The following is a 57,671-nucleotide window of genomic DNA, read 5'->3' as shown; positions in this document are numbered from 1 at the left end:
CTGCACGGCTGCAACGAGGTCCTGGTCACCGCCGGCCAGGAGGCCGTCTACCACCGGCTGCTCCAGGACTTCGGCTACAGCGACGCCGAGGCCCGCGCCTGGCTGCCCGCGCCGTCCCACCAGCCGTGGTGGCTGCTGCAGAACATGAGCGGATACGGCGGCCCGCTCGGCCCCGAACTGATCGCCCGGCGCGCCGAGCTGGGCCGACGCATCGCCGACCGGATGCGGGAGCTGGGCATGGCACCGGTGCTCCCCGGCTACTTCGGTACCGTCCCGGACGGCTTCACGGACCGCAATCCGGGGGCCCGCATCGTCCCGCAGGGCACCTGGAACGGGCTGCGCAGGCCCGACTGGCTCGACCCCCGCACCCCCGTCTTCGCCGAGGTCGCCGCCGCCTTCTACCGGCACCAGGAGCAACTGTTCGGCCCCGCGAACCACTTCAAGATGGATCTGCTGCACGAGGGCGGCACCGCCGGTGACGTCCCGGTGCCGGACGCCGCCCGCGCCGTCGAGTCTGCCCTGCGGACCGCGCACCCCGGCGCGACCTGGGTGATCCTCGGCTGGCAGGCCAACCCCCGGCCCGCGATGCTGGAGGCGGTCGACACGGACCGGCTGCTGATCGTCGACGGCCTCTCCGATCTGGACACCGTCACCGACCGGGAGAAGGACTGGGGCGGAGCGCCGTACGCCTTCGGCACCATCCCGAACTTCGGCGGCCGTACGACGATCGGGGCCAACACCGACCGCTGGACGGAGAAGTTCACGGCCTGGCGCGACAAGCCGGGCAGCGCCCTGACCGGCACGGCGTACATGCCGGAGGCGGCCGAGCGCGATCCGGCGGCGTTCGAGCTGTTCGGCGAGCTGGCCTGGCGCAGCGAGAAGGTGGACCGCGAGGCGTGGTTCCGGGCGTACCCGAGGTTCCGCTACGGCGGCCGCGACCGCTCGGCCGAAGCGGCGTTCGCCGCGCTGGCCGCCACGGCGTACCGGCTGACGAGCACCGACGGCCGCCCCGTCGACTCGCTCTTCTCCCGCCGGCCGAGCATCACCGCCTCGGTCGGCGTCGCCTTCGACCCAGCCGGTTTCGACGGGGCGTTCGCGGCGCTCCTCGGCGTACACCCGTCACTGCGCGACTCGGACACCTACCGCTACGACCTCACCGACCTGGCCCGGCAGGCGCTCGCCGACCGCTCCCGGACCCTGCTGCCGCAGCTGCGGGCCGCCCAGGCCGACAAAGACGTGGCCCGGTTCCGGGCGCTCGCCGCGCTCTGGCTGAAGCTGATGCGGCTGACGGACACGGTGTCGGGCTGCCACCGGGCCTTCCTGCTGGGGCCGTGGCTGGAGGACGCCAAACGGCTGGCGACCAGCCCGGCGGAGGCGGTGCGGCTGGAGTGGACGGCCCGCACCCTGATCACCACCTGGGCGGACCGGACGGCCGCCGACAATCTCAGCAACTACGCCAACCGCGACTGGCACGGGCTGATGGGCGAGGTCCATCTCCCGCAGTGGCAGGCGTACTTGGACGAGCTGACCGACGCGCTCACGGAGGGCCGGGCGGCGAAGCCGTTCGACTGGTACCCGGGCGAGGAGGAGTGGACCCGGCGGACCGACGTCCATCCGGTACGGGCGACGGGCGATGCCCACCGCACCGCGCGGCGGGTCTTCGAGACCCTGTCCACCGCCCCGTACCAGGGCACCGTCACGGTCTCGGCCGACCCGGTGACGTTCACCCCGGGCGGCACCGGCACGGTGACGGCCGCCTTCCGCAATCTGAACGGCCTGCGGTCCACCGGCCGGATCGACTTCGCGCTCACCGGCCTGGACGCCACCGCGGCGGGCGGCACCTTCCTCGACGAGGTCGCGGCGGGCGGCTCCGGTTCGGTGGACTGGCGGGTCACCGCCCCGTCCGAGCCGCTGACCGCGCCGCTGGTGCCGATGCTGTACGAACTGGGCACCGCGTACGGGCCGCGCGGCGAGGACCGGGTGACCGAGATGCGGCGCGGCGCGGTGTACCTGGCGGCGCCGCTGGGGCCGGGCTGGCGCACGTACACGTCGAACGCGGCGGTCTTCGGGGAGCTGGACGGGCGGTTCGCGATCAACGGGGCGGGCCAGGACCTGTGGAAGGGCACCAGCCAGTTCGGCACCGCGTACCGGGAGGGGGCGTGGTCCGACGGGGCGGAGGTGACCGTGCGGGTCGACGCGCAGGAGAACACCGGGGGCTGGGCGCGTTCGGGGCTCGTGGTGCGCAACAGCCTCGCGGCGCCGGGCTCCGCGGGGTTCCTGAATCTGGCGGTGACGCCGTCCAACGGGGTGGTGCTCTCGTACGACACGAACGGCGACGGCACCCTGGACGCCTACCGGCGGATCACCGGGATCAAGGCCCCGGTGCTGCTCCGGCTGACCCGGGCCGGGGACGGGTGCACGGGTTCCTGCTCCACCGACGGCGGGGCGACCTGGCGGACGGTGGGCACGGTCGCCGTGCCGGGGACGGCGGCGGTCCAGGACGTGGGGATCTTCATGACCGCGACGAACGGCGGGAGCGGGCTGCGCGGCACGGTCGGGTTCAGCGGGTGGCAAATGCGTTGAGGCGGCGGCGCCGTCCGGGCCGCACCTGAGCGGTGCGACGCGTCGGCTACCAGTACGCCCACGTGAGGCTTGTTACCGTACGCAGCCGGCCAAGCACTCGGGAAACACGGCCGTCCATGGGGCGAGTCTTGGCCATGACTGAGGCGCAAGTAGACGCCTTCAGAGAGCGTGCACTGGCTGCCGTCGGCCGAGCCCGGTCACGCCGGCGTCACGCCGCGGTGATGCCCGGCACATGACGATGGCTGGTGCAGGCAAGCTCAACCCCGCTTCCACACGCAAGGAATCCACCATGATGAGAAGCATTCGCCAAGGAATTCCCCGCCTGATCGGCGTGTCGAGCTTGGTCGCGGCGCTCGCCGGCGGAGTCGGCGCGGTCGGCGCGACAAGTGCCACAGCGACGCCCCAGGCCACCCCGTCCGAAATCGTCTGCACTCAGTCCCAACCCCCGACCTGCTTCGACACCGCCACCGGCAACGTCCTCCAGCAGGGCGCACAGACCGGACGCGGCAGCGGCAACGTCCTGCAACAGGGCGCACAGACCGGCCCCGGCAGCGGCAACGTCCTCCAGCAGGGCGCACAGACCGGACGCGGCAGCGGCAACGTCCTGCAACAGGGCGCACAGACCGGCCCCGGCAGCGGCAACGTCCTCCAGCAGGGCGCACAGACCGGACGCGGCAGCGGCAACGTCCTCCAGCAAGGCGCACAGACCGGACGCGGCAGCGGCAACGTCCTCCAGCAAGGCGCACAGACCGGACGCGGCAGCGGCAACGTCCTGCAACAGGGTGCGCAGACCGGACGCGGCAGCGGCAACGTGCTCCAGCAGGGTGCGCAGACCGGACGCGGCAGCGGCAACGTCCTGCAACAGGGTGCGCAGACCGGACGCGGCAGCGGCAACGTGCTCCAGCAGGGTGCGCAGACCGGCCCCGGCAACGGCAACGTCCTCCAGCAGGGCGCACAGACCGGCCCCGGCAACGGCAACGTCCTGCAACAGGGTGCGCAGACCGGCCCCGGCAACGGCAACGTCCTCCAGCAGGGCGCACAGACCGGCCCCGGCAACGGCAACGTCCTGCAACAGGGCGCACAGACCGGCGGTAACGGCAACGTGCTCCAGCAGGGCGCACAGACCGGCCCCGGCAACGGCAACGTCCTGCAACAGGGCGCACAGACCGGCCCCGGCAACGGCAACGTCCTGCAACAGGGCGCACAGACCGGCGGTAACGGCAACGTGCTCCAGCAGGGCGCACAGACCGGCCCCGGCAACGGCAACGTCCTCCAGCAAGGCGCACAGACCGGCCCCGGCAACGGCAACGTCCTCCAGCAAGGCGCACAGACGTGACCTCTGTCGCGTGCTGACCACGCCAAACCGACCAAACTCGGTTAACGCGAACCCGCCACTGGGCAGTGGCGGGTTCGCCAACACGCTAGAACACGCCAGGACGAGGACCTGCGGCTACGACGAGGACCGGCGGCTACGGGGATCCGCCACCGGGGCGCGACCGCTGCAGTTCGGACACCAGCTGGCGCAGCCGCGGTGTGGGGCGGAGTCCCAGCTCGTCGCGGAGGTGCTGTTCGTAGCGTTCGAAGTCGTACAGCGCCTCGGACCGATTGTCCTCCGCCAGGTGGGCGCGGATCAGCGAAGCCTGGCTGCTCTCCCGCAGCGGATCCGCTGTGACGGCCGCATGGGCGGCCGTCACAGCCCAGGCGAACTCCCTCGTGTCGATGAAAGCTCCCGTCAGCGCCTCAAGGGCATGGAGTCGAAGCTGCCGCCATTGCTCCGCCTCCGGCAACATCCACTCGTCGTACCAGCCGGGCAGCAAATCGGCGGACAACTGGTCGACGGCCGCCGCGTTGAGGTCGAGTTCCTCGGCCGGGACATGGGAATCGAGTATGCGCTGGGCCAACGACCGAGCCCGGAACAGGTCGACGTCGACCTCCCGCGCGAGACGCACCTCGGCGGGGCAGATGTTCAGTGCGCGCTTCCCGAGGTCCTGGAGACGTGACAGTGCCGACCGCAGGTTCGTGTTCGCACCTTGCTCGGTTGCTTCGGGCCAAAGACTCCCGGCGACCAGAGTTCGGGGAACAGCAGCCCGATAGTGTAGCGCGATAAACGCCAGTAGTCGCTTCGAGCCGACTGGGACGGTCACTGGTTCGTCGCCGACGACGATGTCGAAACCGCCGAGAAGAGAGATGTTCACGAACGGCCTGGACCTGGTGGGCAGCGGCGAGAAAGCGAGATCATATGAGCTCATGGCTTGTGATCGCGTAGGGTCGGTCTACCCGGCGCCCGTCGACTGGCCGCGCCGTCGTTGCTGGGGCCAACGATCTGTACACCTCCCGGATAGCCATGCTGCTCTACCTGCCAAGAGATGTCGAATTGTCCTCATCGGGGCCGGGGCCGGTGCCCTCCGGCCGAGATTCCGCAGGTATGGCGCACGCGTCGGGCCGGCGGACGGTGGGCACGGTCGCCGCGCCGGGGACGGCGGCGGCCCAGGACGTGGGGATCTTCATGACCGCGACGAACGGCGGGAGCGGGCTGCGCGGCACGGTCGAATTCAGCGGGTGGCAACTGCACTGAGGCGGCGTCCCGTTGCACCGTGCACGGACGGGCCGGGGTGACCATCGCACGATTCGCTCGTTCTGCTGAACGTGCGTCCACTGCCAGAAGTACCTTCCGCAGCCGCCCCGGCCGACGGGGAGCAGGTCGGGGCGGCGCTCGTCGAGCACTATCCGCGGCTGGTCCGGCTCGGCTATCTCGTGCTGCCGCCGTCCCTGGGCAGCCACCGCCGGGTGCTGAAGGCGCACGCGCTGGCCCAGCGGTGCCTGCTGTCCGGGCGCCGGGCGGGGGCCGGGGGCGGCGTCCCGGTGCCGCGCGGGCCGGGCGCCGCCGCGGCGGTCGATCCGTCGTACGCGCACGCCCGTCGGCGGGTGCTGCGCGCGGCCCTGGCGGCGGGCCGTCCGCGTCCCTGGACCGGCCGCGTCCGGCTGCCGTCGCTCCTCCCGCTCGTGTGGGGGCTGCGGCTGTTCCCGCACTCCGGCGGAGCGGGCGGACTCGCCCTGGAGAACGCCCTGTCGGCGCTCTCCGGTCCTGGCCGCGCCGCCCATGCCCTGCGCGGCCTGGAGGGGCTGACCGACGCGGAGGTGCGGCGGGTGCTCGTGGACGCCGGGGTCGCGCACCCGTACGCGGCGCTCGCCGAGGCGGCGGGCGTTCCGGCGCCGGACGCGCTCCTCGGCTCCCCCGAGTTCGACCCCTGCTCGCTCCAGGCCCGGCCGCCGGATCTGCTGCGCCGCCGCCGGCACGCGAAGGCGGCGCTGGCGGCGGCCGCCGCGCTGCTGGTGTGCGGGGCGCTGCTGGGGCTGCCGGGAAACGGCTGGGGGCGCGGCGCTCCGTCCGGGGCGCGGGACGTCCGGGCCGAAGTCGCCGAACAGGCCCTGGATCCGGGCAGGTTGAGCCGGGTATCCGCGACGTTCTGGCAGCGCTCGCCGCGTACCGACTTCACTTCCTGGCCCACCCGTGGCGGCCGCGCCGGGGACGCCCGGCTGCTGCGCCGCGCGCTGACCGTCTGGGCGCGTCCGGACGGCGCGGTGCGTTCGTCGGCGACCCCGGACACGCCCGTCGGGCCGCCGATGGGGGCGCCGCAGCTGCTGTACGCGGGCGAGGTGGGCCGGGTGACGGTGGTGCTGTTCTACGACGGGCTGCGCGTCGTTCGGTACGCGGAGCCCCGGGACGCAGGCCGGGACGAGGGCGTCACGCTCGACTTCGCGCGGGTCGACGGCGCGGACAGGGCGTCGGCCGCCGCGCTCATCGTGGCGCGCACCGGCGGCCGGATCCGCTACCTCACCGCGCCCTGGGTGAGCGCGGTGTCGGTGCGGGACCTGCTGGCGCCGGGCACCGCACCGCGGCCGCTGCCCCGCCGCGCCGACGGGGTGACCGCCGCGCTGACCAGCCCGGCGACGGCCCGTGACTGCCGCGCCTGGGAGGCGGTCGAGGTCCGTGACGGCCCGGCGGCCCGGCTGATGGCGGACCTCGGCGAGCTGGTCCCGGCCCGGCTCACCTCGGGCCCGCCGTCCGCGCCGCACGATGTGGCCGGGTGGGCGGAGCGGGACAGCTGGGCGCGGACCGCCTGTCTGCTGCCCGCGGTGCGTTCGCGCGGGGTGCGGTCGGTGAACTCCTGGCAGTACGCCTCGCAGTCGCTGCCCGAGAGCAATGGCTCCGCGCGCTGGCTCTGCACCAGGGCGGAGACCTGGCGGGGTACCGGCAGCCGGGTCCTCGCCCAGTTCCAGGCCCCGTCGGCACCGGCCGTCGCGACGGGCGGGCCGCCCGGGGCGGTCGCGGCCAGGGCCGAGGACTCCCCGGCCTGTGGGATGCGCGCCCCCCGGGTGCTGGCCGGGGTGCTGTGGAAGTCACAGGGCGGCCGCTGGTACGTACTGGCGGCGGGCAGTGAGCAGTTCGCCTCGCTGACCGCGTCGGGCGGAGTGGAGGCGCGCTCCGACAGCCGCCTGCTCGCCGCGCCGGCCCGTGCGGGCGACCGGGCGCGGCTGAACGGGACGCTGGCGGACGGGAGTCGGGTGGGCGCGCTGCGCTGACTCCCCGCCCTCCCGGACGTCAGGAATTCGCCGCACGCCTCTGTTCCGGCGGTCTACCTCTCAGTACATTGACAATATGTCTAACACGCAGCCGGCGCCGGTCGCCTCGGAGCGGACGCCTCTCAAGGCCCGCAAGGTCTCCTTCGCCTGGGAGAAGACTCCCCTGCACTGGGTGCCGGGCGACCCGTTCACCACGCACACCATCAACGTGCTCCACCTCCTGCTGCCCGCCGGGGAACGCTGGTTCATCCACGTGTACCGGCAGGTGCTGCCGTACATCCACGATGAACAGCTGCGCCAGGACGTCATCGGCTTCATCGGCCAGGAGGCCGTGCACTCCCAGGCGCACGACGACGTCCTGCCCCGCCTCAAGGAGCTGGGGCTCGACCCGACGCCATACACCGCGCAGGTCGACTGGTTCTTCGAGAAGCTGCTCGGCGACCGGACGCTGCCGCCGGGGCGGGCGCGCAAGTGGTGGCTGATGGAGCGGGTGGCGCTGATAGCTGCGATCGAGCACTACACCGCATTCCTCGGCGACTGGGTGCTGAACGCCGACGAGCTGGACCGGCGCGGCGCCGATCCGATGATGCTGGACCTGCTGCGCTGGCACGGCGCGGAGGAGGTCGAGCACCGCTCGGTCGCGTTCGAGGTGTTCATGCACGTCGACGGCGGCTACCCGCGCCGGGCCCGCACCTGGGCGACGGCGTTCAGCGCGCTGGTCTTCCTCTGGCAGCGCGGCATCCGTTTCTTCATGGAGAACGACCCGAGCCTGCTGAACGGCAAGGGGTCGTTCAAGGAGTTCTACACCAGCGGCAGGCGCGGCACCCTGCCCGCCACCGGTGACCTGCTGCGTTCGGTCCCCCGCTATCTGAGCCGGGACTACCACCCCTCGCAGGAGGGCAGCACGGCCCAGGCCATCGACTATCTCGCCCACTCGCCCGCGGCCACCGCCGCCGAGGCCCGTATGACGGGAACCAGCTGACCATGCAGCTCCCCCTGCCCCGCCTGCGCACCGTCGTCCTGGTCGCGGGCGCCGCACTGCTGGCCAAGCGCGCCCTGCACCGCCGGATCCAGAACTCCCCGCTGTGGCCGCTGCCGGCCCTGGAGGAACCGATCTCGGGCCACTCCGAGCGGCGCACCACGGCCACCCGCCGGCTGCTGATCACCGAGCGGACCACCCCGGCCGAGGGCGTCGTCCAGCTCCGCCTCGAAGGGACCGCCCTGCCGCCGTGGCAGCCCGGCGCGCACCTCGACCTCCTGCTGCCCTCCGGCCTGGTCCGCCAGTACTCGCTGTGCGGGGACCCGGCCGACCCCGACACGTACACCATCGCGACGCGGCTGGCCGAGGACGGCCGCGGCGGCTCCCGCGAGGTCCACGCGCAGCTCCACGAGGGCGAGGAGGTGGAGATCCGCGACCCGCGCAACCGCTTCCCGCTCACCGACGCCCCCGCGTACCTGTTCGTCGCGGGCGGCATCGGCATCACCCCGATCCTGCCGATGCTGCGGTCGGTCGCCGCATCGGGCGCCGACTGGCGGCTGCTGTACGGCGGGCGGACCCGCGCCTCGATGCCGTTCCTGGACGAGATCGAGAAGCTGGGTGCCGAGGGCGGCCGGGTGACGGTCGTCGCCGAGGACGAGGCGGGCCACCCCGACGCCGCGGCGGCCCTGGCGGACACGGCGGAGGGCACCGCCGTCTACTGCTGCGGCCCCGAGCCCCTGATGGACGCGGTCGGCGCCGCTCTCCCGCCCGGCCGCACCCTGCATCTGGAACGCTTCACGGCGGCGGCCGCGTCGTCGGCCGGCTCGGGCCCCTTCGAGGTCGAGCTGCGCCGCTCCGGCCGTACGGTCCAGGTGGCGGCGGACCGGTCGGTGCTGGCGGCGGTGCGCGACGAGCTGCCGTACGTCTCGTACTCCTGCGAGCAGGGCTTCTGCGGTACGTGCCGGCAGCGCGTCCTGGAGGGCGAGATCGACCACCGCGACGAACTCCTGACGGACTCGGAGCGGGACGACTCGATGCTGATCTGCGTGTCCCGGTGCCGGGGCGAGCGGCTGGTGCTGGACCTGTAGGCGTGGTGGGGAGCGGGGCCGGGGCCGCCCGCCTCGTCTCCCCCGCCGTCCCAGTCGGTACGCTGTCCACCATGACGACCGGGGTGCGGCGCAGGATGGGCGTCGAGGAGCGCAGACAGCAATTGATCGGTGTCGCGCTGGAGTTGTTCAGTCACCGCGCTCCGGACGAGGTGTCGATCGACGAGATCGCGGCCGCCGCGGGGATCTCGCGGCCGCTGGTCTACCACTACTTCCCGGGGAAGCAGAGCCTGTACGAGGCCGCGCTGCGGCGGGCCGCCGACGAATTGGCGGCCCGGTTCGTGGAGCCCCGTGAAGGGCCGCTCGGGGCCCGGTTGTTGCGGGTGATGGGGAGGTTCTTCGACTTCGTCGAAGAACACGGTCCCGGGTTCTCGGCGCTGATGCGGGGCGGGCCCGCGGCGGGGTCCTCGACGGCGAACGCGATGATAGACGGGGTGCGACAGGCCGCCTGCGAGCAGATCCTCGCCCATCTGGGGGTCGAAGATCCCCCGGCCCGGCTGGAGCTGGTCGTGCGTTCCTGGGTGTCGCTGGCCGAGTCGACGGCGCTGATCTGGCTGGACGGGCGGCGGATTCCGCGCGAGGAGCTGGAGTTGCAGCTCGTGCACGACTTCGCCGCGCTGGCCGCGGTGAGCGCCGCGTACAACACGGAGACGGCGGGCATCGTGCTGCGGGTGCTCGGCCAGGAGCCGGCGGACGGGCCGTTCGGGGAGCTGCTGAACCGCCTCTCCGCACTGGCACCCGCCGTCCCGGCCGTTCCCGAGCAGCGGCTGCTCTCGGAGCGTCCGGGCTGACGTCCGCTCTCCCGTCGAAGACCGCCCGACGGGCTCCAGGGCCCTGCATGAGCAGTTCGCCCGGCTGCGGCGGCCGGCCCCGGCGAGCAGCCCTCCCAGGCCAGCCCTACATGAGCAGTTCGCCCTGGAGCGCGGCCGCCAGGCCGACCTCCGCATTGTCCGTCCGGCCCCGTTCGAAGGCCCGCTGGTAGGCGGCGTCGCCGACGGCCGCGCGGGCCTGGCGTTCGCACGCCTCGCGCAGCGGCCCCAGTTCGGGGGTGCCGCGTTGCGGCTGGCCGACCATGCGCCAGTACACCTGCCCGGTGCCGTAGACCCGGGCCGCGCGGGCGCCCGCGCCCTGGGCGGCGATCGCGGCGGCCAGGATGTCCAGGCCCAGCGCGATGCCGAAGCGGTCGCGGAGGCGGTGCTTGCCCGCCAGCATCGACCGGGCGTGGGCGGCGGACGCCCGCGCATCGCCCCGCAGCAGGGCGATCAGGGCGAGCTGGTAGTCGACGTAACTGCGGGTCCAGCACTCGTCCTGGGCCTCGCAGGCCGCATGCAGGACCGTGGCCGCCTCCGCCGCCTCCTCCAGCCGTCCGAGCCCGGTCAGAGCGAAGACCGTGATGAGCCGGCACCGCAGCCGGTAGGCCTTTTCGAGCGGGGTGGCGGTGCCGGTCGACCTCAGGACCCGGTCGACCTCGCGCAGCCCCGCCTGGGGGCGGCCGGTCATCAGATCGGTGAGGCCGCACAGATAGGCGGCGGCGAGGATGCCCTCGTCGGTGCCGTCGCGCGCCGCCTCCCTGGTGCACTCCCGGCCCACCCGGCGGGCGGCCGGATAGTCGCCCTGGAGCATGACGGTGATGCCCAGCACCCACAGGGCGCGGGTGCGGTGGGGGCCCTCGGCCGGTCCGGCGGCCAGGGCGCGCCGGGCGTACTCGCGGGTCTGCGGGAGGTGGCCGCAGCAGCACCAGAAGAAGCCGATCCGTCCGGCCATCTCCTGGGCGGCCGCGGTGTCGTGGGCCAGCAGGTGGTCCAGGGCGGCGCAGAGGTCGGCGTGCGCCTCGGCGATGCGGTGGTACCAGCTGATCTGGTCGTCGCCGGTCCAGCCGGCGTGGGCGTTGCGGGCCAGGCCCAGGAAGCAGGCGGCGTGCCGGTCGGCGGCGGCCCGTTCCTCCCCGAGTTCGGCGAGCCACATCCGTCCGTACTCGCGGATGGTGTCGAGCATGCGGTGCCGTACGCCGTCCCGGCCGACGACGGACTTGGCGACCAGGCCGTTCAGTGCCCTGGTCACACCGTCCGGGGTGAGCGGCCCCCCGGCGCAGACCTCGCGGGCCACGGCCTCGTCGAACTCGCCGCGCAGAACGGTCAGCCGGGCCCAGAGCAGCCGTTCCAGCGGGGTGCACAGCTCGTGGCTCCAGCCGATGGCGGTGCGCAGGGTGCGGTGGCGCGGTGGCCAGAGCGAGGCGTCGGCGGGTACGTCGAAGCGGGTCCTGATCCGCGCGGCGACCTGCTCGACGGTGTCCCGGCCGAGGGCCCCGGCCGCGAGTTCGACGGCGAGCGGGATGCCTTCGAGGCGGCGGCAGATCTCGGCCGCCGCCTCCGCGTTCCCCGGCTCGTCGAGGGCGAGCTCCGGGGCCGCCGCGGCCGCCCGGTCCCGGAACAGCGTCAGCGCGTCGGCCGCGCCCTCGACGGGCAGCGGATCGACCTCGACGACCTGTTCGCCCTTGATGTTCAGGGGCTGCCGGCTGGTGGCGAGCACGGTGAGACCGGGGGATGTCGTGAGGATCTCGCCGAGCAGGTGCGCGCAGGCGGGGCGCAGATGCTCGCACGAGTCGAGGATCAGCAGCATCTCCTTGTCGACGAGCCATTCGCACAGGGCGTCGATGGGCATGCGCAGGGTGTGGTCGGAGAGCCCCACGGCGTCGGAGACCGTCGCGATGAGCAGTCCCTCCTCGTGCAGCGGTGACAGATCCGCCCACCACGCGCCGTCGCGCTGTCCGGCCGCCGCCTGCCGGGCGGCGCGGACCGCGAGCCTGGTCTTGCCGACGCCACCACTGCCGGTGAGCGTGGTCAGCCGATGCGCGGCGAGGGTGTGTTCGAGCCGGGCAAGTTCCGCTTTCCGTCCGACAAAGCTCGTTGTCTCCTCGGGAATGTTGCTCGCCATGGTCACCGTCGCTGAAACAGGTGGACCGGCCGGTCCCGGACCCTGGATCCGGTGCGGCACAGGCGTGCGGGAACGCCTGTGCCGTCCGGAGAGGGGCCGGGACCGGCCGGGAGTGGGAGGGCGCGCCGGGGGTGCGGTGCTGCGGCATTCCCCGACGGCTGCTGCCTCCCAACGTAGCCCTCTCCCGGCTCAACTCAGGGAGAACACCGCCACCGTACGTCCCGGGACGGTGAATCTTCCCGAACTCCCCTCATACGTGGACTTCTTGACAGTAGGATCCGCGCCCGCGGCCTGGACGGGGTGCAGTGCGTACTTCTTCCCCGCCAGTTCGGCGACCTCCTGCGTCGTGGTGCCGGGGGCCGCGTTGAGGACGACCACCAGCTTTCCGAGCCGCATGGTGATCACACCCGGGGTCTCGTCCGTCCCGGAGAGCGGGAAGGACAGGGCGGACTGCACCTGCCCGGCGGTGGCGAGGGAGAAGTCCGGCTCCGTGGAGCGGATGGTGAGCAGGTCGCGGTACGCGGCGGACGCGCCGTCGATCTGCGCACAGCCGGGCCGGAGCGCCGCGTCGGCCAGCAGCGGCTTCCCGTAGGACCACTTGGACTCGTTGTCGGCGGCGGGCGGCAGTCCGCGGCCGAAGCCGTTTCCGTCGCGGCAGTCCCAGTGCAGGGCGTTGAACCAGTCGCCGCTGTCGTACGAGTTGCGGTCCAGGGACTTGGAACGCAGCAGGTCGGTGCCCGCCTGGGAGAGCGAGGGTCCCTGCGAGAGGGTGGCCGTCGCCATCGCCAGGACCTGCATGCGGGCCCGGTCGGCCGCCGGCGTGCCCGCCGGGAGCTTGAAGGCGAGCGCGTCGTACAGCGACTCGTTGTCGTGGGCGTCCGCGTAGGAGAGGGCGTCGCCGGGGACCGCGGCGTATCCGGCGGGGGCGCCGTTGTAGTCGACGCCGGAGCCCTTGACCGTACGGCCCGAGGAGTCGGTGAAGGTGTAGTCGGCGAGGTTGCCGGTGAGCCCGACCTTGATCAGGTCCTGGTAGTGCAGCAGCCGGGCCTTCTGCTCGGCCTTCGTCCCGTTGGCGGCCGAGGTGTTGGGGTCGGTGTAGAGGCCGGTGGCGAAGCCCTGTACGCCCGGGTCCTCGTCGAAGGGGCTGCCGCCGCGGACGGCGTCGCGGGAGCGGTCGGAGAAGGTGGCGATGCCGGTGCCGGCCATGTTCTTCTGGGTGGCCTGGACGAAGCGGGCGTCGTCGGCGATCTCGCCGAAGTTCCAGCCCTCCCCGTACAGGATGATCTTCTTCCCGTCGACGCCGTCCTTCGCCACGGTCAGCGCGTCGAGCGCCTTGCGGACGGCGAGGATGTTGGCCTTGGGGTGGTGGCCCATCAGGTCGAAGCGGAAGCCGTCGACCTTGTACTCCTTGGCCCAGGTGACGACCGAGTCGACGACCAGCTTGCCCATCATGGTGTTCTCGGGCGCGGTGTTGGCGCAGCAGGTGGAGGTGGCGACGGTGCCGTCGTCCAGCAGCCGCTGGTAGTAGCCGGGCACGATCCGGTCGAGTACGGACTTGCCGTCCTGGCCGGAGGCGACGGTGTGGTTGTAGACGACGTCCATGACGGTGCGCAGCCCGGCGCCGTTGATGCCCTGCACCATCTGCCGGAATTCGACGGTGCGCCGGGTGCCGTTCGGGTCGGAGGCGTAAGAGCCCTCTGGGACGGTGTAGTGCAGCGGGTCGTAGCCCCAGTTGAACCCGTCGTTCGCGGCTGCCTTCGCCACGCAGGCCTGCTGCTCCGCGGAGTCGGGGGCGTACACGGACAGGTCGCAGGCCGGCTTCTGCTGTGCGGACTTCTTCTCGGGGACGGTGCCGATGTCGAAGGCGGGCAGCAGATGGACGTAGCTCGTACCGGAGTCGGCGAGCCGCTTGAGGTGCTTCATGCCGTCGGAGCCGGTGTCGGTGAAGGCGAGGTACTCGCCTGGGTGGTTCGAGGTGCGGTCCGCGATCGAGAAGTCGCGGATGTGCAGCTCCTGGATCTGGGCGTCGCGCAGCGGTACGGCGGCGGGCTTCCGCAGCCCGGACCAGCCCTTCGGCGCGAGGGCCGGGGCGTCCAGGTCGACGACGAGGCTGCGCGCGGAGTCGGTGGTCAGGGCGGTGGAGTAGGGGTCGGTGACCTTGTTGGTGACCATCCTGCCGACGGTGGGCGCCCAGACGTCCACCGTGTAGCGATAGGGCTTGCCCGTCCAGTTCTTCGTGCCCGTGACGGACCAGACGCCGGTGCGGTCGTCGCGGCGCATCGGAACGCTGCGGCCGTCGAGTTCCAGGGCGACGGTACGGGCGGTGGGCGCCCAGACCGACAGGGTGGGGCGGCCGTCGCGGCCGAAGACCGGGCCGAGCGAGGCACCGGCCGCGTTCGTGCCGTACAGGTCGTCGAGCACGCCCGCGCTCTGCACACCGGTGGCCGCGAGCAGGGCGCCGTTGGCGGCGCGCTGAGTGGCGATCAGCTGACCGCGCAGCGCCTCACGGACCCGGTCCCGGTCCCTGACGTCGACGGTGAACGCCGGGTAGTCCTTGAGGTTCGGGTGCTCGGCCTTCTGCGCGTCGGTCAGCGCGGAGGGGGTGAGCCGCAGCCATTGGCCCTCGTCGGCGAGCGCGCCGTCGACGACGGAGATGCCGCCGTTCTTCGCGTACACGAGCTGCTGGCTGGTGGCCCCGGTGGCCTTCACCTTCCATACGACGGTGTCGGCGTCGATCCACTGTGCCTCGGCCTTGGTGAGGTCGGGGGTGGGTACGCTGCCGGTCTGGGGCAGCAGGTAGCCGGGGGTCGACCCGAGCATCCAGACCTCGTGCCCGTAGGTGGCGAGGTCGAGCGACTGGTCGCTGGGGAGGTCCTTCTCGTCGCCCTTGTGCAGGATGTAGCTGAGCGAGGTGGCGCCGTCGGTGAGCGGCACCTCGAAGGTGACGCCGGAGGCGTCCTTCTTCACCGGCCGGAGCGGCTTCGCCCAGTCGGTGGGGTCCTTGGCACCGGTCCAGGTGTGCAGTCCCCAGCCGTCGTAGTCGCCGTCGGGCCGGTAGTAGTGCAGTACGGCCTTGGTGGTGTCCTGCGGCGGGTAGGCGCCGTCGGGGGCCTTGTCGGCCTGGCCGTCCTTGCCCTGCTCGATCCAGACCTGTCCGGTCCTGGCGAGTTCGACGGTGCGCTGCGGCCCGTCGGCGGTGCCGTCCTTCTCGACGGTGTACGGGAGGGTGGTGGCGCCTTCTCCGAGCTTGACCCAGGCGAACGCGCCGTAGGCGTCGCGTCCGGTGAAGTCGGCCGTGATGTCGCCGGAACGGAGCTTGAAGCCCTCGTAGTCGCCGTCGGTGCGCTTGTAGTGGACGACGGCGTAGTCGCGTTCGACGGCCACGGGCTTCGTCCCGGCCGGGGCCTGTCCGGCGGTCGTCGCGGCGAGTGCGCTCGCGGTGCGCCCGGCGCGGTCGACGACGACCGCCTTGTAGCGCAGCGGGGTGCCGGCCTTCACCTTGTCGTCCAGGTGCTGGGTGACCTTGTACGGGGCGTGGTCGGCGGAACCGAGCGTGGCCCACTTGCCGTTGCCGGTCTGCGCGGCGAAGACGACGCGGTTCAGCTGTCCGCCGTCGACGTCGGCGGAGATCTCGACGGTGCCGGTGGCTCCGGCGGCGGGGGCCTTCAGGGTGATCGAGGGCCTGGTGGCGGGGTCGCCCATCGGCTTCTCGGCGCGCAGCACAAGGCTGGAGACCGCGGGGACGGTGACGGTGACCTTCTTGTCGACGCCACTGCGGACGGTGTCCGAACCGCCGTACAGAGTACGGAAGTTCATACCGGCGGACGCGGTGGGCAGTTCGACGGTGCGCGCGGCGGTGCCGTTGTTGGCGGCGACGAGGTACTCGTACGGCTCGGTGGAGTCCGTGCGGGAGAACGCGTAGACGGAGCCCTCGGCGTACCGCTCGGTCTGGACGCCGTCGCGCAGCGCCGGGTTCTTCCGGGTGAGTTCGGAGAGCGCGGCGATGTTCCGGTACAGGGGGTGCTTCGGGTCGTACGCGTCGGTGGCGTGGGTGCGGCCGGTGCCCAGTTCGTCGTCGTCGAGGTAGTCGGCGGTCTTCGAGGCGAACATGGTCTGGCGGGCGTCCTTGTCACCGCCCGCGCCGGTGAAGCCCTGCTCGTCGCCGTAGTAGACGACGGGGTTGCCCCGGCCCAGGAACATCAGCTCGTTGGCGAGCTCCGCGCGCCGGACGAGCTCCGCGTCGTCGGCCTTCGGGTTGTCCTGCTTCAGGAACGCCCCGATGCGGCCCATGTCGTGGTTGCCGAGGAAGGTCACCTGCTCGTAGGCGTTGGCCTTGTCGGTGGTGTAGCGGTAGTCGTCGCCGAACACCGCGGCGAGCTTCGAGGCCGGGGCGCCCTGGGAGGCGTACTGGCGTGCCGCTTCCTGGAACGGGAAGTCGAGCGTCGCGTCGAGCCGGCCCCGGGTGACGTAGGGCGAGGTGACGGCGGTGTCGGCGGAGTAGACCTCGCCGAACATGAAGAAGTCCTTGCGGCCACGCTTGGCCGCGTAGGTGTCCAGGGCGGTCGCCCACTGGGTCCAGAAGTCCAGGTCGACGTGTTTGACGGTGTCGATCCGGAAGCCGTCGATGTCGAAGTCGCGGACCCACTTCTCGTAGATCTCCGCCATGCCGGAGACGACTTCGGGCCGCTCGGTCCACAGGTCGTCCAGCCCGGAGAAGTCGCCGTACTCGGCGGACTCGCCGGCGAAGGTGGAATCGCCTCGGTTGTGGTACATCGCCGGGTCGTTGAGCCAGGCCGGGACCTTGTCGTTCCCGGTGTTCTTCGGGGTGTACGGGAACGAGTCCGCGTTCACCTTCGCCAGGCCCTTGCTGTCGTCGAACGGGCGGCCGTCCTTGTCCAGGTAGGGGTAGGCGCCCTTCGGCCGGTAGCCGTAGGTCTTCTCGGCGTAGTCGACGGTGTCGGCGGTGTGGTTGGTGATGACGTCGAAGAAGACCTTCATGCCCTTGGCGTGGGCCCTGTCGATCAGCTTCGCCAGGTCGGCGTTGGTCCCGAAGTGCGGGTCGACCTGGGTGAAGTCGGTGATCCAGTAGCCGTGGTAGCCGGCCGAGGCGTCCTTGCCGGTGCCCTGGACGGCACGGTTCTTGAAGATCGGGGCGAGCCAGATGGCGGTGGTGCCGAGGCCCTTGATGTAGTCGAGCCGCGTTGTCAGGCCCTTGAGGTCGCCGCCCTGGTAGAAGCCCTTGTCCGTGGGGTCGTACCCGGTCTCCAGGCGCGAACCGGTGAGCCCGCCGCGGTTGTTGGATGTGTCGCCGTCGGCGAACCGGTCGGGCATGACGAAGTAGAACTGTTCGCGGGTCAGGTCGTGCCGGGCAGGCGCCTGGGCGAGCTTCGCGTCCGAGGGCGGGCCCGGGGGTCTCGGCGCGGCCGACGCGGTCGCCGCCGGGACGACGGGGAGGAGCGCCGCGCAGAGTGCGGCGGCGGCTCCCCGTCTGAGGGTGGAACGGGACACGGGCTGGGTCTCCTTGTGTACGGGTGGGGGGGCTCGGGGTGGGCGGACTTGTCGGGTGGCGGGGTGGGCCGGGGGCCCACCAGGGCGTCTCCTCGGACGGCGCAGACTCATCCGGCACCGCGAGCGAGCCGTCCCATTACTGCTTCGTCCTGCGGGGATCGCCCTGGTACGCCCCCGACCCCGGGGCGCCGCACATCACGGGACGGGGGCACCACGACCGGGCGACGGTGCACCAGGAGGGGACGTACCGGGGTGTTCTCGGTGTGTCAGGTGGTCGCGCAGTTACGGGCGTTCACCTGGAGGGCCACCGCCGTGTTCGCGCCCAGGGTCGCGGTGAACTGGCCCGAGCCGTTCACCGTGACCCCGTTGCCGGACTGGATGTCGCAGTAGTCACCGGCGGGCAGCGAGGTCTGGAACGTACGGGTCAGCGAGGAGCTCTCGTGGTTGATCGCGACGTACGCCTTGGCGCCGCGCCCGAACGCGATCCGGTCGCCGCCGTCGTCCCACCAGTCGGTGACGGACTCGCCGCGCGCGGTATTGCGGAAGCCGACCATGGAGGAGATCTCGCGCCAGGCGTGCTGGCACTTCCAGCCGTCGCTGTAACAGGCGTTCACCGTACCGCCGTTGGGCGGGCCCGCGTCCTTGTCGGACCACTCGTAGCCGGAGTGGACGTCGGGCGAGCCGTACGGCCAGGCCAGCATGAAGACATTGGCGAGGGTGTAGTTCGCGCCGTCCTTGTAGTTCAGCGTGTCGCCGCCGCGCTCGGTGTCGTGGTTGTCGACGAAGACCGCCGCCTTCGACGACGGCATGAAGCCCCAGCCCTCGCCGTAGTTCTTCAGATAGGCGAGGTTCTCGTTGTTGAAGACCTGCTTGAGGCCGCGGGCGTAGCGGAACTCCTGGACGTCGCCCGTTCCGGTGTACTCGTCGGGCGAGACGGCCTCGCCGCCGCCGTAGATCGCCTCCTGCTTCCAGTAGACGCCCGGGTCGCTCAGCCGTGACTTGATGTTCGCCAGGTCGGCGGCGGGCATGTGCTTGGCGGCGTCGATACGGAAGCCGTCCACGCCCAGGGAGCGCAGGTCGTCGAGGTAGGCGGCGATCCGGCCGCGTACGTAGTCCTCTCCGGTGTCCAGGTCGGCGAGGCCGACGAGTTCGCAGTTCTGGACGTTGGCGCGGTCCTGGTAGTTGCTGATCTGCGCGGTGCAGTCGTCCATGTCGGCCGCGGAGTACACGCCGGGGTAGTCGTACTTGGTGTACGAGGAGCCGCCGGTGCCGCTGCCCGATCCGGCCGACATGTGGTTGATGACGGAGTCCGCGACGACCTTGACGCCGGCCGCGTGGCAGGTGTTGACCATGGCGGCGAAGGAGGCGCGGTCGCCGAGCCGTCCGGCGATCTTGTAGCTGACGGGCTGGTACGAGGTCCACCACTGACCGCCCTGGATGTGCTCCTGGGGCGGCGAGACCTGTACGTAGCCGTAGCCGGCCGGGCCGAGAGTGTCCGTGCACGCCCTGGCCACCGAGTCGAACTTCCACTCGAAGAGGACCGCGGTGACGTCCTTGTCGCCGGGGGCGGCGGCCTGGGCGGTCGCGGTCGGGGATATGAGGACGGCGGCGCCGGCTGTCAGGGCGAGCGCCGCGGACAGTGGTCTGCGTGCCATGTTTCCTCCTGCTGTGGGGGGAAATGCGAGTGACGGTGCAGCCTCACGTGGCAACGCGCCCTGCCCTCAAGGCTCCTGAATGTTCTTGCTGCAAGAATGCAAACCTTGCCGCGCCAGAGACCGTACGAGCCCGTCAGGTTTCGGTCAACCCTTTGGACACCGCCCGCTCACATCCACGAAACCCAGCAGTTTTCTTCCTGCAAGGGCTTACGCAAAACATTGCAGTGCTGTTAAATTTCTCCCGACTCCGGTCCGGTCGGCCGGGGGTTCCGGCGACCCCGGACCCCACGCGCCCGGCCGGCCGGGCCGGTCACGGGCAAGAGAGGCACCCGGAGCCGCTCACTCCCCGCAGGCCCATTCAGGGCCGGCTCCCGGTGCCTCTCCTGTACGCCCCGCCCCAAGGACCTCTCCTGTACGCCCGGCCACGTGGGCCTCAGCTGCCCCGGAGCGCCGCGGTGGATCCCCGTACCACCAGCTCCGGTTGGAAGACGTACTCCGTGCGCTGCACCGGGCTGCCGCCGATCTCCTCCAGCAGGGCGCCCACCGCCGCCGCGGCCATCGCCTGGACCGGCTGGCGCACCGTCGTCAGCGGCGGATCGGTGAACGCGATCAGCTGCGAGTCGTCGAAACCCACCACCGACACGTCGCGCGGCACTCCGAGCCCGCGCTCCCGGGCCGCGCGCACCACCCCCAGCGCCATCAGGTCGCTGCCGCAGACGATGCCCGTGCACCCCTGGTCGAGCAGCGCACCCGCCGCGACCTGGCCGCCTTCGACGCTGAACAGTGTGGAGCAGACGAGGAGTTCGGCCTCGGCGCGCTCCAGGCCCAGCAGGTTCACGGAGGCGTCGAGGAACCCCTCGCGCTTGCGGCGGGAGGGCACATAGCGCTGCGGCCCGATCGCCAGACCGACCCTGCTGTGGCCGAGGTCGGCGAGGTGCCCGACGGCCATCCGCACGGCGGCGGCGTCGTCGGGCGAGACGAACGGCGCGCTGATCCGCTCGTTGTAGCCGTTGATCAGGACGAACGGTACGCCGCGCTCGGTGAGCGCGGCGTACCGGGCCGGGTCGGCCGACATGTCGGCGTGCAACCCGGAGAGGAAGACGATCCCGCCGACGCCGCGTTCGACGAGTTGCTCGACGAGTTCGTCCTCGGTGGCGCCGCCGGGCATCTGGGTGCAGAGCACCGGGGTGTAGCCGTGCCCGGCCAGAACCTGCTCGACGGACTGCGCGAACGCCGGGAAGATCGGGTTGATGAGTTCGGGCGTCACCAGTCCGATCAGCCCGGCGCTGCGCTGCCGCAGCCGTACGGGGCGTTCGTAGCCCAGGATGTCGAGCGCCGCGAGCACCCGCTGACGCGTGGTGTCCGCGACGCCCGGCTTGCCGTTGAGCACCCGGCTGACGGTCGCCTCGCTGACCGCTGCCTGGCCGGCGATGTCCGAGAGCCTGAGCGTGCCCCCGGCCCCAGGGCTTCTGGGCGGGGGGACGGTCACACCGTCCACCACACCGTGGTGTCCGCGGGCAGCTCGATCCCGGCGCCGTCGGTGACGACCGGGCCGCTGGACAGCAGGACGGTGCCGCGTACGGGGATGCGTACCGGGCGGCCCGTCGTGTTGACGGTGCAGACGAAGCCGGGGCGGGCGAAGATCAGCAGCCCCTCGGGGGCCTGGAGCCACTCCACCGAGGTTCCGGCGCCGAGCCCCGGGTGTGCCCGGCGGGCGGCGATCGCGGCCCGGTACAGCTCCAGGGTGGAGCCCACCACGCCGGTCTGCGCCTCCACGGAGAGCTCGCCCCAGCCCGTGGGCTGCGGCAGCCAGCTGCCGCCGTCGCCGAAGCCGTACGAGCTGCCCTCGCGGGTCCACGGGATCGGCACCCGGCAGCCGTCGCGGAAGCCGTCCTGGCCCTCGGCGCGGAAGAACGACGGGTCCTGGCGGACCTCGTCGGGCAGGTCGGTGACGTCGGGCAGGCCGAGCTCCTCGCCCTGGTAGACGTAGGCGGAGCCGGGCAATGCCAGCATCAGCAGGGTGGCTGCGCGGGCCCGGCGCAGGCCCAGCTCGCGGTCGCCGGGGGTGCGGATCTGGGTGCCGAGGCCGGGCGGGTTGGCGAACCGGGTGGCGTGCCGGGTCACGTCGTGGTTGGAGAGCACCCAGGTGGTGGGGGCGCCGACCGGGCGCATCGCGTCGAGCGAGGTGTCGATGACCTTGCGGAGCCCGTCGGCGTCCCAGGAGGTGGAGAGGTACTGGAAGTTGAACGCCTGGTGCATCTCGTCGGGGCGCACGTAGTTGGCGGTGCGCTCGACGGTGGGGGTCCAGGCCTCCGCGACGGCGATCCGGTCGCCGGGGTACTCGTCGAGGATGGTGCGCCACGAGCGGTAGATCTCGTGCACCCCGTCCTGGTCGAAGAACGGCATGACGTCGTTGCCGAGCAGCTTGAGCTGGTCGTGGCTGCCGAGGTCGGGCAGGCCGGCGGCCTTGACGAGGCCGTGGGCGACGTCGACCCGGAAGCCGTCGACGCCCATGTCGAGCCAGTAGCGCAGGATGGAGCGGAACTCGTCGGCGACGGCCGGGTGTTCCCAGTTGAAGTCGGGCTGCTCGGGCGCGAAGAGGTGGAGGTACCAGTCGCCCGGGGTGCCGTCCGGGTCGGTGGTGCGGGTCCAGGCGGGGCCGCCGAAGACGGACTCCCAGTCGTTGGGCGGCAGTTCACCGGCCGCGCCCTTGCCGGGGCGGAAGTGGTAGCGCTCGCGCAGGGCGGAGCCGGGGCCCTCGGCGAGGGCGCGCCGGAACCACTCGTGCCGATCCGAGGAGTGGTTGGGCACCAGGTCCACGATGATCCGCAGGCCCAGGTCGTGGGCGTCGCGGATCAGCCCGTCGGCGTCCAGCAGGGTGCCGAACATCGTGTCGATGGCACGGTAGTCGGCGACGTCGTAGCCCGCGTCCGCCTGCGGGGAGGAGTAGAAGGGGCTGAGCCAGACCGCGTCGACGCCGAGGCTCTTGAGGTAGGGGAGTCTGTCGCGTACGCCTGCGAGATCGCCCATGCCGTCGCCGTTGCCGTCGGCGAAGCTCCGCGGATAGACCTGGTAGATCACCGCGTCCTGCCACCAGCCGGTCTGGTGGGCCGGAGCGTCGCCGGACGTGCCGGTGGAGGGGGCAGCGAGGTGCTGGGTCATGTCGTCCCTGGGGTGTCTGGGTGGGGAGCGGCGCCGGGTCCGGGTCGGGATGCCGGCGACCGCCGTGACTGGTGCGTGCGGGTCGTACTGCTGTCGTGGGCCTCAGCCCTTGACGGCTCCGGCGGACATGCCGGTCACGAGGTGCTTCTGCGCGAACAGGAAGACCAGGGCCGCGGGTATCGCGATGAGCACGGACGCGGCGGTCATCGGCCCCCACTGGGCTCCGTACTGGTTGACGAAGAGCTGGAGTCCGCCCGCGAGGGTGAGGTTGTCCTCGCCGACCATGAAGGCGGAGGCGTACGCCACCTCGCCCCAGGCGGTGATGAAGGAGTAGAACGCGGTGACGGCGAGGCCGGGCTTGGCGAGCGGCAGGATGAGCCGCCAGAACGTGCCGAACGGGGTGAGGCCGTCGACCTGCCCCGACTCGTCGATCTCGCGCGGGATGGTGTCGAAGAAGCCCTTCATCATCCAGGCACAGAACGGCACCGAGATGGTGAGGTAGGTGATGACGAGTCCGGCGGGCTGATTCAGCAGCCCCATGCCCGCCATGATGTTGTAGATCGGCACGATGAGGACGGCGACCGGGAACATCTGGGTGATCAGCAGCGTCCACATCAGTCCGCGCTTGCCGGGGAAGCGGAAGCGGCTGACGGCGTAGCCGGTGGAGGCGGAGACGATGACGCCGAGGAGCGTGGTGAGTCCCGCGATGAGCAGGGAGTTGCCGAACCAGGTGAGGAACTTCGTGTTCTGGATCAGGTTCGTGTAGTTCTCGAACGTCGTCTCTTTGAAGAAGTCCGTGGTGGTCGCGTACGCGGCGGGCTTCAGCGAGGTGAGCAGGACCCACAGCACGGGGAAGACGGCGATCACGGACGCGACGATGAGCGTCAGGTGCAGGCCGGCGGAGGCCAGCGGCGAACGCTCCCCGCGCAGCCGGACCTTGGGCGGCGCGGAGTGGTGCGCGGTGGGGGTGGGTGCGGTGGTGGTCACCAGTCGTCTCCCTGGGTGCGCAGGACTCGCCGGTAGACGGCGGCGAAGATCAGCAGGAGCACGAGGATCAGTACGCCCCAGGTGGAGGACTGCGCGAAGTCGCGCGGGCTGATCTCGAAGGAGAACTTGTACGCCTGGGTGACCAGGATCTGGGTGGCCTCGCCGGGTCCGCCGCGGGTCAGCAGGAAGATCACCGGGAACATGTTGAAGGTCCAGATGGTGGAGAGCAGGACCACCGTGGTGGAGACCGGCCGCAGTCCCGGCAGTGTGATGTGGCGGAACCGCTGCCAGGCGGTGGCGCCGTCCATCTCGGCGGCCTCGTAGTGCTCGCTGGGGATCGACTGCAGTCCGCCGAGCAGGGCGACCATCATGAACGGCACGCCGAGCCAGACGTTGACGGCGATGACGGAGAACTTCGCCCAGGTGGGGTCGTTCAGCCACGGGATGCCGTCGATCCCGGCGCCGGAGAGGATCTCGTTGAGCAGCCCGCGCTTCTCGTTGTAGAGGAAGCGCCAGGCGAAGACGGAGACGAAGCCGGGGATGGCCCAGGGCAGGATGAGTGCCATCCGGTAGGCGGAGCGGCCGGCGATCCTGCGGTTGAGGATGTTGGCGAGGGCCATGCCGAGGCAGAAGGTGATGGCCACGCAGGAGACCGTCCACACCAGGGTCCAGCCGAGGGTGCCGAGGAACTGGTCGCCGGTGAGCGCTTCGGTGTAGTTGTCCAGGCCCACGAACTTGTACGTGGCGGGCATGTGGTTGACACCGATGGACCGTTCGACGTTGCGCTCGTTGGCGTCGGTCATCGACAGGTAGATGCCGCGGACCAGCGGATAACCGATGATCACGCCGATCACGACGACGACCGGGGCGACCATGGTCCAGGCGTACCAGTGGGTCGACAGGGCCCGCCGGAGCCTGCCCGGCGGCGGGGGGTTGCCAGTACCGCGGCTCCGGCCGCGGGCGACGACGTCGTCGCCCGCGGCCTTCGCCACCGACTGGCCGGTGTGGACAGCCATCAGCCGGCCTGCCTTCCTGTTACTTCCAGCCCTTGAGGAGCTTGCGGTAGGAGTCGCCGGTCGTCTTGACGGCCTTCTCCGGCGTGGCCTGGCCGGTGAGGACCTTGGTGTACTCGGTGACGAGCGGCGCGAAGAGGCTGCCGGTCTCCGGGATCCAGGGGCGCTCGACGGCGGTCTCGACGACGGGCTTGAAGAAGCCGACGATCTCGTTGTCGACGACGTCCTGGCGGGCGTAGGCGGAGGTGCGGGTCGGCAGGAGGCTCAGCTCCTTGGTGACCTTGGCCTGGGTCTCCGCGGACGTCATGTAGTCGACGAAGGCGTAGGAGGCGTCGAGGTTCTTGGAGCCCGCGTAGACGGCGAGGTTGTGACCGCCCTGCGGGGCGCCCTGCGCGGCGGAGCCGGCCGGCACCGGGGCGATGCCCAGATTGGCCTTGTCCTTGAACTCCTTGCCGGCGAGGGTGTCGGCGACGGCCCAGGGGCCGTTGATCATCATGGCGACCTTGCCGTCCTTGAAGGACGCCTGCATGTTCTCCCAGCCGTCCGTGGCATCGGTCTCGGCGGCGCCGGAGTCGACGAGGTCCTTGACGACCTTCATCGCCTTGACGCCCGCGGGGTTGTCGATGGTGACGGATTTGGTGGAGGCGTCGACCATGTCGCCGCCCTCGCCGTACAGGAAGGAGAGGAACCAGTACGCGTCGTCGCCGCGCAGGTACATGCCGGTCTTGCCGGTCTTGTCCTTGATCTTCTTGGAGACGCTCTTCAGCTCGTCGACGGTCTTGGGGACCTCGACGCCGGCCTCCTTGAAGATCTTCTTGTTGTAGAAGATGCCCATGGAGTCGATGACCTGCGGCACCGCGTACGTCTTGTCCTTGTACTTGGTGGACGCGGCGGCCTGCTTGAGGAAGTCGTCCGAGTTCTTCAGCGCGGCGGTGCCGTCGAGCGGTGCCAGGTAGCCGAGATCGGCGAACTCGGGGGTCCAGGCGACCTCGGAGCGGATGACGTCGGGGGCGTCGGAGCCGGACTGGGCCGCGTTCTTGAACTTGTTCTGCGCGTCGCCGAAGGGGACGTTGACGTACTTGACCTTGACCTTCGGGTGCTTCTTGGTGAAGTCCTCGGCGATCTTCTTGAAGACCTTGTCCTCGCTGCCCGCGGTGGAGGTGTCCCACCACGTCACGGTGCCGGCGAGTTCGCCCGAGCTCTTGCTCGTGCCGTCGGACTCGTTGTCGCCGCCGCAGGCGGTCGCCGCGAGCGCCAGGGCCGCGACCAGGGCGGTGGCCGTTATGCCACGTCGCATCTGAACTCCTTCAACTGCCGTACCGCTCCGTCGCGGCGCCGGGTCGACGAGAACGTAACAAGGATGAAAGAACGCCGAAAGAGTTTGCGGAAGATTTCTGCAAGCGTCGACGATCGTTACATTCGCGTGTCCTCACGGTTGCCGTCAAGACCCTTGACGGCAGGCGTCGCACCCTGACGGTCGCAGGCCACAGACCCAGGGCGGCGTGGTGCGACGATCCGACCGGAGTCCGCAAACCGGGTTCGCAAGTCCTTGCAAGATGTTGCCGGGAAACCGTCGCGAACGGTCACACAGGGGCGGTCGCCCGATTCATGCCCATGGTGGGCAATCCGACATACGCCCGGTACAGTCCACTTCCATGACCGCACGGCTTGCCGATATCGCAACTCAGGCGGGGGTCAGCGAAGCGACGGTCAGCCGCGTACTGAACGGCAAGCCCGGTGTCGCAGCGACCACCCGTGAATCCGTTCTCGCCGCGCTCGACGTACTCGGCTACGAACGGCCCGTACGGCTGCGCAGGCGCAGTGCGGGACTGGTCGGACTGATCACTCCCGAGCTGGAGAACCCCATCTTCCCCGCCCTGGCCCAGGTCATCGGCCAGGCGCTGACGCGGCAGGGCTACACGCCGGTGCTGGCCACCCAGACCCCCGGCGGCTCCACCGAGGACGAGTTGACCGAGATGCTGGTCGACCGCGGCGTCTCGGGCATCATCTTCGTCTCCGGGCTGCACGCCGACACCTCGGCCGACATGCAGCGCTATGAGCAACTGCGCGCCAAGGGCGTCCCCTTCGTCCTGGTCAACGGCTTCTCGCCCAAGGTCCAAGCGCCTTTCATCTCGCCGGACGACCGGGCCGCGATGCGGCTCGCGGTGACGCATCTGGTGTCGCTGGGTCATCAGCGGATCGGCCTGGCGGTCGGCCCGAAGCGATTCGTGCCGGTCCTGCGTAAGATCGAGGGCTTCCACGCCACGATGCGGGACCAGTTGGGCCTCGCACCGGAAGCGGTGGAGGAACTGATCCAGCATTCGCTGTTCACCCTTGAGGGTGGACAGGCTGCGGCGTCGGCACTGATGGAGCGGGGCTGCACGGCGGTGGTGTGTGCGAGCGACATGATGGCGCTCGGCGCGATCCGGGCCGCCCGCCGTCTGTCGATGCAGGTGCCGCGCGATCTGTCGGTGGTCGGCTACGACGATTCGCCGCTCATAGCGTTCACCGATCCGCCGCTGACCACGATCCGTCAGCCGGTGACGGCGATGGGCCAGGCCGCCGTGCGCACTCTCCTGGAGGAGATCGGCGGCACGCCCGCCCCGCACAGCGAGTTCGTCTTCATGCCCGAACTGGTCGTTCGCGGTTCAACGGCAGCCGGCCCCGGGCCCGCTCCGGCCGCCACCGCCTGACCGCTCAAGGATCCCACGCCCGCCCCTGGCGCGCAGTTCCACCACGCACCGATGTGCGGCCCGGACCCGGCCGGAGGATCATCGGGCGGAAGGGCAATTTCTGGCAGACTCTGTGCCTATGGGTGAATTGAGTGCGACATCGAAGGAAGGCCGGTCGGAGGCCACCCCGTCACCCATCGTGGACGAGGCGGCCCCCGCGGCGAACCCGAAGCGGAGCACCGGACGGCGCGACAGCGGCCCGACGGGTCCGCGTTCCCCACTGCGTTCCCCGCGTTCCCCGCGCAGACCGCGCATCTGGTTCGAGATCCTGCTCGTCGCGGCCAGTTACTGGGTGTACTCACTGGTCCGCAACGCCGTCCCGGAACAGCGGGCCGAGGCACTGCGCAACGCCGACCGGATCTGGTCGGCCGAGAAGCACCTGGGCATCGCCGTGGAACAGACCGTCAACCACGCGATGAACTCCGCGACATGGCTGATCGTCTCGATGAACTACTACTACGCGACACTGCACTTCGTCGTCACCGTCTGTGTGCTGGTGTGGCTGTTCCGCTGTCACCCCGGCCGTTACGCAGCGGCCCGGCTGGCCCTGTTCGCGACCACGGGTGTGGCGCTGCTCGGCTACTACCTGTATCCGCTGGCGCCGCCCCGTCTGATGAACGGCGGCCACTTCGTCGACACCGTGCTGGTCCATCACACCTGGGGTTCGATGGCCTCGGGCAACTTCAAGAACATGTCGAACCAGTACGCGGCGATGCCGTCGATGCACATCGGCTGGTCGCTCTGGTGCGGTCTGACCGTCTTCGCGCTGACCTCCGCGCCCTGGGCCCGCGTCCTGGCCCTGCTCTACCCGATGCTGACCCTGGTCGTCATCGTGTCGACCGCCAACCACTTCTGGCTGGACGCGCTGGGCGGCATGGCGTGCCTGGCCTTCGGTTGCGCCGCCTCGTACGCCTGGTACGGCTCGCTGCCGCACCACCTGCCCAGGCGGGTGCCGCCACCGCGCGGGAAGGCCCGGCTGGCGGGCCTCTCCGCAGGTGCGGCGCCGAGGACCCGGCGGCCGACGGCGGACGCGACGGCGGGCCGTCGCTGAGGACCGGCCCGGCGAACCGGGCGCGTGCGGCGCCCCGCGTACGCGAGCGGGGCGGCACGGCACCCCGGAGACCGGAGCGGCGCCCCACCTCGGGCCTGCCCCGCCTCACGCCCCGTAGAACCGCTCCTCCATCACCGCCCGTGCCCGCCGGGTGATCCGCCGGTAGTCGTCCAGCATGTCCCCGACGTGCCCCGGCTCGTACCCCAGGTACCGCCCGACCGCAGTGAGTTCACGCGGCCCCGACGGGAAGGTGTCGCCCGGCCGGCCGCGTACCAGCATCACCGCGTTGCGCACCCGGGTCGCCAGCACCCATGCCTCGTCCAGCGTCTGCGCGTCCTCGCCGGAGATCAGCTCCGCCGCGCAGGCCGCGGCCAGTGCCTCGCGGGTGCGTGTCGTGCGCAGCCCCGGTTCCGCCCAGCCCTGCTGCATCTGCATCAGCTGGACGGTCCACTCGACGTCGCTCAGCCCGCCGCGCCCCAGCTTGGTGTGGAGCGTCGGATCGGCGCCGCGCGGCAGCCGTTCGGACTCCATCCGGGCCTTCAGCCGCCGGATCTCACGGACCGCGTCCTCCCCCAGGCCCTCCATGGGATAGCGCAGCGGATCGATCAGGTCGATGAATTCGCGGCCGAGTTCCGCATCGCCCGCGACCGGCTCGGCACGCAGCAGCGCCTGGCTCTCCCAGACCAGGGACCAGCGCCGGTAGTAGGCCCCGTACGACGCCAGCGTACGCACCAGCGGGCCGCTCTTGCCCTCCGGCCGCAGATCCGCGTCGATGATCACCGGCGGGTCGGCGGTTGGCAGTTGGAGCAGTCGGCGCATCTCGGCGACCACCGCGTTCGCGGCCCGGCCCGCCTCCTGCTCGTCGACGCCCTCGCGCGGCGAGTGGACGAACAGCACATCGGCGTCGGAGCCGTAGCCGAGCTCGTGGCCGCCGAACCGGCCCATGCCGATGACGGCGAACCGGGTGGGGAGGGTGTCCCCCCACTGTTCGCGCACGGCGGCGCGCAGGGCGCCCGCGATCGTGACGGCGTTCAGATCGGTGACCGCGTTGCCGACCCGGTCGACCAGCGCCCCCGGGTCCTCCTCGGCGGGCCTGTCCTCCGTGCCGTACGAGCCGATGAGGTCCGCGGCCGTGGTCCGGAACAGCTCGCGCCGCCGCACCCCGCGCACCACCGCGACCGCGGTCTCGGCGTCGTCCGCGCGCCCCACCGCGGCCAGCACCTCCTGCTCCAGGTTCTCCCGGGTGCGCGGCCGCAGCCCCTGGGGGTCGCCGAGCAGCGCCACCGCCTCCGGGGCCCGCAGCAGCAGGTCGGGGGCGAGCCGGCCGGCTGACAGGACCCGGGCGAGGTTCTCCGCCGCCGCGCCCTCGTCCCGCAGCAGCCGCAGGTACCAGGGGGTCTTGCCGAGGGCGTCGGACACCTTTCGGAAGCCGAGCAGCCCGGCGTCCGGATCGGCGGAGTCCGCGAACCAGCCGAGCAGCACCGGCAGCAGGGTGCGCTGGATGGCGGCCTTGCGAGTCACCCCGGACGACAGCGCCTCCAGGTGCCTGAGCGCGGCGGCCGGATCTGCGTAGCCGAGCGCTTCGAGCCGGTGCGCGGCCGCCTTCGCGCTGAGCCGGGACTCCCCCGGCGCGAGCTGGGCGACGGCGTCGAGCAGCGGCCGGTAGAACAGCTTCTCGTGCAGCCGCCTCACCACGGAGGCGTGCCGCTTCCACGCCTGGTTGAGTTCGGTGATCGGGTCCGTGCGCATCCCGAGGGAACGGCCGATCCGCCGCAGGTCCGGCGCGTCCTCCGGGACGAGGTGGGTGCGGCGCAGCCGGTAGAGCTGGATGCGGTGCTCCATGGCGCGCAGGAAGCGGTAGGCGTCGTCCAGTTGCGCGGCGTCGACCCGCCCCACGTAGCCGCCCTCGGCGAGCGCGCGCAGGGCCTCCAGCGTGGTGCCGCTGCGCAGGGTGGTGTCGCTGCGGCCATGCACCAACTGAAGGAGCTGTACGGCGAATTCGACGTCCCGCAGGCCGCCGGGGCCGAGCTTGATCTCGCGGTCGACGCGGTCGGCGGGGATGTTGTCGACGACACGACGGCGCATCTTCTGCACGTCGGGGACGAAGTTCTCGCGGTCCGCGGCCTGCCACACGAGCGGCGAGACGGCCTCGACGTACTCCGCGCCGAGCTCGGGGTCGCCGGCCACCGGCCGGGCCTTGAGCAACGCCTGGAACTCCCAGGTCTTGGCCCAGCGCTGGTAGTACGCGAGGTGCGAGGAGAGGGTCCGTACCAGGGGGCCGTTGCGGCCCTCGGGGCGGAGGTTGGCGTCGACCGGCCAGATGGTGCCCTCGACGGTCGTGTCGGAGCAGATCCGCATCATGTGCGCGGCCAGCCTGGTGGCGGCCGGCACGGCCTCGCTCTCCTCGTAGCCGTCGACCGGTTCCGCGACGAAGATGACGTCGACGTCGGAGACGTAGTTCAGTTCGTGCCCGCCGCACTTGCCCATCGCGATGACGGCGAGCCGGCAGCGGGCGGCGTCGGCGGGCGACGCCGTGCGGGCGATGGCGAGCGCCGCCCGCAGGGTCGCGGTGGCCAGGTCGGCCAGCTCGGCGGCGGCCTCGGCGACGTCCGTCGTCCCGCACACGTCCCGGGCCGCTATGGCCAGCAGGCACCGCCGGTAGGAGACCCGCAGCGAGTCCGGGTCGTCGGCCCCGGCGAGCCCCTGCTCGAATTCGGCCACGCCGGGGTGGAGGTCGGCGGCCTCGTAGGTGACCAGGGCCTGCCAGTCGCGGGGGTGACGGGCGAGGTGGTCGCCGAGCGCCTCGGACGCGCCGAGCACCCCGAGCAGCCGGTCCCGCAGCGGCTTGGCGGTGATGAGCGTGTCCAGCAGGATCTGCCGCTCGTCCACCTCCTCCGACTCCACCAACCGGACGAGCCCGCGCAGGGCCAGATCGGGGTCGGCGGTGGCGCCGAGGGCTTCGAGCAGCACCGGGTCGGAGCGTACGGACGACAGATCGGGCAGGTCCAGCAGCCGCTCGGCCGCGGAGGGATCGGTGAAACCGTGCCGCAGCAGTCGGGTGAACGTGCTGCTCCTGCGCCCCGGCACCGTCGTCATTCCGTGCTCTCCTGCTCGCCGCTCACACACCATTCAGCGCTCCGAGCCTAGCCCGGCACCGATGAATTCGGAGCGGGTGCGCGGTCTGCACTTCGCAGGCACGATCATTTTCAGGACCAGACCGGGAGGCCCCTCATGTCCGGATTCGAACCCTACGCCGAGCTGGACGGCGACTACAGCGACAAAAGTGCGACGGCCTGTCCGTGGTCGGTGGCGAGGGACCTGCTGACCGGGGCGGAGCTGTACTGGCTGTCCACGGTCCGCCCCGACGGCCGCCCGCACGTCACTCCGCTGATCGGGGTGTGGGCGGACGGCGCGCTGCACTTCGCCACCGGTGCCGCGGAGCGCAAGGCCCGCAATCTGGCCGCCAACCCCGAAGTGGTGCTGACGACCGGGATCAACACCATGTCGGAGGGGCTCGACGTGGTGGTCGAGGGCACGGCGGAACGGGTGACGGACCAGGGCCGGCTGCAGCTGCTGGCCACGGTCTGGGAGGCGAAGTACGGCCCGGAGTGGCACTTCGACGTCCGGGACGGCGTCTTCGTGAACTCGGGCCGTGCGGCGCTGGTGTTCCAGGTGCGCCCCCGCAAGGCCTTCGGCTTCGGCAAGGGCGCCCGTTTCAGCCAGACGCGGTGGCGGTTCAGCTGATCGTCCCGGCCCCGGGGGCTGTCCCGGGCGGGGCGGCCGTGTCCGGCCTGGTCGCGATGACGACGGTCGCGTACAGCTCGTCGGAGGTGACCACGCGCGGGATCAGGCCGCTGCGGGCGACGGTCTCCACGGCGCGCGCCGCCTGCCGCTCGCTCGTCTCGACCAGCAGATGCCCGCCCGGTGCCAGCCACCGCGGGGCCTCGGCGGTGACCCGGCGCAGGACGTCGAGGCCGTCCACGCCGCCGTCGAGCGCCACCCGCGGTTCGTGGATACGGGCCTCCGGCGGCAGCAGTTCGACGTCGTCCGTGGGGACGTACGGCACATTGGCGAGCAGGATCTCCACCCGGCCGCGCAGCGAGGCGGGCAGCGGCTCGAAGAGGTCGCCCTCGTACACCTCGCCCGCGTCGCCGATGTTGCGGCGGGCGCACCGCACGGCGGCGGGTTCGACGTCCGCGGCGTGGAGTTCGGCCCGGCCCAGCGTCGCGGCGAGCGCGGTGCCGAGGGCTCCCGAGCCGCAGCACAGGTCGACGACGACCGCTCCGGGACCGGTGAGCGCGGCTGCCTGCCGCACCAGGAACTCGGTGCGGCGGCGGGGTACGAAGACGCCGGGGTCGACAGCGATCCGCAGGCCGTCGAACTCGGCCCAGCCCAGGACGTGTTCCAGGGGGAGTCCGGCGACCCGCTGTCCGACCATGGCCGCGATCGCGGCGGGGTCGGTGGCGGTGGAGAGGATCAGTGCCGCCTCGTCCTCGGCGAACACGCAGCCGGCGGCGCGGAGCGCGGGGACGATGGTGGAGAGGGCGAGCGGTGTGGCGGTGACCGACATGAGCGGAGCCTTTCGGGAAAGCCGATGGGCGCTCCGCGGTCGACTATGTCGGGTCGACGACGCGTTCGCGAGAGCTGAGCACCCAGCCTGATACAGCGGTAATGGGTCTCACCTCCTTGGTCGGCCCCCGTGTGGGGATGCGTCACATTACACCGGTCGGGTCACCCGGTCGCGCTCCGGACCGGGTTCCGCTCAGCCCGCCGACGCCGGAGCCGCCACCGCGACCGGTGACGACCCGCCCTTCACGGCCACGCGGGGCGTCCCCGTCCCGTCCGCCGGCACGGTCCAGATGTCGCTGCCCCGGCCGTCCGCGCCCGGCAGCGCGTAGGCGAGCGTGCCGTCGTCCAGCCAGGCCGCCTGGTCGTCGACGCTGTGTTCCTCGGCGAGCGCCGTCTCGCGCATGGTGCGCAGGTCGAGGACGTACAGCCGCCAGGGTGCGGCCGCGTCGTCGGAGACCTTCTTCTTGAAGGCGAGCCGGGTGTTGTCGGGTGACAGGGACGGGCATTCGACGTTCTGCCGCAGCGCCTTCGCCGTCCAGTCCCGCATGTTCCCCTCGACGAGGTAGGTGCGGCCCTTGGTGGAGACGGTCGCGTAGAAGCGGTTGTCGTCGCGGGCGAAGGTGACACCCCAGTAGTTGACGTCGGGTGCGTGGTAGCGGGCGCCGTCGATGGTGAGCTGGATGTTCTCCATGGACTTGATGAGGTAGCCGGTGCGCAGGTCGAGGATGGCGGTGCGGGTGGAGAAGGACGTGGTGGCGTAGGAGTCACCGGTCGCGAACACCGTCCAGGACAGCATCCGCCCGGAGGCGGAGACCCGGGCGCGGGTGGGTACGCCGGGCACGGTGATCCGGCGCTTCTCGCGCAGCCGCCGGTCGAGGACGATCGCGTACGTCTTCGGCAGCACCCCGGGCTTGGCCCGCAGGCAGAGCGCGCCGTCGCCGGAGGCGTAGAACCGGTCGCAGGCGGGGCCACCGCGGGTGCGGGCGCCACCGGTCCGGGCGTCGGTGGTGCGGGCGCCGGTGAGCGGCTGGTGCGCGACGCGGCCGCCGGCCGTGTCCCGGAAGTACAGCGCGGGGCCGTCGAGGGTGAACGAGGCGTCGGCTTCGGTCCGTTGGCCCTTCGTCCGCTGTCCCGCGTGCATCACGTACCCGACGGAGCCGCCCGCGAGGAGCAGCACCGCGGCCACCACGACGGCGATCCTGGCCCGGGGGCCCAGCGGGGTCGCGGCTTTCGGGAACCTGGCACTCATACGGTCCGCCTTCCGGGGATCTGGGCTTCCGGTTCCCCGGGGGCCGGGGTGCCGGAGGGGTCGTGCGGCAGCAGCGCCCAGCCGCCCGCGAGGGCGGCGAGCAGGGCCGTGAGGGCCGCCCACAGCGCGGGGTCCGGCCCCCACACGGTCCAGGCGGCGCCGAAGCCCGCCGCGGCGAGCATCCGGGCGAGCGCCTGTCCGGTCTGGAGCACGGCGAGTCCGCCCGCCCTGCCGTCGGCGGGCAGCACGGGTCCGGCGAGGGCCATCAGCACCCCGTCGGTGGTGGCGTAGAAGACGCCGAGCAGCACGAGGACGGGTACCAGGAGGAGCAGGGCCGGGCCGCCGGCCGGGGCGAGGAGCGTGGCGTACACGCCGAGCAGCGCGAGGTGTCCGTACAGGAACGGCAGCCGTCGGCCGACCCGGTCCGCGATCCGGCCCGCCGGGACCGCCAGCAGCAGGTAGCAGGCGGCCGCGCCGAGCGGCAGCAGCGGGAACCAGCTGACGGGGAGGTCGAGCCGGTTCTGGAGCAGGAGGTAGACGAAGGCGTCGCCGACGGTGGCGGCGCCGAGCAGGGAGGCGGCGGCCAGGATCCGCCGGAAGGCGGGGTCGCGGAGCGCCGCGAACGCCTTGCGCCTGCGGGGGGCCGGGATCACCGGCGTCGGTGCCGGTTGCTGCCCCGGGACGTACAGGACGAGGAGCAGTACGCCGAGCAGGCCGACACAGAAGCTGACCACGAACACCGCGTCGTAGGCGTCGGCGGTCGCCCAGAGCAGGGCGAACGCGGCGAGCGGGCCGAGCAGGGCTCCGGTGGTGTCCATCGCCCGGTGCACGCCGAAGGAGCGGCCGAGCGTCTCGGGCGGGCTGCTCAGGGTGATCAGCGCGTCGCGGGGTGCCGTGCGGATGCCCTTGCCGACCCGGTCGGTGGCGAGGGCGGCCGCGATCTGAGCGGTGGCGCCGCCCGCGAGCAGCAGGCCGAGCCGGGAGAGGGCGGAGAGGGCGTAGCCGAGCCCGGCGACCCGTTTGTGGCCGCGCCCGCGGTCGGCGGCGTACCCGCCGAGCAGCCGTACGACGGCGGCGACACCGTTGAACAGACCGTCCAGGAAGCCGAATTGGAGGGGTGAGAGACCGAGTCCGAGGACCAGGTAGAGCGGCAGCACCGCGGTGACCATCTCGGAGGAGATGTCGGTGACGAGGCTGACCGTGCCGAGTGCCAGGACGGTGCCGGGGACACGCCGGCCCGCCCCGCCGGAGCGGGGCCGGACCGGTGTGTCGCGGCGGCCTGTGGTCGCCAGGTACATCAGTGGCAGGTGTACTTCGGGCTGGTGTCCTTGGGCTTGTTGTCGGTGCCGATGTAGTTCCAGCTGTAGCCGGAGTCGGTGAAGTCCAGCTTCAGGACGCCGTATTCACCGCTGATCCGCTTCTGGCTGTTGGGCTGGACCTCCTCGATGGGGTAGGGCTCGGCGCCGCCCATCCCGCCGACGATCTCGGTGATCCCGTCGGCGGTGGCCTTCCCGTCGGGGTTCTGCGGGGCGAACCGCTCGTAGTGGTGGTCGTGCCCGTTGAGCACCAGGTCGGCCTTGGCGCCGTACAGGATCTTCCAGACCGGCCTGCTGACCGGGTCGTTGCCGTGTCCGCCCGAGGAGTAGAGCGGGTGGTGCCAGTAGGCGGCGACGCACGCCTTGCTGTTCTTGGCGAGGTCGGCCTTGAGCCAGTCGATCTGGGCGCTGTTGTCGAAGGAGTTGGAGTCGAGGGCGATGAAGTGCCAGTTGCCCTCGTCGTAGCTGTAGTAGGTCTTGCCCTGGGGGTAGGCGATGGCGCCGAAGTACGCCTTGTAGCCGGCCAGTGCCCCGGCCGGGTCGTACGTCTCGTGGTTGCCCGGCACCGGGCGCGTCTTGGCCTTGAAGGCGCCCCAGGTCTTGTCGTAGTAGGCGCGGAAGTCGGAGATCCGGGCGTCGTCGTACTGGCTGTCGCCCATCGTCAGATAGAACTTCGGGTCGAGCTTCTGGGCCAGCGCCGCGGTCTTGGGGTGGGCGCAGTCGCTGTCGGACGCGGTGCACTGGGCGGCGATGTCACCGGCGGCGACCACGGTGAAGGCGCCGGTCTGCGGCGGCTCGCTGCCGAGCGTGCCGTACACCTCCATCTCGTACAGCGAGTAGCCGTAGGCGGTGGCGCGCGCGGTGCCGTACACGCGCAGGTAGCGGCCCTTGCCGGTGAGGGAGGCCCAGTCGTCGGTGCCGCCGTCCCCGGCCGTCTCGTCGGCGAGCCGGGTCCAGGTGGTGCCGTCGGCGGAGATCTCGATCCGGTACGCCTTGGCGTACGCGTCCTCCCAGCTGAGCTTGACCCGTGTGACGGCGGCGCCGGCACCGAGGTCGACGCTCAGCCACTGCGGGTCCTTGCCCTCGACGCTCGCCCAGCGGGTGGCCGGGTCGCCGTCGAAGGCGTTCTGCGGTCCGAGGTCGGAACTTTCGTCGGAGGAGGCGGTGGCGGTCCTGCCGCCCGAAATGAGGGGGTCGGCGGCCGCGCCGGCCCGGTCGGGGTAGGCGAGCAACAGGCCGCCCACGAGGACGAGTACGGCGGCGATGACCACGCCCACCGTACGGCGCCGCATGGACGTGAAGAGCAAAGCTGAGCCGTTCGGGTGCATCCCTGGACTCCTGGCCTTGTGGGGGTGGCGAGAGCTGGGCATCGGTGCGTGGCCCCGCATCCGGCCCGAGTGCGGGCAGGGGGCGGGGTCGTGGTGGCCGGGCCAGAGCTCTCACTGAGCGCGTCATGCCTACGGAAGCGGGGCACCGCGCCGAGCCACCGCCGGGAATGCTAGCGAACAGGAAACTTTCCTACCAGTCCCCCAACTGGCTTCGTTCCACGCCCTGTTCAACTCCGTCCGGGCCGCTCCCTCAGCGGGAGAGGACGTCGAGGAGGAGCGCGCCGACGGTCCACAGCGGGATCGCGAGGGCGACCAGCAGGCCGGCCAGACAGCCGGACGTGGTCAGCCGGGCACCGGCTCTCGCGGGGTCGCCGCTCTTCCTCATGCCGGTATTCAACCCGAACGGACTCCGGGCCGGAGGCGCACCGCCTCCGGCCCGGATCGTCGCCGCGGTGCGGCCCCGTCGCGTCCTACAACACCGGCAGCAGCGCCTTCAGCTCGAAGGCGGTGACCTCGGAGCGGTACTCCTCCCACTCCTGCTTCTTGTTGCGCAGGAAGAAGTCGAAGACGTGCTCGCCGAGCGTCTCGGCGACCAGCTCGCTCTTCTCCATCAGCGCGATCGCCTCGCCCAGGTTCTGCGGCAGCGGCTCGATGCCCATCGCGCGGCGCTCCGCGTCGGACAGCGCCCAGACGTCGTCGTCGGCGCCGGCCGGGAGTTCGTAGCCCTCCTCTATGCCCTTGAGGCCCGCGGCGAGCAGCACCGCGTACGTCAGGTAGGGGTTGGCGCCGGAGTCGATGGAGCGGACCTCCACCCGGGCGGAGCCGGTCTTGCCGGGCTTGTACATCGGTACGCGGATGAGCGCGGAGCGGTTGTTGTGGCCCCAGCAGATGTACGAGGGGGCCTCGCCGCCGGCGCCCGCGGCCCGGGAGGAGCCGCCCCAGATGCGCTTGTAGGAGTTGACCCACTGGTTGGTGACGGCGGAGATCTCCGCGGCGTGGGTGAGCAGGCCGGCGATGAAGGAGCGGCCGACCTTGGAGAGCTGGTACTCGGCGCCCGACTCGTAGAAGGCGTTGCGGTCGCCCTCGAAGAGGGAGAGGTGGGTGTGCATACCCGAGCCGGGGTACTCGGAGAACGGCTTCGGCATGAACGTCGCCTGCACGCCCTGCTCCAGCGCGACCTGCTTCATCACCAGGCGGAAGGTCATGATGTTGTCGGCGGTGGAGAGCGCGTCCGCGTAGCGCAGATCGATCTCCTGCTGGCCGGGGGCGCCCTCGTGATGGCTGAACTCGACCGAGATTCCCATGGATTCGAGCATGGTGATCGCCTGGCGGCGGAAGTCCATGCCGACGTTCTGCGGGGTGTGGTCGAAGTAGCCGGAGCTGTCGGCGGGGGTGGGGCGGCTGCCGTCGACCGGCTTGTCCTTCAGCAGGAAGAACTCGATCTCCGGGTGGGTGTAGAAGGTGAAGCCCAGGTCGGAGGTCTTGGCGAGGATGCGCTTGAGGACGTAGCGCGGGTCGGCGAAGGACGGTGAGCCGTCGGGCATCAGGATGTCGCAGAACATCCGGGCGGTGCCGGGGGCCTCCGCCCGCCACGGCAGGATCTGGAACGTGCCCGGGTCCGGCTTGGCGATCATGTCGGACTCGTACACCCGGGCGAAGCCCTCGATGGCCGAGCCGTCGAAGCCGATCCCCTCGTCGAACGCCTGCTCCAGTTCCGCGGGGGCGACCGCGACGGATTTGAGGTAGCCGAGGACATCGGTGAACCACAGCCGTACGAAGCGGATGTCGCGCTCCTCAAGCGTTCTGAGGACGAATTCCTGCTGCTTGTCCATAGCCACATCCTTGCAGTTCAGACGGTCCGTGCACCACCGCCCGGGGTAGGGGAGAAGCTCCAGTATCACGACCCGGGATTTCACCCAGATTACGCACATGGAGTGAGATGGAGCACCCGGCCACCCACTACGATCGGCGCCCATGGCGCGCAAGGGGTGCAACGCCTTCGTGACGGCCCCGCGCGTGCCGGTTCCGCCGGCTTCCGGCCCGTCCGTCCCCGCCCCTTCCCAGAAGGACCTGACGACATGAGTTTCGACCCCAGGACCCCCATGGCCCAGCAGCACGACGCCCACCGCGCGCGGCAGCGCCGCGACCGTGCCCTGGCCATAAGCCTGAGCGTGCTCGTGGTCGTGGGACTGGTCGGCTTCGGCTCGTACATGGTGCTGGAGAAGTCCGAGGCGTCCGAGCAGAAGCAGGCCGCCCCGGCGACGGACGACAAGGCGCCCTCGGCCCAGCAGAAGGAGCCCGTCGGCGGGCCGATCGAGGGGCTGCGGACCTGGGACGCGAAGAAGCTGACCCGCAACCACGTCACCGGGGCCGTCGCCTACCCGATGAAGCCGCCGGTGGGCGGCGACCACAACCCCGTATGGATGAATTGCGACGGCCAGGTCTACAAGAACGCGATCCCCGATGTGAACGCCGTGCACGCGCTGGAGCACGGATCGGTGTGGGTGACGTACACGGGCAATGCCCCGGCCGCCGATGTGGCGAAGCTCGCCGAGCGGGTCGGCAGGACGCCGTACTCGCTGATGAGCCCGTACGAGGGCCAGTCCGGGAAGATCATGCTGACCGCCTGGGGCAACCAGGTGACCGTGGACGGCGCCGACGACCGGCGGGTCGACCAGTTCTTCTCGAAGTTCGTCCAGGGCCCGCAGACACCCGAGCCCGGTGCGACGTGCTCGGGCGGGCTGGGAGCGCAGTGACCGCCGCGAGGCGTGGCCGGCGCGTCGAGTGGGTGGCGGGCTCCGCCGTGGTGCTCGCCCTGCTGTTCGCGGGGGTGGCGACGGTCGCCTCCGCGCGTGGCGACGCGGACGGGGCGGACCGGGCCGTCGCCGCTCCGCGCACGCCCGCGGTGGACTCGGCGGACGCCGGGTTCGCCCGCGACATGGCGGTCCACCACCAGCAGGCCGTGGAGATGTCCTTCATCGTGCGTGACCGCACGAAGGACGAGCAGGTGCGCCGGATCGCGTACGACATCGCCAATACGCAGGCCAACCAGCGCGGCATGCTGCTCGGCTGGCTGGATCTGTGGGAGCTGCCGAAGACGGTCGCCGGGCAGCCGATGGACTGGATGGCGGCCGGGCACGAGGGCCACTCGACGGCGGACATGGACGGGATGGAGGGCATGGGGACCGGCTACCGGGCCCACGACGGCTCCCTCATGCCCGGCATGGCCACCAGGACCGAGCTGGACCGGCTCCGTTCGGCGAGCGGCAGGGCGGCCGAGGTGCTGTACCTCCGGCTGATGACCGAGCACCACAGGGGCGGCATCGACATGGCCCGCGGCTGTGCGCGGCTGTGCACGGTGAAGGCGGAGAAGCGGCTCGCCCGCGGGATGGTCGAGGCCCAGCGGTCGGAGCTGGACGAGATGGCGGGGATGCTGGCGGCGCGAGGGTCCGCACCCCGGTCCTGAAAGATTCCCCGGAGCCGCAGGTGCACCCGAACGGGTGATAGCGGTCGCGTCCCCCGAACGGGCCCATGACGATGGGTTCGCTCGGGGTCGTACGGCATGCCCATCGGCACTCAGGAGGAATCCCTCATGACCAGCGCCAAGGACATCATGCACACCGGGGCCACCTGGATCCCCGCCCACGAGACGCTCGACCGGGCCGCGCAGCTGATGCGTGACCACAAGGTCGGCGCGTTGCCCATCTCGGCCAACGGCGAGCAGGACCGGATGATCGGCATCCTCACGGACCGCGACATCGTGGTCGGCTGTGTGGCGATGGGCCGCGATCCGTCGAAGATGACGGCGGGCGAACTCGCCCACGGCACCCCTCGCTGGATCGACTCGGAAGCGAATGTGGAGATGGTGCTGGAGGAGATGCAGACCCATCGGATCCGCCGACTCCCGGTCGTCGAGAACAAGAAGCTGATCGGCATGATCAGCGAGGCCGACCTGGCGCAGCACCTCACCGAGGAGCAGATCGCCGGCTGGGCGGAGAAGGTCTACGCCCGCGGCTGACCTGCCGCATCGCCCCGGCCCGGTACCCCCTTGTGCGGACCCTGCCGTTCGGATCCGGCCGACACACGGCCCGGCCCGGACGGGCGGCCCGGGGGTGCCGGGCCGTTGTGCTGTCCGCCCCTGCCACCCGCCCCTGCTGCCCGCTCCTGCCACCCGCCTGGCCCCGTACCGCTGCGGCGATACGTTTCTGCGCGCGGGCGATACCCGGCGGGGGTAGGGTGCTCGACATGACCCTGAGTGGATGTGCGACATACGGACAGTTGTTGCTGTGCGTCTCGCTGCTCATCGGGATCCTCCGCCTCCTCGGGGGCGTCGCGGCACGGGACGCGCCGCGGCCGGGGCCGGATCCCCGGCCGGGCGTGACCCGACCGGCCCCGTTGTCGGTACTGCGCATATAGAAGGGGCGCCTCCCCCTCCCCCAGCAGACCGAATACCGACAACACCCCGAGGTGCACCTCCGTCATGCGCACTCCACCCACCCGACGCGCCGTGCTCGGCACCGCTGTCGCCACCGCCGGTTCGGCGGTGCTGGCCGCGTGCTCCGGCGAATCCGACACGGGCCACGGCGGCAAGAAGACCGGTAGCGCGAACGCCGGTGGCACCAGCCACGGCGGCGTGAACCACGGGGCCTCCCCTGGTGCGAAGCACAGGGCCTCCCCCGGCGGGAAGTCCGAGCACGAGTACGTCTCCCCCGGCGGGGAGGAGGTCGCGGCGGCCGAGGCCAGGCGCGGCTCGGGCCCCCTGCGGAAGCTCCACCTCGTCGCCACTCCGTCCCGGCTCGATCTGGGCGGGATCACCGTCGGCTCCTGGGCGTACGAGGCCCGGCTGCCCGGCAAGGAGCTCCGGGTCACGATGGGTGACACCCTGGCGCTCACCCTGGCCAACCATCTGCCCGAGGAAACGTCTCTGCACTGGCACGGCCTCAATGTGCGCAATGACATGGACGGCGTGCCCGATGTAACCTCGGCGCCCATCAAACCCGGCGCCGAATTCGCCTACCGGTTCACCGTCCCGCACGCGGGGACGTACTGGTTCCATCCGCACACGGGCGTCCAGCAGGACCGCGGGCTGTACGCGCCGCTGATCGTCGAGGACCCGAAGGAGCCGCTCAAGTACGACAAGGAGTGGGTCGTCGTCCTGGACGACTGGGTCGACGGGGTGGCCGGTTCGACGCCGGACTCGGTGCTGTACGAGCTCAGTCACGGCAGGGGCGGGATGCACCACGGCAGCGGCTCGCACGGAGCCCCCGCCAAGGGCCGCACCGGCCCCACCCGGCTGGCGAAGGGCTCCTACAGCGAGCTGCTCGACAGCCACGGCGGCGATGTCGCCTACCCGTACTACCTGATCAACGGCCGCACCCCGAAGGCCCCCACGTCCTTCGCCGCGAAGCCCGGCGAGCGGATCCGGTTGCGCATCATCAACGCGGGCGGCGACACCGCCTTCCGGGTGGCGCTCGGCGGACACCGGATGACGATCACGCACACCGACGGCTACCCGGTCCGGCACACCACCACCGACGCCCTGCTGCTGGGCATGGGCGAGCGGTACGACGTGGTGGTCACCGCCGGCGACGGGGTGTTCCCGCTGACCGCGCTCGCCGAGGGCAAGAACGCCTCGGCGCTGGCCCTGCTCCGTACCGGGAAGGGGACGGCGCCCGGCGCGTCCGTACGGCCCGAGGAGCTGTACGGAAAGCTGGTGCAGGCGGACGAACTCGCGCCGGACGAGTCGGTGAAGCTGTCCTCGCGCGAGCCCGACCGGACCATCCGGTTCAGGATGACCGGCAACATGCAGGACTACGACTGGGCCTTCGACCACAAGCCGTACGACCCCCGGCAGCGTCACCCGGTGGAGGCGGGCGAGCGGGTCAGGCTGGAGTTCTTCAACGTCACGGAGATGTGGCACCCGATCCATCTGCACGGGCACTCGTTCGGCCTCGTGGGACCGGCGGGGCCGCGCCACCGGGCGACCCGGCGGGGCCCGGCCGCCTGGGCGCGCAAGGACACCGCGATCATCCGGCCGAACAGCTCGCTCGCCGTCGAGTTCGACGCGAACAACCCGGGGCTGTGGATGCTGCACTGCCACAACATCTACCACTCGGACGTGGGCATGATGACGATCCTCGGCTACCGCCGCTAGGACGTGTCCTGGCGGGCCGCGGCCGTGATTCCGCGGCCCGCCAGGACATTGCGTCAGTCAGACGATTACACTGGTGCGCGTGCCTCAACTACGTCTCGCACTGAATCAGATCGACTCGACCGTCGGTGACCTCTCCGGCAACTCCGAGGCGATCGTCCACTGGACCCGGCACTCCGCCGAACAGGGCGCCCATCTGGTGGCGTTCCCGGAGATGGTGCTGACCGGCTACCCCGTCGAGGACCTGGCGCTGCGCCCCTCCTTCGTCGAGGCCTCGCGGCAGGCGCTGCGCGCGCTCGCCGCCCGGCTCGACGCCGAGGGCTTCGGGGAGCTGCCGGTCGTGGTCGGCTACCTCGACCGCTCGGAGACGGCCCAGCCCCGCTACGGCCAGCCGGCCGGCTCCCCGCAGAACGCCGCCGCGGTGCTGCACCGGGGACAGGTCGCGCTGACCTTCGCCAAGCACCACCTCCCCAACTACGGCGTCTTCGACGAGTTCCGGTACTTCGTGCCGGGCGACTCGATGCCGGTCGTACGGGTCCACGGCGTCGATGTGGCGCTCGCGATCTGCGAGGACCTCTGGCAGGACGGCGGCCGGGTGCCGGCCGCGCGGGCCGCCGGCGCCGGTCTGCTGCTGTCGATCAACGCCTCGCCGTACGAGCGGGACAAGGACGACACCCGGCTGGAACTGGTCCGCAAGCGGGCCCAGGAGGCCGGCTGCACCACCGCGTACCTGGCGATGATCGGCGGCCAGGACGAGCTGGTCTTCGACGGCGACTCGATCGTCGTCGACCGGGACGGCGAAGTGATCGCCCGTGCCCCGCAGTTCGCCGAGGGCAGCGTCGTGCTCGACCTGGAGCTGCCGGCGGCCGCCGCCGAGCCGCCGTCCGGTGTCGTCAACGACGGGCTGCGGATCGACCACGTGGTGCTCTCCGAGGAGCCGCTCCCGGCGTACCCGGCGGCGCTGGGCGGCGGATACGCCGATCGGCTGGACGACGACGAGGAGCTGTACTCGGCGCTGGTCGTGGGCCTGCGGGCGTACGCCGCCAAGAACGGCTTCAGCAGTGTGCTGATCGGGCTCTCCGGCGGGATCGACTCGGCGCTGGTCGCGGCGATCGCCTGCGACGCGCTGGGCGCCCAGAACGTGTACGGCATCTCGATGCCGTCGAAGTACTCCTCGGACCACTCCAAGGGCGACGCGGCCGAGCTGGCCCGCCGTACCGGGCTGAACTTCCGCACCGTACCGATCGAGCCGATGTTCGACGCGTACATGGGCTCGCTGGGGCTGACCGGTCTCGCCGAGGAGAACCTGCAGTCCCGGCTGCGCGGCACGATGCTGATGGCCGTCTCCAACCAGGAGGGCCAGATCGTCCTCGCGCCGGGCAACAAGTCCGAGCTGGCGGTCGGCTACTCGACGCTGTACGGCGACTCGGTCGGGGCGTACGGCCCGATCAAGGACGTCTACAAGACATCGATCTTCCGCCTGGCGAAGTGGCGCAACCGGGCCGCCGAGGACCGCGGGCAGATCCCGCCGATCCCGGAGGCGTCCATCACCAAGCCGCCCAGCGCCGAGCTGCGCCCGGGGCAGGTCGACACGGATTCGCTGCCCGACTACGACGTACTGGACCGGATCCTGGAGCTGTACGTCGACCGGGACCAGGGCCTGGACGAGATCGTCGCGGCCGGGTTCGACGCGGCGCTGGTGGCGAAGACGCTGCGGATGGTGGACACCGCGGAGTACAAGCGGCGGCAGTACCCGCCGGGCACGAAGATCTCACCGAAGGGCTTCGGCAAGGACCGCCGCCTGCCGATCACCAACCGGTGGCGCGAGTCGGGCTGAGCGGGGCGAGGGCGCGGTGACCGGGCGGACCGGTCACCGCGCCCTCGCGTTTCGGCGCGCGTCAACCGGGGCACCGAACAGGGCCGCGGAGGTCCATCCTCAGCCCGCCGCGACCGCGGCGCCGCCCAGCCACGCGCCGCCCGCGTCGACGAGGTTGAACGCGGAGTGGTTGGAGGCGGACGCCAGGGCCGGGGCGTCCTTGGCCTTGTTCATGACCAGCATCTGGAGCGGTGTGGTCGTCATGGAGCCGACCCCGCCGAGCAGCACCACCAGCACCAGTGCGGCCCACCGCACATGGACGGCGAACGGGAAGACGGCGAGCGCGCCGAGCGATCCGTACAGCGTCGGCCGCCGCGCCCGGTCGGTGAGCGGCCCCGCCGCGAGTGCGAGGGTCACGCCGATGCCGAAGAGCGCAACGTCCAGATCACCCCGCCGTCGCATATATCGAAATAACCTTCGAGCCTCCCGGAAAAGGCAACGCATCAGGAGAAAAGACGCACCGTCGTGGCAACGACTACCCAGACACCCCCGGCGATCAGGTCGATGCACTGCTTGGTCCTCGGCTGCCTGGCGCACTGCGCTTCCAGCTCATGCCGTGCCTTTGCCACCTCGAACATTTCGGCAAGCTTCTGAAAGAGGGAGCCGAGGTCCGAATTCGTCGTGCGTGCAGAGGTCTGGTAGCACCGGTCGCCGTGACCATCAGATCCACATCCGGCAGCACGTCGCTGTAGACCGCGCTCGGGCCGTCGATCCGAGGTGCCGGAAGTTTGACCGGCCAGTCCAGCTCAAGCGAACGGCCCTGGTCCGAGATCTCGACCAGCGGATCACCGCCCCCACCGGAGAACGACATCTCCACCACGGCCGCATGGGCGGAGTGGCGCAAATCACGACCTCATAGGGGTGGGTGCACCATCGGCGAGCAGGGAAAACCGCCGCATTTGCTACAAATAGGCGCATTTAGTGTTGTGCAGTGCGCAATCCACCCGCGCTGTGCCGCGCCCTGGAGGCACCACCGGCGACATACCTTTCGGTCCTATTCCGCGGACGGCCCGGCCCCGCAGGAGCCGAACCGCCGCGTCACAGCTCCACGCGCGCCACGATCGGCAGGTGGTCGCTCTCCGTCGCCGGGAGCGTCCACGAGGACATCGGCTCGACGCCCTTCACCAGGATCTGGTCGATCCGTGCCAGCGGGAACGAGGCCGGCCAGCTGAAGCCGAAGCCGTCGCCGGCCGCGCCCTGGGTGGAGCGCAGCTGGGAGCTGACCGCGTTCAGGGCGCGGTCGTTCATCGTGCCGTTGAGGTCGCCGAGCAGGATCACCCTGCCGAGCCGTTCGTCGGCGATGGCCTCGCCCAGGGCGTCCACGCTGTCGTCGCGCTGGTTGGCGGTGAATCCGGCGTGCAGCTTGACCCGTACGGACGGCAGGTGGGCCACGTAGACGGCGACCTCACCCTTCGGCGTCGTCACCGTGGAGCGCATCGCGCGGGTCCAGCCCATCTTGATGTCGACCGGCCTGGTGGCGCTCATCGGGTACTTGCTCCACAGGCCGACGGTGCCCTGCACCGAGTGGTACGGGTAGCGGTCGGCGAGTGCCGCCTCGTACGTCGCCACCTTGCCGTTCGGCAGCTCCTCCAGGGCGATGACGTCGGCGCCGGAGTCCGCGACCTTCCGGGCGGTGCCCTTGGGGTCGGGGTTGCCGGCGTTGACGTTGTGGGTGGCCACGGTGAGGTCGCCGCCGCTGCCGGACTTGTCGGTGAGCAGGCCGCCGAAGGCGTTGAACCAGACCACGACCGGCAGCAGCAGGGCGATCAGCGCGGTCGCCGAGCGGCGCACCAGGCCGAGGACCATCAGCAGCGGGACGAACACCCCGACCCACGGCAGGAACGTCTCGGAGAGGCTGCCCAGGTTGCCGATGGTGTTCGGGATCCTGGAGTGGAAGGCCATCACCAGGGTGAGGAGCACCGAGCAGAGGGCGAGTACGATGCCGCGCCGCCAGATGCCCGGATCCCGGGTCCACCTGTCGCGCAGATCCCGGAGTCGGGATCCCGGCCCGGCGTGCTCCGGCTCAGGGCCCGGCTCCGCACGGTCGTTCCCGGTGTCCGCTCCGTACGCCTGCACCATCGCGCTGTCCTCACTGCCTTGCCGTGCATGTCGCCGCGCCCTCGACCCTAGGCGATGGGCGGCGTGTTTCCTGCCGTCGACGACGGCCGTACTGCCACGAGGACGAAGGGCGGGGTCCGGCGGGTTCCGGCCGAGCGGGGGCCGCGGGGGCTTGTGACAGAACGATCACACTCGGGCGGGTCCCGTTCCGCGGCCGGGTCCGGGAGCGTCGGGCGAGCGGTTGCGTCGAGCGACCGGTTGCGTCGAGCGACCGGCTGCGTCAGGCGTCGTCGGCCGGGCGGGGCGCCAGGCCCTCGACCAGGACCTGGACGATGCGGTCGGCGAGATCCTCGGGCAGCGGCGCGTCGGGCCGGTGGATGGTGCGTACGAGCATGGGCCCGAGGAACAGGTCGTCCATCAGCCCCACGTCCAGGTCCGAACGGAGTTCACCGGCGTCGACGGCGCGCCGGACCGCGGCCAGCATGGCCACGCGGCGGGGCGCGACGACGCTGCTCTGGTACTCCGCCCACAGCTTGGGGTGGCTCTTCATCTGCGCGAAGACGTTGTGCAGCAGGACCGAGGAGCGCTGGGCCAGGCCGCGCCTGCGCAGCGAATCCAGCAGCAGTCGCAGGTCGTCGAGCCCGGCGGTGCCCGAGACGGCGGGTTCCGGCGGCTCCATGTCTCTCAGGACGTCGACGAAGAGCTCTTCCTTGCCGCTCCACCGCCGGTAGATGGTCGCCTTGCCGACCCCCGCGGTCCGGGCTATCCGCTCGATGGACAGGGCCGCCAGGGGCTCACCGGCCTCCAGCAGTCCGACGACGGCGTCCAGGATCGCCCGTTCGGCCGCCGCGCTGCGCGGCCGGCCCCGTCGCGGTTCCGGAGCCTCCCGGAGCCGCTGCTCCCGGCCCTGCGCCGGTGTCTGTGGCCGCGCGTCGGTCCACCCCTCGCTCCGGTGCCGGGTCGCCGGCCTCATCGGCCCGCTCCCGCCGCGCGTACCGGCCGGTCGCCCCGGCCCGACCCGCCGGCGCCCTCCTCGGCGGGCAGCCTCCCCGGCAGGAAGAGCGCGACCACCAGGGCGCCCACCAGGGCGATGGTCGCCGAACCGATGGCGGTGACGTGCATGGCCTTCAGGAACGCGTCGTTCGCCAAGGCGATCAGCGGGGCGCCCGCCGGGCCCAGCTTGTCCGCGATGCCGAGCGTCGCCTCGATCGACTCCCCCGCCGTCTGCCTGGCCCCGGCCGGGAGAGCAGTGAGGTGGCCCTCGATGTCGCCCCGGTAGACGGTGGAGAGCACCGAACCGAGCACGGCGACCCCGAGCGCCCCGCCGACCTGCCGGAAGGTGTTGTTGATGGCCGATCCGGAACCTGCCTTCTCCCGGGGCAGCGCCTGCATCACCGAGACGGTGACCGGCGTCATCACATGCGCCATGCCGGTGCCCTGGACGAAGAAGAGCAGGCACAGCACCCAGACCGGCGTGGTGCCGTCGAACAGCGCGAACGAGGCCAGCCCGACCGCGACCAGCAGCATGCCGACGGTGCAGGTGGCGCGGGCGCCGAAGCGGTCGACGAGCAGCCGGGCCCGGGGCGCGAAGATCATCTGGGTGGCGGCCAGCGGCAGCAGCATCAGGCCTGCCTGGAGTGCGGTCCAGCCGCGCACGCTCTGCATGTAGAAGGCGGAGAAGAAGGTCACCCCCATCAGCGCGAAGAAGACCAGCGCTATGGCGGCGACGGCCGCGGCGAACGACGGCTCCTTGAAGTACGAGATGTCGATGGCCGGGTGGGTGCTGCGCTTCTCGTGCCAGACGAACCCGGCCAGGACGAGCAGCCCGCCGAAGCTCGACAGGAGCACCACGGGGTCGGCGAAGTCGGCGAGCTGGCCGCCCCGGATGATGCCGTACACCAGCAGCACCAGGCCGACGATGGAGAGCATGACGCCGAGCGGGTCGATCCGGCCCGGGCTCGGGTCCTTGGAGTCCGGCACCAGCAGGACCATCGCGATCAGCGCCACGATCACCACGGGCACGTTGACCAGGAAGATCGAGCCCCACCAGAAGTGTTCGAGCAGCAGCCCACCGGTGATCGGGCCGATCGCGATGGCCACGCCGACGCTGCCGGCCCATATGCCGATGGCCCTGGGCTGTTCGTCGCGCTCGAAGACGTTCATCAGGACGGCGAGGGTGGCCGGCATGACGAACGCGGCGCCGAACCCCATCAGCGCGCGCCAGGTGATCAGTTGGGCGGGCGATCCGGACATGGCGGCGAGCGCGGAGCCGGTACCGAAGATCAGGATGCCGAAGAGCAGCACCTTCTTGCGGCCGATGCGGTCGCCGAGCAGACCGGCGGTGAAGAGGAGTCCGGCGAAGACGAGCGTGTAGGCGTTGATCGCCCACTCCAGCTGGCTCTGGGTGGCGCCCAGGCCGGTGGGTGCGGGGCTGGCGATGGTCTTGACCGCGACGTTCAGGATCGAGTTGTCGAGCACGACGATGAGCAGGCTGAACATCAGGACGACGAGGATCGCCCAGCGGCGACGGTGAACCGCCTCCGGAATCTGGGGCGCCGCAGCGCGAGCACCGGACGGTATCGACATGAAACGGAGCTTATCCGATTTCGATACGAGACCGTCTCGTATTGGAAAGACACATGGGAAAGACATGAAGACCCATGCGAAAGGCATCGCCGGTGAAGCGGCTTCCGGCCCCGCCTTCGAGGGCCTGTGCGGACCCACTTCCCGTGGACCGCCGCGGGATGCCACCATGGAACCGGTCCGGGGACGCCGTCAGGGCGCCTCGAGATGACGAAGGAGCCGTTGGCAATGTCGCTTCAGGCTGCGCGGAACCAGTCCGCAACCACCCCCGCGGGGACCCCCGCCGACAGCAGCAAGGCGCTGTACGGAGGCAAGAGCACCCGCCGTATCTCCATCCACGACATCGCCGCCGCCACCGAGCGCGGCGAGAAGTGGCCCATGCTCACCGCCTACGACGCGATGACCGCGTCCGTCTTCGACGAGGCCGGGATCCCGGTCATGCTCGTCGGCGACTCCATGGGCAACTGCCACCTCGGTTACGAGACCACCGTGCCCGTCACGATGGACGAGATCGCGATCCTCTCCGCAGCGGTCGTACGGGGCACCAAGCGCGCCCTGATCGTCGCGGACCTGCCCTTCGGGGCGTACCAGGAGGGCCCCGTCCAGGCCCTGCGCAACGCCACCCGGCTGATCAAGGAGTCCGGGGTCGGAGCGGTCAAGCTGGAGGGCGGCGAGCGGAGCCACGAGCAGATCAAGCTGCTCGTCGACGCCGGCATCCCGGTCATGGCCCACATCGGCCTGACCCCGCAGTCCGTCAACGCGATGGGCTACCGGGTGCAGGGCCGCGGCGAGGAGGCCGCCCAGCAGATGCTGCGCGACGCCAAGGCCGTGCAGGACGCGGGCGCGTTCGCCGTCGTCCTGGAGCTCGTACCGGCCGAGCTGGCCGCCGAGGTCACCCGCACCCTGCACATCCCGACCGTCGGCATCGGCGCCGGCCCCGACACGGACGCCCAGGTGCTGGTCTACACCGACATGGTCGGGCTGACCGGCGGCAAGGTGCCGCGCTTCACCAAGCAGTACGCGAACCTGCGCCAGGTGCTGGGCGACGCGGCGAAGGAGTTCGCGGAGGAGGTCGTGGGCGGCGCCTTCCCGGCCGCCGAGCACACCTTCCACTAGGGTCTTTCGTTTGGATCGGGCCGGATCAGGGAGCGGGGTCCGGTGCCGTGCGTCGCAAGGCGGAGGAGGGAGTCGACGCGGAGCGTCGGTGACCGACGTCAACGCGGCGAGGTGCGTCACCGGGCACGCGAGCCCGGCATGATCCAAACGAGAGACCCTGGTCCTGCCGGTTCGTTCCGTCCGAACCACTGCCCGCACCACCGACAGCCCGCCGACATCCCCCATCGGCGGGCTGTCGGCCCTCTGTCGGCGGACTGTCGGTGGCGGCTGGTCCCATGGTGGACATGACGCGAATCGACAAGAACCCCAGGAGCGGCTCGAACGCCGTCGAGGTCCGGGGGCTGGTCAAGCACTACGGCTCGACCAAGGCTCTGGACGGCGTGGACCTCGATGTCCGCGAAGGCACCGTGCTCGGTGTCCTCGGTCCCAACGGAGCGGGCAAGACCACACTCGTACGCTGCCTGTCCACCCTGATCGTTCCCGACGCCGGGCACGCCGTCGTGGCGGGCTACGACGTGGTGAAGCAGCCCCGGCAGCTGCGCCGCACCATCGGTCTGACCGGGCAGTACGCCTCGGTCGACGAGAAGCTCTCCGGCTGGGAGAACCTCTACATGATCGGGCGGCTGCTCGATCTGTCCCGCAAGGCCGCCCGGTCCCGGGCCGACGAGCTGCTGGAGCGGTTCTCGCTCACCGACGCGGCGAAGAAGGCCGCGATGGAGTACTCCGGCGGCATGCGGCGCCGGCTCGACCTGGCCGCCTCGATGATCGGCAGCCCGGCCGTGCTGTACCTGGACGAGCCGACGACGGGGCTGGACCCCCGGACCCGCAACGAGGTCTGGGACGAGGTGCAGCGGATGGTCGCGGAGGGGGCGACCGTGCTGCTCACCACCCAGTACATGGAAGAGGCCGAGCAGCTCGCCAGCGAGCTGACGGTCATCGACAAGGGGAAGATCATCGCCCGCGGCGGGGTCGACGAGCTCAAGGCGAAGGTCGGCGGCCGCACCCTGCAGATCCGGCCCTCGGACCCGGCGGAGCTGCCCGCGATGGCGCGGGCGATCCGCGAGGCGGGGCTCGACGGGGTCTCGGGCGCGCAGGCCGTCCCGGACGAGGGACTGCTGTACGTACCGATCCTCAGCGACGAGCAGCTGACCGCCGTGATCGGCCTGCTCGGCGCCCGGGGCTTCTCGCTGGCGCACGTCGCCACGGCGCTGCCCAGCCTGGACGAGGTGTTCCTGGCCATCACCGGCGAGAAGTCCGCTTCCGTCACCGACACGATCCCCGAGGAGGTCGCGGCATGAGCACGGCGACTCTGACACCCACGCCCGCGCCCACCGGGTCCGCCCGCCCGAGGGCGGCCACCGACGAGGGCCGGATAGGTCTGCGGAACAACCTGCGCCACATCGGGGCGCTGGTGCGGCGCAATCTGCTCCAGATCAAGAAGGATCCGGAGTCGATGTTCGACGCGCTCCTGATGCCCGTGATCTTCACGCTGCTGTTCGTGTACGTCTTCGGCGGATCGGTCGGCGGCAGCATGGGCGGTGGCCGGCAGGAGTATCTGAACTACCTGATCCCCGGGCTGATGGCGATGATGGGCATGAACATCGCCATGGCGGTCGGCTCCGGTGTCAACGACGACTTCCGCAAGGGCATCATGGACCGGTTCCGGACGATGCCGATAGCCCGTTCCTCGGTGCTCATCGCGAAGATCGTGGTCGAGCTGGGCCGGATGATGGTCGCCACCCTCATCCTGCTGGCCATGGGCTTCGCGCTCGGCATGGAGCTCCAGGAGTCGGTGCTCGGGCTGATCGGGGCGATCGCGCTGTCGGCCGCGTTCGGCGCCGCCATCATGTGGATCTTCATCCTGCTGGGGCTGACCATGAAGACGGCCCAGGCGGTTCAGGGAATGGGGATGCTCGTGCTGATGCCGCTCCAGTTCGGCTCCTCGATCTTCGCCCCGACGAAGACGATGCCCGGCTGGCTCCAGACGTTCACCGACTACAACCCGCTGTCCAACCTGGCGGACGCCTCGCGCGCCCTGATGATGGGCGGCCCGCTCGCGCACTCGGTCCTGGTGACGCTCGGCTGGACCGTGGTCATCACCGCGGTGATGGCCCCGCTCGCGGTCGCCAAGTTCCGTAAGAAGTCCTGACGGACGGGGTCACTCCCGGTACGCGTCCATGAGGGCGGTGGCCTCCTCCAGGGAGAGGCCGTCGCCCTCGGCGTACGCGATCTCGTAGGCGGCCCGGCCGAGCACGGCGACGGCCAGCTCCTCCGCCCGCGCCCAGTCGTCCCGCTCCATCGACGTCGGTACGTGGCCCCGGGGCAGCAGCCCCCGGCCCGCCCCCAGCAGCCGGGCCGCGGTGGCGGCCCGTCGCTCGCCGCCGATGCCGGCCAACGAGCGTGCGAGGGAGACGAGTTGGATGACGGACATCTGCGGCGCCACCAGCTGTGACAGCCGGTCGTGCGACCGCTCCAGCGCCACCAGGCCCTGGGGCAGGGCTTCCGCGTACAGCCCGTCCTGGTTGTCCAGCCAGGACAGCGCGCCCAGCACGACCCCGTCGAAGATCGCCATGGTGTCGGAGTGGAACTCCTCGCGCAGCACGGCCAGTTGCTCGCGCGCCTCGCCGGAGCAGCCACTGCGCCCGAGCCACATGGCCAGATGGAGCCGGGCGATGGATTTCGCGTCGTGTCCCTCGGCGATCACCTCGCGCAGGATCGCCTCGCCCTCGGCCCCGCAGTCCATCTCGGTGAGCACGGACGCGTATCTGGTGCGCAGGACCGCCACCTGGGAGGGTGCGCCCAGCTTCTTCGCGCAGGCGATGGCCTCCCGGTAGTCCTCGGCCGCGCGCGTGTACTCGCCCCGGCGCTCGTTGGCCTCGCCGCGTGCCGAGAGCGCTTCGGCGACGCCCCAGTCGTCACCGATCCGGCTGAAGATCTCCAGGCTCTCGTCGGCGTCCGTGCGCGCCTCGCCCGCCCACTCGGGCCGGTTGGCCAGCACGTTGGCCCGCATCTGGAGGGCCCCGGCGAGCTCCCATTCGTAGCCGAACTCCCGGCAGGCGCGGACCGTTTCGTCCAGCAGCTCGCGCAGCCTGTCGGTCTCCCCGACGAGCATGACCGCGAAGAACCAGAGCGATGCCGGGACCCGGCAGATCTGCGGCTGGCCGGGCCGGTAGGTGTTCGCGATGACCCGCAGCCGGGACATGCTGGCCTCGTCGGTCCACCGCTCCGCCGCGTGGTCCATGCTGACCAGCCGGATCAGGCCCGCTTCGCGGCGTGCCTCCTGGAGCAGCTCGGGCCCCATGGGCGGCGGTGCGTCGGTGCACCGTTCGTGGATGGAGGGTGCGGGCTCGGCGGGCTCGGCGAAGGGGTCCGGGCCCAGCGTGGCGGCGGCGTCGGCCCAGTGCAGCGCGTCGCCGCTCAGGTTGTGCATCTGCCAGTACCAGCACAGCGAGAGCACCATGCAGAGCACCTCCTGCTCGTCGCGGGCGGCGACGGCGTTGCGCAGGGCGGTGCGGATGTTCTCGTACTCGCGCTGGAGGAGCTCGATGGCGGCCCGCTGTCCGGCGCTCCGGAGCAGGGGCTCCGTGGTGCGGACCAGCTCCCGGAAGAACACCAGGTGGCGCCGGACCACGGGGTCCCGCTCCGCCGCCTCGTCGAGCCGGGCGGCGGCGTACTCGCCGACGGTCTCCAGCAACCGGTAACGCATCTCGCCGTCCTCGGCGGGTGCGGCGACGACGAGCGATTTGTCGACGAGGGAGCCGAGCAGCCCGGCGACCTCGCGCGCGCCCTGCGGCCCGTCCGCGCAGACCGCCTCGGCCGCGGTCAGGGTGCAGCCGCCCGCGAAGACGGAGAGCCGGCGCAGCACGGCGCGTTCGGATTCGTCGAGGAGGTCCCAGGACCAGTCGACGACGGCGCGCAGGGTCTGCTGCCGGGGCAGCACGGTGCGGGCGCCGCTGGTGAGCAGGCGGAACCGGTCGTCGAGCCGGTCGGCGATCTGGCGCGGGGTGAGCATCCGCAGCCGGGCGGCGGCGAGTTCGATGGCGAGCGGCAGTCCGTCGAGGCGGCGGCAGATCTCCGCCGCGGCGGCCGCGGTCTCCTCGTCCGTGTCGACCCCGAAGCCCGGCCGGGCGGCGGCGCCGCGTTCGGCGAACAGACGCATCGCCATCGGGTCGGGCAGCGGCTCGACGGGGCGGACGAACTCGCCCGGCACGCCCAGGGGTTCACGGCTGGTCGCGAGCACGGTGAGATGCGGGCAGCGGGCGAGCAGGTGGTCGGCTAGGGCGGCGGCCGCGTCGACGAGGTGTTCGCAGTTGTCCAGGAGCAGCAGCATGCGGCGCCGGGAACAGTGCTCGGTGAGGCGTACGAGTGGGTCGCTCGCATTCCCTTCGGCGGCCCTGAGCTCCTCGGCACCGGCGCCGCGCAGCACGGTCTCACGGGCGCCGAGCGCGGTCAGTACGGCCTCCGGGACCACCTCAGGGTCGTCGACGGGGGCGAGCTCGGCCAGCCAGACGCCGTCCGGCCAGGCGGCCGCGGCGGATTCGGCGGCCTCCTGGGAGAGCCGGGTCTTGCCCGCGCCGCCAGGGCCCAGGAGGGTGACCAGCCGGGCGTGCGAGAGGTCCTCGCGCAGGGTCTCGATGTCGCTCTCGCGCCCGACGAAACTGGTGAGCCTGGCCCGGAGGTTGCCGTGCGGTGCGACGGGGGGCGCGGTGCGGGCACCCGTCAAAGGCGCGGCAGGCGCGGCGGGCACAGCAGGCACGGGCGATGTGGCCGGTGCGGGCGGTACGGCCGGGCGGGCCGGGTCCTGGCGGAGCAGTTCGGCGTGGAGCGAGCGCAGTTCGGGTCCGGGGTCGGTGCCGAGGCGGTCGGCGAGCACGGTGCGGACCTCGTCGTAGGCGGCCAGTGCCTGGGCGGTGCGCCCGGCGTCGCGCAGGGCCCGCAGCCGCAGCGCCTGAAGGGGTTCGTCGATCGGGTGCTCGGCGCACAGGGCGACCAGTTCGGGCAGGGCCTCGTCCGCGCGCCCGAGCGTGAGGACGGCGCGGAGCCGGTTGCGATGGGCGTCCAGCCGCCGGGCCTCCCAGCGGGGGGCGGCGGTCAGGCGGTCGGGCAGGTCGGCCAGGACCGGGCCGCGCCACAGGCCGAGCGCGTCGTCGAGCACGGTTCGGGCCTTCGCCGCGTCTCCCTCCTCCAGTGCCCGCGCGCCCTCCCCCGCGAGCCGTTCGAAGCGGTGGAGGTCCACGGCGTCCGGCTCGGCGGCCAGCCGGTAGCCGCTGTCGGCGGAGACGACCGCGTCGTGGCCGACGGCGCGCCGGAGCCGGCCGACGAGCGCCTGGAGGGCACCCACCGCGTCGGCGGGCGGTTCGCCGTCCCACACCTCGTCGACGAGCACGGCGGCGGGGACGGTGCGGCCGGGCCGCAGCGCGAGGACGGTGAGCAGGGCGCGCAGCCTCGCCCCGCCGATGGCGACGGCCGTGCCGTCGTCGCTCAGTGCCCGGGTCGTTCCGAGGATGCAGTAGCGCACCGGCCCATTCTCCGTGACCGGGATCGAGAAGCGCACACCTGTCCGCCCGTACCCCTGTGCGCCGTGTTCCGGATCGCTCGTCATGCCCCCACCCTTTCCGGAACCACCGCCCCGGCGCGAGACGTTCGTGATGTGTCGACGGTACGGTCGGGCTCGCCGCCCGTCGCACCGTCCCCCTTCCGGCCGCCCGTCAGGAGTTCGCCGATGACCACCGCACGCGCCCGCAGCGACCGGCGGATCAGCCCGGTCTTCCTCGGGATCGCCGCCGTGACGGCGGTGTCGGGCTGGGCGGTGTGGACGGACACCGGATATCCGTACGGGCTCGCGGTCTTCGTCTTCGTCACGGCTGCGTGGGTGGTCTCGCTCTGCCTCCACGAGTACGCGCACGCCCGCACCGCGCTGCACAGCGGGGATCTCTCGGTCGGTGCGAAGGGCTATCTCAGCCTCAATCCGCTCGCCTACACACACGCTCTGCTCAGCATCGTACTGCCGGTGCTGTTCGTGATCATGGGCGGTATCGGTCTGCCCGGCGGCGCGGTCTTCATCGAGCGGGGACGAATCCACGGGCGGTGGAAGCACAGCCTGATCTCGGCGGCGGGCCCTCTGACGAACGTGCTGTTCGCGCTGGTGTGCACGGCGCCGTTCTGGCTGCACGCGCTGGACGGTGTCCCGAAGGAGTTCCGGTACGCGCTGGCGTTCCTGGCCCTGCTCCAGGTCACCGCGGCGATCCTGAACTTCCTGCCGGTCCCCGGGCTGGACGGGTACGGGGTGATCGAGCCCTGGCTGTCGTACCGGGTCCGGCGCAAGGTGGAGCCGTTCGCGCAGTTCGGGCTGCTCGCGGTGTTCGGCGTGCTGTGGATCCCGGAGGTCAACCACGTCTTCTTCGACCTGGTCCGCAGTGTGCTGGACTCACTGGGCGTGAGTGACCTGGGGACGGAGTGCGGCCGGGCCGCCTACCGGTTCTGGGAGAACTGGAACGAGGAGTATCCGGTCTGCGCCTTCGGCCCGTGACCGGCGGACCGGACCTCAGCCGGCGCTCTGCGCCCGGTGCCGGCGCAGGTAGAACCACGCCATGTTGGACGAGAGTCCGGCCATCAGCACCCAGACGATCCCGAGCAGGCTGCCCTGGGCGAACGAGATCACGGCCGCGACGACGGCCAGGACACAGACGGTGATGGCGTAGAGAGCGAGTCGGGGCATGGGGGCGGCTCCTGTCGGGGGCGGTGCACGGTCCCGTCCAGTGTCCCCCATGCCCCTTTTCGCTCGTCGCAGGGTGGGCCCGGGAGCGGCTCGGGCCCGAACGCCAGTGGCGGGCCCGGACACCGGTGACGGGCCCGGACACCGGTGACGGGCCCGGCTCGGAGCCCGTCGCGCGCGGCCCTCGCCCGGGCGGCCACCCGGCAGGCTCTCAGACGTCGGTCGTGCGGAGCCCCGCGTGCGCCTTGTAGCGGCGGTTGACCGAGATCAGGTTGGCGACCAGCGACTCGACCTGGTGGGCGTTGCGCAGCCGGCCGGCGAAGATGCCGCGCATGCCGGGGATCCGGCCCGCCAGCGCCTGTACGAGATCGGTGTCGGCACGGGCCTCGCCCAGCACCAGCACATCGGTGTCGATC

The 57,671-nt window shown here is 71.4% G+C and carries 40 protein-coding genes and 2 pseudogenes (2 of these 42 cut by a window edge); 19 read left to right on the top strand and 23 right to left on the bottom strand.

The features are described 5' to 3' along the window. On the top strand, positions 1–2,583 hold the 3' portion of the coding sequence (locus OHA19_RS28835; RefSeq protein WP_405711994.1) for an alpha-N-acetylglucosaminidase. It extends 537 nt beyond the left edge of the window; 2,583 of the gene's 3,120 nt are visible here — the last part of the coding sequence; the start codon falls outside the window, past its left edge; its stop codon occupies positions 2,581–2,583. A 289-nt stretch (positions 2,584–2,872) separates the two neighbouring features. After that, complete coding sequence (locus OHA19_RS28830) at positions 2,873–3,919, top strand: hypothetical protein (RefSeq protein WP_405752138.1); 1,047 nt, start codon at positions 2,873–2,875, stop codon at positions 3,917–3,919. Positions 3,920–4,052: 133 nt separating this feature from the next. Here OHA19_RS28830 and OHA19_RS28825 read toward each other — a convergent pair whose 3' ends face one another. Further along, the gene (locus tag OHA19_RS28825) at positions 4,053–4,832 is read right to left on the bottom strand and encodes a BTAD domain-containing putative transcriptional regulator (protein WP_405752135.1); all 780 of its coding nucleotides are present in this window, start codon (positions 4,830–4,832) and stop codon (positions 4,053–4,055) included. 176 nt (positions 4,833–5,008) lie between these two features. Between OHA19_RS28825 and OHA19_RS28820 the strand changes: the two genes are divergently transcribed. The 5 genes from OHA19_RS28820 to OHA19_RS28800 all read left to right on the top strand — a co-directional run bounded on the left by OHA19_RS28820 (position 5,009) and on the right by OHA19_RS28800 (position 10,043). Then, positions 5,009–5,158, top strand: a complete 150-nt coding sequence (locus OHA19_RS28820; protein WP_405712000.1) for a hypothetical protein — start codon at positions 5,009–5,011, stop codon at positions 5,156–5,158. 71 nt (positions 5,159–5,229) lie between these two features. Further along, positions 5,230–7,167 carry a hypothetical protein gene (locus OHA19_RS28815; RefSeq protein ID WP_405712001.1) on the top strand — a complete coding sequence of 646 codons (1,938 nt, stop codon included), beginning with the start codon at positions 5,230–5,232 and terminating at the stop codon, positions 7,165–7,167. A gap of 76 nt (positions 7,168–7,243) precedes the next feature. Beyond that, on the top strand, positions 7,244–8,149 hold the full coding sequence (locus tag OHA19_RS28810) for a metal-dependent hydrolase (protein ID WP_405712003.1): 906 nt from the start codon (positions 7,244–7,246) through the stop codon (positions 8,147–8,149). Between the two features lie 2 nt (positions 8,150–8,151). Then, complete coding sequence (locus tag OHA19_RS28805; RefSeq protein ID WP_405712005.1) at positions 8,152–9,234, top strand: PDR/VanB family oxidoreductase; 1,083 nt, start codon at positions 8,152–8,154, stop codon at positions 9,232–9,234. A 71-nt stretch (positions 9,235–9,305) separates the two neighbouring features. Further along, complete coding sequence (locus OHA19_RS28800) at positions 9,306–10,043, top strand: TetR/AcrR family transcriptional regulator (protein WP_405712007.1); 738 nt, start codon at positions 9,306–9,308, stop codon at positions 10,041–10,043. A 106-nt stretch (positions 10,044–10,149) separates the two neighbouring features. On the opposite strand, the gene OHA19_RS28795 is transcribed toward OHA19_RS28800, so the two are convergent. The 8 genes and pseudogenes from OHA19_RS28795 to OHA19_RS28760 all read right to left on the bottom strand — a co-directional run bounded on the left by OHA19_RS28795 (position 10,150) and on the right by OHA19_RS28760 (position 25,808). Further along, complete coding sequence (locus OHA19_RS28795; protein WP_405712009.1) at positions 10,150–12,186, bottom strand: ATP-binding protein; 2,037 nt, start codon at positions 12,184–12,186, stop codon at positions 10,150–10,152. A 189-nt stretch (positions 12,187–12,375) separates the two neighbouring features. Beyond that, complete coding sequence (gene pulA / locus OHA19_RS28790; RefSeq protein WP_405752133.1) at positions 12,376–17,694, bottom strand: pullulanase-type alpha-1,6-glucosidase; 5,319 nt, start codon at positions 17,692–17,694, stop codon at positions 12,376–12,378. A 278-nt stretch (positions 17,695–17,972) separates the two neighbouring features. Further along, positions 17,973–19,349, bottom strand: a pseudogene (locus tag OHA19_RS28785) (alpha-amylase family protein); the annotation flags it as partial. Between the two features lie 433 nt (positions 19,350–19,782). Further along, positions 19,783–20,850: a LacI family DNA-binding transcriptional regulator gene (locus tag OHA19_RS28780; RefSeq protein ID WP_405712013.1), complete on the bottom strand. Its 1,068-nt coding sequence runs from the start codon at positions 20,848–20,850 to the stop codon at positions 19,783–19,785. Then, on the bottom strand, positions 20,835–22,511 hold the full coding sequence (locus OHA19_RS28775; RefSeq protein WP_405752130.1) for a glycoside hydrolase family 13 protein: 1,677 nt from the start codon (positions 22,509–22,511) through the stop codon (positions 20,835–20,837). The genes OHA19_RS28780 and OHA19_RS28775 overlap by 16 nt, the downstream gene beginning before the upstream one ends. Before the next feature lie 102 nt (positions 22,512–22,613). Further along, on the bottom strand, positions 22,614–23,498 hold the full coding sequence (locus OHA19_RS28770; protein WP_405712017.1) for a sugar ABC transporter permease: 885 nt from the start codon (positions 23,496–23,498) through the stop codon (positions 22,614–22,616). Then, positions 23,495–24,514: a carbohydrate ABC transporter permease gene (locus tag OHA19_RS28765; RefSeq protein ID WP_405712019.1), complete on the bottom strand. Its 1,020-nt coding sequence runs from the start codon at positions 24,512–24,514 to the stop codon at positions 23,495–23,497. The genes OHA19_RS28770 and OHA19_RS28765 overlap by 4 nt, the downstream gene beginning before the upstream one ends. A gap of 19 nt (positions 24,515–24,533) precedes the next feature. Further along, positions 24,534–25,808, bottom strand: a complete 1,275-nt coding sequence (locus OHA19_RS28760; RefSeq protein ID WP_405712021.1) for an extracellular solute-binding protein — start codon at positions 25,806–25,808, stop codon at positions 24,534–24,536. Positions 25,809–26,166: 358 nt separating this feature from the next. On the opposite strand from OHA19_RS28760, the gene OHA19_RS28755 reads away from it, so the two are divergent. Together OHA19_RS28755 and OHA19_RS28750 are read left to right on the top strand one after the other, a co-directional pair. Then, positions 26,167–27,204 carry a LacI family DNA-binding transcriptional regulator gene (locus tag OHA19_RS28755; RefSeq protein WP_405712023.1) on the top strand — a complete coding sequence of 346 codons (1,038 nt, stop codon included), beginning with the start codon at positions 26,167–26,169 and terminating at the stop codon, positions 27,202–27,204. A 118-nt stretch (positions 27,205–27,322) separates the two neighbouring features. After that, positions 27,323–28,294 carry a phosphatase PAP2 family protein gene (locus OHA19_RS28750; RefSeq protein WP_405712025.1) on the top strand — a complete coding sequence of 324 codons (972 nt, stop codon included), beginning with the start codon at positions 27,323–27,325 and terminating at the stop codon, positions 28,292–28,294. Between the two features lie 105 nt (positions 28,295–28,399). Here OHA19_RS28750 and OHA19_RS28745 read toward each other — a convergent pair whose 3' ends face one another. Then, positions 28,400–31,390: a bifunctional [glutamine synthetase] adenylyltransferase/[glutamine synthetase]-adenylyl-L-tyrosine phosphorylase gene (locus OHA19_RS28745; protein WP_405712027.1), complete on the bottom strand. Its 2,991-nt coding sequence runs from the start codon at positions 31,388–31,390 to the stop codon at positions 28,400–28,402. A 135-nt stretch (positions 31,391–31,525) separates the two neighbouring features. Between OHA19_RS28745 and OHA19_RS28740 the strand changes: the two genes are divergently transcribed. Next, positions 31,526–32,038, top strand: coding sequence for a pyridoxamine 5'-phosphate oxidase family protein (locus OHA19_RS28740; RefSeq protein WP_405712029.1), 513 nt, complete (start codon positions 31,526–31,528; stop codon positions 32,036–32,038). On the opposite strand, the gene OHA19_RS28735 is transcribed toward OHA19_RS28740, so the two are convergent. The 6 genes from OHA19_RS28735 to glnA form a co-directional block, all read right to left on the bottom strand. After that, positions 32,031–32,864: a putative protein N(5)-glutamine methyltransferase gene (locus OHA19_RS28735; protein ID WP_405712031.1), complete on the bottom strand. Its 834-nt coding sequence runs from the start codon at positions 32,862–32,864 to the stop codon at positions 32,031–32,033. The two genes, OHA19_RS28740 and OHA19_RS28735, sit on opposite strands and share 8 nt — an antisense overlap. Before the next feature lie 192 nt (positions 32,865–33,056). After that, positions 33,057–34,112 carry a TolB family protein gene (locus tag OHA19_RS28730; RefSeq protein ID WP_405712033.1) on the bottom strand — a complete coding sequence of 352 codons (1,056 nt, stop codon included), beginning with the start codon at positions 34,110–34,112 and terminating at the stop codon, positions 33,057–33,059. Then, on the bottom strand, positions 34,109–35,410 hold the full coding sequence (locus tag OHA19_RS28725; RefSeq protein ID WP_405712035.1) for an MFS transporter: 1,302 nt from the start codon (positions 35,408–35,410) through the stop codon (positions 34,109–34,111). Before OHA19_RS28725 ends, OHA19_RS28730 begins: the two co-directional genes overlap by 4 nt. Further along, entirely contained in the window at positions 35,410–36,756 is a 1,347-nt protein-coding gene (locus OHA19_RS28720; protein ID WP_405752127.1) for a discoidin domain-containing protein, read from the bottom strand. Before OHA19_RS28720 ends, OHA19_RS28725 begins: the two co-directional genes overlap by 1 nt. Positions 36,757–37,006: 250 nt before the next feature. Further along, on the bottom strand, positions 37,007–37,141 hold the full coding sequence (locus OHA19_RS28715) for a hypothetical protein (protein WP_405752124.1): 135 nt from the start codon (positions 37,139–37,141) through the stop codon (positions 37,007–37,009). Positions 37,142–37,226: 85 nt separating this feature from the next. Continuing rightward, complete coding sequence (gene glnA / locus OHA19_RS28710; RefSeq protein WP_072483343.1) at positions 37,227–38,588, bottom strand: type I glutamate--ammonia ligase; 1,362 nt, start codon at positions 38,586–38,588, stop codon at positions 37,227–37,229. A gap of 246 nt (positions 38,589–38,834) precedes the next feature. On the opposite strand from glnA, the gene OHA19_RS28705 reads away from it, so the two are divergent. From OHA19_RS28705 to OHA19_RS28685, 5 genes are all read left to right on the top strand, one after another. Further along, the gene (locus OHA19_RS28705) at positions 38,835–39,512 is read left to right on the top strand and encodes a DUF3105 domain-containing protein (RefSeq protein WP_405712041.1); all 678 of its coding nucleotides are present in this window, start codon (positions 38,835–38,837) and stop codon (positions 39,510–39,512) included. Next, a complete protein-coding gene (locus tag OHA19_RS28700) occupies positions 39,509–40,222 on the top strand; it encodes a DUF305 domain-containing protein (RefSeq protein WP_405712042.1) in 714 nt (237 codons plus the stop codon). The genes OHA19_RS28705 and OHA19_RS28700 overlap by 4 nt, the downstream gene beginning before the upstream one ends. Positions 40,223–40,348: 126 nt before the next feature. After that, on the top strand, positions 40,349–40,774 hold the full coding sequence (locus OHA19_RS28695; protein ID WP_405712043.1) for a CBS domain-containing protein: 426 nt from the start codon (positions 40,349–40,351) through the stop codon (positions 40,772–40,774). A gap of 462 nt (positions 40,775–41,236) precedes the next feature. Next, complete coding sequence (locus tag OHA19_RS28690; RefSeq protein WP_405712045.1) at positions 41,237–42,910, top strand: multicopper oxidase family protein; 1,674 nt, start codon at positions 41,237–41,239, stop codon at positions 42,908–42,910. Positions 42,911–42,989: 79 nt separating this feature from the next. Beyond that, positions 42,990–44,744 carry an NAD+ synthase gene (locus OHA19_RS28685; protein ID WP_405752122.1) on the top strand — a complete coding sequence of 585 codons (1,755 nt, stop codon included), beginning with the start codon at positions 42,990–42,992 and terminating at the stop codon, positions 44,742–44,744. 102 nt (positions 44,745–44,846) lie between these two features. Here the strand turns inward: OHA19_RS28685 and OHA19_RS28680 are convergent. The 4 genes and pseudogenes from OHA19_RS28680 to OHA19_RS28665 form a co-directional block, all read right to left on the bottom strand. Continuing rightward, positions 44,847–45,167, bottom strand: a pseudogene (locus OHA19_RS28680) (MFS transporter); the annotation flags it as partial. A 654-nt stretch (positions 45,168–45,821) separates the two neighbouring features. Continuing rightward, the gene (locus OHA19_RS28675; RefSeq protein ID WP_405712049.1) at positions 45,822–46,862 is read right to left on the bottom strand and encodes an endonuclease/exonuclease/phosphatase family protein; all 1,041 of its coding nucleotides are present in this window, start codon (positions 46,860–46,862) and stop codon (positions 45,822–45,824) included. Positions 46,863–47,121: 259 nt separating this feature from the next. Next, positions 47,122–47,814: a TetR/AcrR family transcriptional regulator gene (locus tag OHA19_RS28670; RefSeq protein ID WP_405712051.1), complete on the bottom strand. Its 693-nt coding sequence runs from the start codon at positions 47,812–47,814 to the stop codon at positions 47,122–47,124. Then, positions 47,811–49,427, bottom strand: coding sequence for an MFS transporter (locus tag OHA19_RS28665; protein ID WP_405752119.1), 1,617 nt, complete (start codon positions 49,425–49,427; stop codon positions 47,811–47,813). The genes OHA19_RS28670 and OHA19_RS28665 overlap by 4 nt, the downstream gene beginning before the upstream one ends. A gap of 225 nt (positions 49,428–49,652) precedes the next feature. Here OHA19_RS28665 and panB point away from each other — a divergent pair, with 225 nt between their 5' ends. The 3 genes from panB to OHA19_RS28650 all read left to right on the top strand — a co-directional run bounded on the left by panB (position 49,653) and on the right by OHA19_RS28650 (position 52,689). Beyond that, complete coding sequence (gene panB / locus OHA19_RS28660) at positions 49,653–50,540, top strand: 3-methyl-2-oxobutanoate hydroxymethyltransferase (RefSeq protein WP_405712054.1); 888 nt, start codon at positions 49,653–49,655, stop codon at positions 50,538–50,540. A gap of 275 nt (positions 50,541–50,815) precedes the next feature. Continuing rightward, a complete protein-coding gene (locus tag OHA19_RS28655; RefSeq protein WP_405712056.1) occupies positions 50,816–51,838 on the top strand; it encodes an ATP-binding cassette domain-containing protein in 1,023 nt (340 codons plus the stop codon). Beyond that, positions 51,835–52,689, top strand: a complete 855-nt coding sequence (locus OHA19_RS28650) for an ABC transporter permease (RefSeq protein WP_405712058.1) — start codon at positions 51,835–51,837, stop codon at positions 52,687–52,689. Before OHA19_RS28655 ends, OHA19_RS28650 begins: the two co-directional genes overlap by 4 nt. Before the next feature lie 9 nt (positions 52,690–52,698). On the opposite strand, the gene OHA19_RS28645 is transcribed toward OHA19_RS28650, so the two are convergent. Continuing rightward, on the bottom strand, positions 52,699–56,058 hold the full coding sequence (locus OHA19_RS28645; protein WP_405753324.1) for an AfsR/SARP family transcriptional regulator: 3,360 nt from the start codon (positions 56,056–56,058) through the stop codon (positions 52,699–52,701). A 204-nt stretch (positions 56,059–56,262) separates the two neighbouring features. Here OHA19_RS28645 and OHA19_RS28640 point away from each other — a divergent pair, with 204 nt between their 5' ends. Continuing rightward, positions 56,263–57,069: a site-2 protease family protein gene (locus OHA19_RS28640; protein WP_405712060.1), complete on the top strand. Its 807-nt coding sequence runs from the start codon at positions 56,263–56,265 to the stop codon at positions 57,067–57,069. A gap of 15 nt (positions 57,070–57,084) precedes the next feature. Here the strand turns inward: OHA19_RS28640 and OHA19_RS28635 are convergent, their stop codons facing one another. Both OHA19_RS28635 and npdG read right to left on the bottom strand, forming a co-directional pair. Beyond that, positions 57,085–57,258 (bottom strand): hypothetical protein, encoded by a 174-nt coding sequence (locus tag OHA19_RS28635; protein ID WP_405712062.1) that lies wholly within the window; start codon positions 57,256–57,258, stop codon positions 57,085–57,087. Positions 57,259–57,466: 208 nt separating this feature from the next. Then, positions 57,467–57,671, bottom strand: partial view of an NADPH-dependent F420 reductase gene (gene npdG / locus OHA19_RS28630; RefSeq protein ID WP_405712064.1) — the 3' end only. Its footprint extends 506 nt past the window's final position; only the last 205 of its 711 coding nucleotides appear in the window; its start codon lies off the right edge, out of view; it ends in the stop codon at positions 57,467–57,469.

Source organism: Streptomyces sp. NBC_00012 (assembly GCF_045040875.1).
Classification (GTDB): Bacteria; Actinomycetota; Actinomycetes; order Streptomycetales; family Streptomycetaceae; genus Streptomyces.
Note: the sequence above shows the minus strand (reverse complement) of the source record. Positions and strands in the feature narration are given on the sequence as shown.

Bases quoted from the DNA above. Each gene is read 5' to 3' on its own strand.
- OHA19_RS28695 (WP_405712043.1), top strand. From the start codon at position 40,349: ATGACCAGCGCCAAGGACATCATGCACACCGGGGCCACCTGGATCCCC.
- OHA19_RS28800 (WP_405712007.1), top strand. From the start codon at position 9,306: ATGACGACCGGGGTGCGGCGCAGGATGGGCGTCGAGGAGCGCAGACAG.
- OHA19_RS28720 (WP_405752127.1), bottom strand. From the start codon at position 36,756: ATGCACCCGAACGGCTCAGCTTTGCTCTTCACGTCCATGCGGCGCCGT.
- OHA19_RS28740 (WP_405712029.1), top strand. From the start codon at position 31,526: ATGTCCGGATTCGAACCCTACGCCGAGCTGGACGGCGACTACAGCGAC.
- OHA19_RS28810 (WP_405712003.1), top strand. From the start codon at position 7,244: ATGTCTAACACGCAGCCGGCGCCGGTCGCCTCGGAGCGGACGCCTCTC.
- OHA19_RS28650 (WP_405712058.1), top strand. From the start codon at position 51,835: ATGAGCACGGCGACTCTGACACCCACGCCCGCGCCCACCGGGTCCGCC.
- OHA19_RS28690 (WP_405712045.1), top strand. From the start codon at position 41,237: ATGCGCACTCCACCCACCCGACGCGCCGTGCTCGGCACCGCTGTCGCC.
- OHA19_RS28760 (WP_405712021.1), bottom strand. From the start codon at position 25,808: ATGCGACGTGGCATAACGGCCACCGCCCTGGTCGCGGCCCTGGCGCTC.
- glnA (WP_072483343.1), bottom strand. From the start codon at position 38,588: ATGGACAAGCAGCAGGAATTCGTCCTCAGAACGCTTGAGGAGCGCGAC.
- OHA19_RS28665 (WP_405752119.1), bottom strand. From the start codon at position 49,427: ATGTCGATACCGTCCGGTGCTCGCGCTGCGGCGCCCCAGATTCCGGAG.
- OHA19_RS28825 (WP_405752135.1), bottom strand. From the start codon at position 4,832: ATGAGCTCATATGATCTCGCTTTCTCGCCGCTGCCCACCAGGTCCAGG.
- OHA19_RS28705 (WP_405712041.1), top strand. From the start codon at position 38,835: ATGAGTTTCGACCCCAGGACCCCCATGGCCCAGCAGCACGACGCCCAC.
- OHA19_RS28830 (WP_405752138.1), top strand. From the start codon at position 2,873: ATGATGAGAAGCATTCGCCAAGGAATTCCCCGCCTGATCGGCGTGTCG.
- OHA19_RS28755 (WP_405712023.1), top strand. From the start codon at position 26,167: ATGACCGCACGGCTTGCCGATATCGCAACTCAGGCGGGGGTCAGCGAA.
- OHA19_RS28670 (WP_405712051.1), bottom strand. From the start codon at position 47,814: ATGAGGCCGGCGACCCGGCACCGGAGCGAGGGGTGGACCGACGCGCGG.
- OHA19_RS28765 (WP_405712019.1), bottom strand. From the start codon at position 24,514: ATGGCTGTCCACACCGGCCAGTCGGTGGCGAAGGCCGCGGGCGACGAC.
- OHA19_RS28725 (WP_405712035.1), bottom strand. From the start codon at position 35,410: ATGTACCTGGCGACCACAGGCCGCCGCGACACACCGGTCCGGCCCCGC.
- OHA19_RS28635 (WP_405712062.1), bottom strand. From the start codon at position 57,258: ATGCCCCGACTCGCTCTCTACGCCATCACCGTCTGTGTCCTGGCCGTC.
- OHA19_RS28775 (WP_405752130.1), bottom strand. From the start codon at position 22,511: ATGACCCAGCACCTCGCTGCCCCCTCCACCGGCACGTCCGGCGACGCT.
- OHA19_RS28750 (WP_405712025.1), top strand. From the start codon at position 27,323: ATGGGTGAATTGAGTGCGACATCGAAGGAAGGCCGGTCGGAGGCCACC.
- OHA19_RS28640 (WP_405712060.1), top strand. From the start codon at position 56,263: ATGACCACCGCACGCGCCCGCAGCGACCGGCGGATCAGCCCGGTCTTC.
- OHA19_RS28805 (WP_405712005.1), top strand. From the start codon at position 8,152: ATGCAGCTCCCCCTGCCCCGCCTGCGCACCGTCGTCCTGGTCGCGGGC.
- OHA19_RS28735 (WP_405712031.1), bottom strand. From the start codon at position 32,864: ATGTCGGTCACCGCCACACCGCTCGCCCTCTCCACCATCGTCCCCGCG.
- OHA19_RS28655 (WP_405712056.1), top strand. From the start codon at position 50,816: ATGGTGGACATGACGCGAATCGACAAGAACCCCAGGAGCGGCTCGAAC.
- OHA19_RS28675 (WP_405712049.1), bottom strand. From the start codon at position 46,862: ATGGTGCAGGCGTACGGAGCGGACACCGGGAACGACCGTGCGGAGCCG.
- OHA19_RS28730 (WP_405712033.1), bottom strand. From the start codon at position 34,112: ATGAGTGCCAGGTTCCCGAAAGCCGCGACCCCGCTGGGCCCCCGGGCC.
- OHA19_RS28715 (WP_405752124.1), bottom strand. From the start codon at position 37,141: ATGAGGAAGAGCGGCGACCCCGCGAGAGCCGGTGCCCGGCTGACCACG.
- OHA19_RS28745 (WP_405712027.1), bottom strand. From the start codon at position 31,390: ATGACGACGGTGCCGGGGCGCAGGAGCAGCACGTTCACCCGACTGCTG.
- OHA19_RS28795 (WP_405712009.1), bottom strand. From the start codon at position 12,186: ATGGCGAGCAACATTCCCGAGGAGACAACGAGCTTTGTCGGACGGAAA.
- panB (WP_405712054.1), top strand. From the start codon at position 49,653: ATGTCGCTTCAGGCTGCGCGGAACCAGTCCGCAACCACCCCCGCGGGG.
- OHA19_RS28820 (WP_405712000.1), top strand. From the start codon at position 5,009: ATGGCGCACGCGTCGGGCCGGCGGACGGTGGGCACGGTCGCCGCGCCG.